Annotated in this window: 53 protein-coding genes, 1 tRNA gene and 3 pseudogenes (2 of these 57 cut by a window edge); 27 read left to right on the forward strand and 30 right to left on the reverse strand. The window is 72.3% G+C overall.

Going from position 1 to position 56,357, the window contains the following annotated elements:
* A protein-coding gene (gene greA / locus MF672_RS05030) for a transcription elongation factor GreA (RefSeq protein WP_242376467.1) crosses the window boundary here: on the reverse strand, positions 1-314 show its 5' portion. Its footprint begins 187 nt before the window's first position; the window shows 314 of its 501 coding nt (coding positions 1-314); it begins with the start codon at positions 312-314; its stop codon lies beyond the left edge, outside the window.
* Between the two features lie 108 nt (positions 315-422).
* On the reverse strand, positions 423-842 hold the full coding sequence (locus MF672_RS05035; protein WP_242376466.1) for a DUF4307 domain-containing protein: 420 nt from the start codon (positions 840-842) through the stop codon (positions 423-425).
* A gap of 135 nt (positions 843-977) precedes the next feature.
* Between MF672_RS05035 and mca the strand changes: the two genes are divergently transcribed.
* From mca to MF672_RS05050, 3 genes are all read left to right on the forward strand, one after another.
* Positions 978-1,862, forward strand: a complete 885-nt coding sequence (gene mca, locus MF672_RS05040; protein ID WP_242376465.1) for a mycothiol conjugate amidase Mca — start codon at positions 978-980, stop codon at positions 1,860-1,862.
* Between the two features lie 76 nt (positions 1,863-1,938).
* On the forward strand, positions 1,939-2,079 hold the full coding sequence (locus MF672_RS05045) for a hypothetical protein (protein WP_242376464.1): 141 nt from the start codon (positions 1,939-1,941) through the stop codon (positions 2,077-2,079).
* Entirely contained in the window at positions 2,080-2,367 is a 288-nt protein-coding gene (locus MF672_RS05050) for a GNAT family N-acetyltransferase (RefSeq protein WP_242376463.1), read from the forward strand. It abuts the gene before it with no gap.
* A gap of 9 nt (positions 2,368-2,376) precedes the next feature.
* Here the strand turns inward: MF672_RS05050 and MF672_RS05055 are convergent, their stop codons facing one another.
* A complete protein-coding gene (locus MF672_RS05055) occupies positions 2,377-3,531 on the reverse strand; it encodes a hypothetical protein (RefSeq protein WP_242376462.1) in 1,155 nt (384 codons plus the stop codon).
* Between the two features lie 86 nt (positions 3,532-3,617).
* Between MF672_RS05055 and MF672_RS05060 the strand changes: the two are divergent.
* The 4 genes and pseudogenes from MF672_RS05060 to MF672_RS05075 form a co-directional block, all read left to right on the forward strand.
* Positions 3,618-3,800 (forward strand): annotated as a pseudogene (locus MF672_RS05060) (DUF255 domain-containing protein); the annotation flags it as partial.
* A gap of 35 nt (positions 3,801-3,835) precedes the next feature.
* Positions 3,836-4,129 carry a hypothetical protein gene (locus MF672_RS05065; RefSeq protein WP_242376461.1) on the forward strand — a complete coding sequence of 98 codons (294 nt, stop codon included), beginning with the start codon at positions 3,836-3,838 and terminating at the stop codon, positions 4,127-4,129.
* A complete protein-coding gene (locus MF672_RS05070) occupies positions 4,126-4,392 on the forward strand; it encodes a hypothetical protein (RefSeq protein WP_242376460.1) in 267 nt (88 codons plus the stop codon). Before MF672_RS05065 ends, MF672_RS05070 begins: the two co-directional genes overlap by 4 nt.
* Positions 4,393-4,416: 24 nt before the next feature.
* A pseudogene (locus MF672_RS05075) lies at positions 4,417-6,442 on the forward strand (thioredoxin domain-containing protein).
* Between the two features lie 78 nt (positions 6,443-6,520).
* Here the strand turns inward: MF672_RS05075 and MF672_RS05080 are convergent.
* The gene (locus MF672_RS05080) at positions 6,521-8,575 is read right to left on the reverse strand and encodes a transglycosylase domain-containing protein (RefSeq protein ID WP_242381775.1); all 2,055 of its coding nucleotides are present in this window, start codon (positions 8,573-8,575) and stop codon (positions 6,521-6,523) included.
* A 200-nt stretch (positions 8,576-8,775) separates the two neighbouring features.
* On the reverse strand, positions 8,776-9,264 hold the full coding sequence (locus MF672_RS05085) for an Lrp/AsnC family transcriptional regulator (RefSeq protein WP_242381774.1): 489 nt from the start codon (positions 9,262-9,264) through the stop codon (positions 8,776-8,778).
* A gap of 103 nt (positions 9,265-9,367) precedes the next feature.
* On the opposite strand from MF672_RS05085, the gene hppD reads away from it, so the two are divergent.
* From hppD to MF672_RS05105, 4 genes are all read left to right on the forward strand, one after another.
* The gene (gene hppD / locus MF672_RS05090; protein ID WP_242381773.1) at positions 9,368-10,477 is read left to right on the forward strand and encodes a 4-hydroxyphenylpyruvate dioxygenase; all 1,110 of its coding nucleotides are present in this window, start codon (positions 9,368-9,370) and stop codon (positions 10,475-10,477) included.
* 224 nt (positions 10,478-10,701) lie between these two features.
* Positions 10,702-12,129 (forward strand): M1 family metallopeptidase, encoded by a 1,428-nt coding sequence (locus MF672_RS05095; protein ID WP_242381772.1) that lies wholly within the window; start codon positions 10,702-10,704, stop codon positions 12,127-12,129.
* 72 nt (positions 12,130-12,201) lie between these two features.
* Positions 12,202-12,750, forward strand: coding sequence for an RNA polymerase sigma factor (locus MF672_RS05100; RefSeq protein WP_242381771.1), 549 nt, complete (start codon positions 12,202-12,204; stop codon positions 12,748-12,750).
* Complete coding sequence (locus MF672_RS05105; protein WP_242381770.1) at positions 12,747-13,430, forward strand: hypothetical protein; 684 nt, start codon at positions 12,747-12,749, stop codon at positions 13,428-13,430. The genes MF672_RS05100 and MF672_RS05105 overlap by 4 nt, the downstream gene beginning before the upstream one ends.
* A 73-nt stretch (positions 13,431-13,503) precedes the next feature.
* Here MF672_RS05105 and MF672_RS05110 read toward each other — a convergent pair whose 3' ends face one another.
* Together MF672_RS05110 and MF672_RS05115 are read right to left on the reverse strand one after the other, a co-directional pair.
* Positions 13,504-15,000 carry an ROK family protein gene (locus tag MF672_RS05110; RefSeq protein ID WP_242381769.1) on the reverse strand — a complete coding sequence of 499 codons (1,497 nt, stop codon included), beginning with the start codon at positions 14,998-15,000 and terminating at the stop codon, positions 13,504-13,506.
* A 28-nt stretch (positions 15,001-15,028) separates the two neighbouring features.
* Positions 15,029-16,204 (reverse strand): FIST signal transduction protein, encoded by a 1,176-nt coding sequence (locus MF672_RS05115; RefSeq protein ID WP_242381776.1) that lies wholly within the window; start codon positions 16,202-16,204, stop codon positions 15,029-15,031.
* A gap of 172 nt (positions 16,205-16,376) precedes the next feature.
* On the opposite strand from MF672_RS05115, the gene MF672_RS05120 reads away from it, so the two are divergent.
* The 5 genes from MF672_RS05120 (at position 16,377) to MF672_RS05140 (ending at position 22,349) form a co-directional block, all read left to right on the forward strand.
* Positions 16,377-17,774 carry a sigma 54-interacting transcriptional regulator gene (locus MF672_RS05120; RefSeq protein WP_242381768.1) on the forward strand — a complete coding sequence of 466 codons (1,398 nt, stop codon included), beginning with the start codon at positions 16,377-16,379 and terminating at the stop codon, positions 17,772-17,774.
* A gap of 63 nt (positions 17,775-17,837) precedes the next feature.
* Positions 17,838-18,602, forward strand: a complete 765-nt coding sequence (locus MF672_RS05125; RefSeq protein ID WP_242381767.1) for a hypothetical protein — start codon at positions 17,838-17,840, stop codon at positions 18,600-18,602.
* Positions 18,603-18,660: 58 nt separating this feature from the next.
* Positions 18,661-20,616, forward strand: coding sequence for a vWA domain-containing protein (locus MF672_RS05130; RefSeq protein ID WP_242381766.1), 1,956 nt, complete (start codon positions 18,661-18,663; stop codon positions 20,614-20,616).
* 33 nt (positions 20,617-20,649) lie between these two features.
* The gene (locus tag MF672_RS05135) at positions 20,650-21,105 is read left to right on the forward strand and encodes a GNAT family N-acetyltransferase (protein WP_242381765.1); all 456 of its coding nucleotides are present in this window, start codon (positions 20,650-20,652) and stop codon (positions 21,103-21,105) included.
* Positions 21,106-21,179: 74 nt separating this feature from the next.
* Complete coding sequence (locus tag MF672_RS05140; protein WP_242381764.1) at positions 21,180-22,349, forward strand: epoxide hydrolase family protein; 1,170 nt, start codon at positions 21,180-21,182, stop codon at positions 22,347-22,349.
* On the opposite strand, the gene MF672_RS05145 is transcribed toward MF672_RS05140, so the two are convergent.
* Entirely contained in the window at positions 22,325-22,747 is a 423-nt protein-coding gene (locus MF672_RS05145; protein ID WP_242381763.1) for a DUF6292 family protein, read from the reverse strand. The genes MF672_RS05140 and MF672_RS05145 overlap by 25 nt on opposite strands.
* A 139-nt stretch (positions 22,748-22,886) precedes the next feature.
* Here MF672_RS05145 and MF672_RS51235 point away from each other — a divergent pair, with 139 nt between their 5' ends.
* Both MF672_RS51235 and MF672_RS05150 read left to right on the forward strand, forming a co-directional pair.
* Entirely contained in the window at positions 22,887-23,012 is a 126-nt protein-coding gene (locus tag MF672_RS51235; RefSeq protein ID WP_302893161.1) for a hypothetical protein, read from the forward strand.
* A gap of 10 nt (positions 23,013-23,022) precedes the next feature.
* The gene (locus MF672_RS05150) at positions 23,023-23,454 is read left to right on the forward strand and encodes a hypothetical protein (RefSeq protein WP_242381762.1); all 432 of its coding nucleotides are present in this window, start codon (positions 23,023-23,025) and stop codon (positions 23,452-23,454) included.
* A 15-nt stretch (positions 23,455-23,469) separates the two neighbouring features.
* Here the strand turns inward: MF672_RS05150 and MF672_RS05155 are convergent, their stop codons facing one another.
* Positions 23,470-24,609 (reverse strand): cystathionine gamma-synthase, encoded by a 1,140-nt coding sequence (locus MF672_RS05155; RefSeq protein WP_242381761.1) that lies wholly within the window; start codon positions 24,607-24,609, stop codon positions 23,470-23,472.
* Positions 24,610-24,821: 212 nt separating this feature from the next.
* Positions 24,822-25,028 carry a hypothetical protein gene (locus MF672_RS05160; protein WP_242381760.1) on the reverse strand — a complete coding sequence of 69 codons (207 nt, stop codon included), beginning with the start codon at positions 25,026-25,028 and terminating at the stop codon, positions 24,822-24,824.
* A gap of 512 nt (positions 25,029-25,540) precedes the next feature.
* On the opposite strand from MF672_RS05160, the pseudogene MF672_RS51925 reads away from it, so the two are divergent.
* Positions 25,541-26,242, forward strand: a pseudogene (locus tag MF672_RS51925) (sensor histidine kinase); the annotation flags it as partial.
* Here the strand turns inward: MF672_RS51925 and MF672_RS05170 are convergent.
* A complete protein-coding gene (locus MF672_RS05170; RefSeq protein ID WP_247815165.1) occupies positions 26,165-29,563 on the reverse strand; it encodes an AfsR/SARP family transcriptional regulator in 3,399 nt (1,132 codons plus the stop codon). The pseudogene MF672_RS51925 and the gene MF672_RS05170 overlap by 78 nt on opposite strands.
* 63 nt (positions 29,564-29,626) lie before the next feature.
* On the opposite strand from MF672_RS05170, the gene MF672_RS05175 reads away from it, so the two are divergent.
* On the forward strand, positions 29,627-30,484 hold the full coding sequence (locus MF672_RS05175) for an NAD(P)-dependent oxidoreductase (RefSeq protein ID WP_242381026.1): 858 nt from the start codon (positions 29,627-29,629) through the stop codon (positions 30,482-30,484).
* On the opposite strand, the gene MF672_RS05180 is transcribed toward MF672_RS05175, so the two are convergent.
* The gene (locus MF672_RS05180) at positions 30,481-31,851 is read right to left on the reverse strand and encodes a cystathionine beta-synthase (RefSeq protein WP_242381027.1); all 1,371 of its coding nucleotides are present in this window, start codon (positions 31,849-31,851) and stop codon (positions 30,481-30,483) included. The genes MF672_RS05175 and MF672_RS05180 overlap by 4 nt on opposite strands.
* Before the next feature lie 145 nt (positions 31,852-31,996).
* On the opposite strand from MF672_RS05180, the gene MF672_RS05185 reads away from it, so the two are divergent.
* From MF672_RS05185 to MF672_RS05195, 3 genes are all read left to right on the forward strand, one after another.
* Positions 31,997-32,962 (forward strand): SGNH/GDSL hydrolase family protein, encoded by a 966-nt coding sequence (locus tag MF672_RS05185; protein WP_242381028.1) that lies wholly within the window; start codon positions 31,997-31,999, stop codon positions 32,960-32,962.
* Between the two features lie 138 nt (positions 32,963-33,100).
* Positions 33,101-34,450, forward strand: coding sequence for an outer membrane protein assembly factor BamB family protein (locus MF672_RS05190; RefSeq protein WP_242381029.1), 1,350 nt, complete (start codon positions 33,101-33,103; stop codon positions 34,448-34,450).
* A 79-nt stretch (positions 34,451-34,529) separates the two neighbouring features.
* Positions 34,530-35,747 (forward strand): acetyl-CoA C-acetyltransferase, encoded by a 1,218-nt coding sequence (locus MF672_RS05195; RefSeq protein WP_242381030.1) that lies wholly within the window; start codon positions 34,530-34,532, stop codon positions 35,745-35,747.
* Between the two features lie 92 nt (positions 35,748-35,839).
* On the opposite strand, the gene MF672_RS05200 is transcribed toward MF672_RS05195, so the two are convergent.
* From MF672_RS05200 to MF672_RS05275, 17 genes are all read right to left on the reverse strand, one after another.
* Complete coding sequence (locus tag MF672_RS05200) at positions 35,840-36,247, reverse strand: PPOX class F420-dependent oxidoreductase (RefSeq protein WP_242381031.1); 408 nt, start codon at positions 36,245-36,247, stop codon at positions 35,840-35,842.
* Positions 36,248-36,319: 72 nt separating this feature from the next.
* Positions 36,320-36,553 (reverse strand): DUF4287 domain-containing protein, encoded by a 234-nt coding sequence (locus MF672_RS05205; protein WP_043628756.1) that lies wholly within the window; start codon positions 36,551-36,553, stop codon positions 36,320-36,322.
* Between the two features lie 168 nt (positions 36,554-36,721).
* Entirely contained in the window at positions 36,722-37,513 is a 792-nt protein-coding gene (locus MF672_RS05210) for a Bax inhibitor-1/YccA family protein (RefSeq protein WP_242381032.1), read from the reverse strand.
* A 170-nt stretch (positions 37,514-37,683) separates the two neighbouring features.
* A tRNA-Leu gene (locus MF672_RS05215) sits at positions 37,684-37,756 on the reverse strand.
* Positions 37,757-37,805: 49 nt separating this feature from the next.
* Positions 37,806-38,345 (reverse strand): peptide deformylase, encoded by a 540-nt coding sequence (locus MF672_RS52020; RefSeq protein ID WP_407654702.1) that lies wholly within the window; start codon positions 38,343-38,345, stop codon positions 37,806-37,808.
* Positions 38,342-38,854: a glycine cleavage system transcriptional repressor gene (locus MF672_RS05220; RefSeq protein WP_242381033.1), complete on the reverse strand. Its 513-nt coding sequence runs from the start codon at positions 38,852-38,854 to the stop codon at positions 38,342-38,344. The genes MF672_RS52020 and MF672_RS05220 overlap by 4 nt, the downstream gene beginning before the upstream one ends.
* A gap of 79 nt (positions 38,855-38,933) precedes the next feature.
* The gene (locus tag MF672_RS05225; protein WP_242381034.1) at positions 38,934-40,250 is read right to left on the reverse strand and encodes an NAD(P)/FAD-dependent oxidoreductase; all 1,317 of its coding nucleotides are present in this window, start codon (positions 40,248-40,250) and stop codon (positions 38,934-38,936) included.
* 93 nt (positions 40,251-40,343) lie between these two features.
* Positions 40,344-41,138, reverse strand: a complete 795-nt coding sequence (locus MF672_RS05230; RefSeq protein WP_242381035.1) for a uracil-DNA glycosylase — start codon at positions 41,136-41,138, stop codon at positions 40,344-40,346.
* 77 nt (positions 41,139-41,215) lie between these two features.
* Positions 41,216-42,379 carry a hypothetical protein gene (locus MF672_RS05235; RefSeq protein WP_242381036.1) on the reverse strand — a complete coding sequence of 388 codons (1,164 nt, stop codon included), beginning with the start codon at positions 42,377-42,379 and terminating at the stop codon, positions 41,216-41,218.
* A gap of 177 nt (positions 42,380-42,556) precedes the next feature.
* On the reverse strand, positions 42,557-43,504 hold the full coding sequence (locus MF672_RS05240) for a Ppx/GppA phosphatase family protein (protein WP_242381037.1): 948 nt from the start codon (positions 43,502-43,504) through the stop codon (positions 42,557-42,559).
* Positions 43,495-43,983 carry a DUF501 domain-containing protein gene (locus MF672_RS05245; protein WP_242381038.1) on the reverse strand — a complete coding sequence of 163 codons (489 nt, stop codon included), beginning with the start codon at positions 43,981-43,983 and terminating at the stop codon, positions 43,495-43,497. Before MF672_RS05245 ends, MF672_RS05240 begins: the two co-directional genes overlap by 10 nt.
* Positions 43,973-44,575: an FtsB family cell division protein gene (locus tag MF672_RS05250; RefSeq protein WP_242381039.1), complete on the reverse strand. Its 603-nt coding sequence runs from the start codon at positions 44,573-44,575 to the stop codon at positions 43,973-43,975. The genes MF672_RS05245 and MF672_RS05250 overlap by 11 nt, the downstream gene beginning before the upstream one ends.
* A gap of 72 nt (positions 44,576-44,647) precedes the next feature.
* Positions 44,648-45,925, reverse strand: coding sequence for a phosphopyruvate hydratase (gene eno / locus MF672_RS05255; RefSeq protein WP_242381040.1), 1,278 nt, complete (start codon positions 45,923-45,925; stop codon positions 44,648-44,650).
* Between the two features lie 78 nt (positions 45,926-46,003).
* Positions 46,004-46,933: a nucleoside triphosphate pyrophosphohydrolase gene (locus MF672_RS05260; protein WP_242381041.1), complete on the reverse strand. Its 930-nt coding sequence runs from the start codon at positions 46,931-46,933 to the stop codon at positions 46,004-46,006.
* Positions 46,934-46,936: 3 nt separating this feature from the next.
* Positions 46,937-47,539: a SurA N-terminal domain-containing protein gene (locus tag MF672_RS05265; protein ID WP_242381042.1), complete on the reverse strand. Its 603-nt coding sequence runs from the start codon at positions 47,537-47,539 to the stop codon at positions 46,937-46,939.
* A 30-nt stretch (positions 47,540-47,569) separates the two neighbouring features.
* On the reverse strand, positions 47,570-51,058 hold the full coding sequence (gene mfd, locus MF672_RS05270) for a transcription-repair coupling factor (protein WP_242381043.1): 3,489 nt from the start codon (positions 51,056-51,058) through the stop codon (positions 47,570-47,572).
* A 93-nt stretch (positions 51,059-51,151) separates the two neighbouring features.
* Positions 51,152-51,514, reverse strand: coding sequence for a cupin domain-containing protein (locus MF672_RS05275; protein WP_242381044.1), 363 nt, complete (start codon positions 51,512-51,514; stop codon positions 51,152-51,154).
* A gap of 62 nt (positions 51,515-51,576) precedes the next feature.
* Between MF672_RS05275 and MF672_RS05280 the strand changes: the two genes are divergently transcribed.
* From MF672_RS05280 to MF672_RS05290, 3 genes are all read left to right on the forward strand, one after another.
* The gene (locus MF672_RS05280) at positions 51,577-52,296 is read left to right on the forward strand and encodes a class I SAM-dependent methyltransferase (protein ID WP_242381045.1); all 720 of its coding nucleotides are present in this window, start codon (positions 51,577-51,579) and stop codon (positions 52,294-52,296) included.
* 70 nt (positions 52,297-52,366) lie between these two features.
* A complete protein-coding gene (cysC, locus tag MF672_RS05285; RefSeq protein ID WP_242381046.1) occupies positions 52,367-53,581 on the forward strand; it encodes an adenylyl-sulfate kinase in 1,215 nt (404 codons plus the stop codon).
* Positions 53,578-54,468 carry a sulfite exporter TauE/SafE family protein gene (locus MF672_RS05290; RefSeq protein WP_242381047.1) on the forward strand — a complete coding sequence of 297 codons (891 nt, stop codon included), beginning with the start codon at positions 53,578-53,580 and terminating at the stop codon, positions 54,466-54,468. The genes cysC and MF672_RS05290 overlap by 4 nt, the downstream gene beginning before the upstream one ends.
* Here the strand turns inward: MF672_RS05290 and MF672_RS05295 are convergent.
* Complete coding sequence (locus tag MF672_RS05295; RefSeq protein WP_247815166.1) at positions 54,413-55,621, reverse strand: glycoside hydrolase family 26 protein; 1,209 nt, start codon at positions 55,619-55,621, stop codon at positions 54,413-54,415. The two genes, MF672_RS05290 and MF672_RS05295, sit on opposite strands and share 56 nt — an antisense overlap.
* 305 nt (positions 55,622-55,926) lie before the next feature.
* Between MF672_RS05295 and MF672_RS05300 the strand changes: the two genes are divergently transcribed.
* Positions 55,927-56,357, forward strand: partial view of a Wzz/FepE/Etk N-terminal domain-containing protein gene (locus MF672_RS05300; RefSeq protein ID WP_242381049.1) — the beginning only. It continues 958 nt past the right edge of the window; 431 of the gene's 1,389 nt are visible here — the first part of the coding sequence; its start codon is at positions 55,927-55,929; its stop codon lies off the right edge, out of view.

Raw genomic sequence — 56,357 nt, forward strand, 5'->3', positions numbered from 1 at the left:
TCGTCGTCGCCGACGAACCGGATGGTCACCGTCATGCCCGGCCCGACCACGCCTTCGGCCTTGGGGGCCTCGCCGACCTGGGCGTTGTCGAGGATCTGCCGGAGGTGGAAGATCCGGGCCTCCATCTTGCCCTGCTCGTCCTTGGCGGCGTGGTAGCCGCCGTTCTCGCGCAGGTCGCCCTCCTCACGGGCGGCCTCGATCTTCTTGGCGATGTCGACGCGCCCGGGGCCAGAGAGATATTCGTACTCCGCCTTCAGGCGGTCGTACGCCTCCTGCGTCAGCCATGTGACGTTCTCATCGCGAGAGTCGGCCACGGGTTCTCCTTGCTTGCCTAGGGGGCCCTGTGATCACTTGAGGTTTCCAACGGTTGAATTGCGAAAGGCTAACAACTTAACCGTCGGAACGCTTCCCCAAATGTCTCACTATACGAGATTGCAGTACTGGACGTGGACGGAAGTCGCCTGGCCGGTGGTGTCCAGGCTTTCCTTGAGCTGCTTACTACCCTCACCAGCCGGGATTCTTACTTCCTTGCTGCCCACTTCCGCGTGATTGACGTCCAGAGCCCTGATCCGGCAGACGGCCACCCTATCGTCTGGCTTGTACACCTCAAAGGTGATCTCGGCCCGTGTCGGCCCCTCCACCTCGAACATGACGACCTGCGCCGGCGCCTCCGAGCCGCCGGCCGTCATCGACCACATGACGTAGCCCCACCCACCGGCGACGATGGCCACCAGGACGCCGATGACGACGTGGACGACCAGCCGGCCGCGGCGCCGCGGACCGTCGGGCAGGTCGTCGGGGGTGCCGAGAACGGGCCCGTTCCCGGCATCTGTGGTGACCATGGCGGAATCTCCCTGCACTCCCTCGGCGTTATCCGAGACAATTGTCGCCCGCGGGGGTCCCGGTACACGACCTGACCCTCACGACCGCCTGCAGACAAACTAAGTGACCGGTCCGACTGAGGAGACATCGAGCCCGTGAGTGCACCGCTGAGGCTGATGGCCGTCCATGCCCACCCCGACGACGAGTCGAGCAAGGGCGCCGCGACGATGGCGCGCTATGTGCGCGAAGGCGTGGAAGTCCTGGTCTGCACCCTTACGGGCGGTGAACGGGGCTCCGTGCTCAACCCGAAGATGGACCGCCCCGAGATCGTGGCCAACATCGGCGAGGTGCGCCGGGCCGAGATGGACCGCGCCCGCGAGATCCTCGGGGTGCAGCAGCGTTTCCTCGGCTTCGTCGACTCCGGGCTGCCGGAGAGCGAGGAGGAGGAGCTGCCCGAGGGCTGCTTCGCGCTGCAGAAGCTCGAGGACGCCTCGCGCCCGCTGGTGGCCGCCGTGCGCGAGTTCCGCCCGCACGTGATCATCACGTACGACGACGACGGCGGCTACCCGCACCCCGACCACATCATGACCAACCGCGTGTCGGTCGAGGCGTTCGAGGCGGCCGGCGACCCCGACCGCTACCCCGGCACCGGCGACCCCTGGCAGCCGCTCAAGCTCTACTACCAGATGGGCTTCACCAAGGAGCGCTTCGAAGCGCTGCACGAGGCCATGACCGAGCGGGGGCTCGGCTCCCCGTACGCCGACTGGATCTCCCGCTGGGAGGACCGCCCGGCCAAGTGGCCGGTCACCACCCGGGTGCCGTGCGGCGAGTACTTCCAGATCCGCGACGAGGCCCTGCTGGCGCACGCCACGCAGGTCGACCCCGACGGGTTCTGGTTCGTCTGCCCGCGCGAGCTGCAGCAGGAGATCTGGCCGACCGAGGACTACCACCTCGCGCGCTCGCTGGTCGACACCGAGCTGCCCGAGGACGACCTGTTCGCCGGCATCCACGCCGCCGACGTCTCCCCCGCCTGCCACTGAACCGCGGCCGGGCGGCGGCGGCACCACGGGGGCCCGGCGGCATACTGGAAGGGTGACCGTACTAGCAGCAGGTGATGTGAGTCCGGGTCTGCTCGGCTTCGTCGTCGTGGCCCTCATCGGGTTCGCCCTGTATTTTCTGATCAAGTCCATGAACAAGCAGATGGCCAAGATCCAGGTGCCCCGCGAGGGCGACGCGGACGACAGGAAAGCCGAGTAGATGCCGATCGAAGTAGTCGACAACTCGACGCAGAACCGTTTCGAGGTCCTCGTGGACGGCAAGGTCGCCGGGTTCGCCGACTACCGCCTGCTGCCCACCAAGGTCGTCTTCACCCACACCGAGGTCGCGCCCGAGTACGAGGGCCAGGGCCTGGCGGGCCGGCTCGTCGGCCACGCGCTGCAGGCCAGCGCCGACACCGGCCTGCGGGTCGTGCCGCTGTGCCCGTACGTGGCCAAGTACATCGAGCGCCACCCCGAGTTCAAGGGCCTGGTGGACGAGCGCGAGTGAGGCGCCCCGCTACTCGGGCGACGGCGACCAGGCCCGCTCCAGCGCCTGCGGCAGGCCCCACCAGCCGAGCGGCGTGAGCACCCCGGTGGCGTCCACGATGCCGAGCAGGCTCCACAGGTGCACCACCGTGGAGAAGAAGCTCTCGGTCGCGCCGAGGTCGCCGGCGCTCTGGTCGTCGTTGTCGATGTCCTCGGACTCGGCGATGAGCCGGGCCATCCGCTCCGGCGAGGCCAGCACGCCGGGCCCCAGCCGGGCCAGCGCGGTCACCGCCGCCAGCCAGTCGGCGTGCTCGATGGCGCACAGGTTGGCCAGCGCGGCGTCCTCCTCGCTCAGCCGCCCGTCGAGGTCGGCGAACGCCTCCGGCTCGTCCCCCGCCTCCGGCAGGTCGGAGATCGGGCCCGCGACGCCCGCCGCCACCGCCAGCCACAGCTCGCGGTCGTCGGCCGGCACCGGCCGGTCGTCGAGCCCGGCGCAGGCTCGCAACACGTTCGCCGGGTAGCCGGAGCCGGCGAGCAGCACGCGCAGGCGGGCCCCGGCCGCGTCCAGCTCGGCCGCCGGCAGCTCCGGCCGCCGCGGCAGCCCGCCGAGGATGCGGCGCAGCTCCGACAGGGCGAACGCCTCCTCCTCGTCCCAGGCGGCGAACAGCTCCTCGTTCTGCTCGTCGTTGACCGCCTCGCCGGGCACCCGGCCGTCGGGCAGCGGCGTGGTGAGCCAGCGCTCCTGCAGCTCCTCGTACGCCGCGCGCGCCTCCGGGTCGCCCTCGGCCAGCGCGTCGGGATCGACCTCGCCCGCCTCCACCCGCTCCTCCAGGTAGGCGACCAGCCGCGCGAACATCTCCGCCGTCACCGGCCCCCGCTCGTCCTCCTCGGGCCAGACGAAGTAGCCGGGGGTCATCAGGATCGGCTCGGTGCCCGTGGACTCCACCCAGCGCTGCACGTCGCCGACCGTCGCCACGCCGGACTCGATCGAGCCGAGGGTCGCCTTGGCGGAGTCCCAGAACGCCCGCGACAGCGGGTTGCCCGCCGCCACCAGCGCCCGCCGCAGGTCGGGCAGCGCCACCAGCGCCACGCCCGAGGGCACGGCGAGCAACGCCCTGGCCACGTCCCTGCGCGTCAGGCGGCCCGCCGGGCGCGCGGCGCAGGCGCAGACGAAGTCCACATCCACGTTCCGTAACCTACGCCGTCGGCGGCGGCCCCGCTGGCGCCTTCCCCACCCCGGGCGCGGCGGCCGCGGTGTGAGAGCCTGATCTTATGAACAGGCTCGGCGGTGAGACCTCTCCCTACCTGCTCCAGCACGCGGACAACCCGGTCGACTGGTGGCCGTGGGGCGAGGAGGCGTTCGCGGAGGCCCGGCGGCGGGACGTGCCGCTGCTCATCAGCGTCGGCTACTCCGCCTGCCACTGGTGCCAAGAGATTCCTGCGGGTAGTTGGGATCAGGACGTACGCTGAACAGCGTGAAAGGTGGTGTCATGAGCGCTCAGCCTGTCCACGGTGTCACAGCGGACCACCCCAGGGTGCCGCGGACGATCGGCGGGATCTCCAATGCGCTGCGAGGCAGCCGCCGCGCGCAGTTCTTCGCCGAACTCCTGGAAGCCCAACAGGGCCCGGAGCTGGACGGAGTTCTCAACGCCTGGTGGGGGCGCGCGATGCTCGATACCGACCCCGATCGTGACCGCATTCGAGCGGCGGCCGAAGCCGGGACCCTTCCTACTACCACCATGGATGAAGTTCTGCGCCGACGGCAGGAGCGCGGCCTCCAGTGAACGAGGACGACCTATGGCCTGTGATCCCGTCGGAGGTCGTGGCTGACACGCTCGCCGACCCATCGGTTGCAGCTGAAGTGTTCTCGACTGTCGCGGCACTGACCGTTGCCATCTGCGAGGACCCGTGGCTCGCGGGCAGTGACCAGGTCGAAGCCGACCCCGACTGGCGCGAGATCCTCATCCCCAAGGGATACGGCATCGCCGAGTATCGGATCGACAGGAAGAATCAGCAGGTGCTGCTCACCCGCATCGTGCTGTTCTGACCGGTGGTGTGAGAGCCTGATCGCATGAACAGGCTTGGTAGAGAGACTTCTCCCTACCTCCTCCAGCACGCCAACAACCCAGTTGATTGGTGGCCTTGGGGAGAGGAGGCGATGCAAGAAGCGAGTAGGCGGGACGTACCCCTGTTGATCAGTGTGGGGTACTCATCCTGCCATTGGTTACTCGCTTCTTGACATCCACTGGTGCCACGTCATGGCGCACGAGAGCTTCGAGGACCCCGCGACGGCCCGGCTGATGAACGAGCACTTCGTCAACATCAAGGTCGACCGCGAGGAGCGGCCCGACGTGGACGCCGTCTACATGGGCGCCACCCAGGCCATGACCCGGCAGGGCGGCTGGCCGATGACGGTGTTCGCCACGCCCGAGGGCCACCCGTTCTTCTGCGGCACCTACTTCCCGCGCCCTCACTTCCAGCGCCTGCTGCAGGAGGTCCACAGGGTGTGGACGGGCGACCGCGAGTCGGTGCTGAGCCAGGGCGCGAAGGTGGTGGAGGCGCTCGGCTCCGGCACCACGCTGCCCAGCGGCCCGCTGCCCTCCGAGGAGACGCTGGCGCGGGCCGTGGCCAACCTGCGCGAGTCGTTCGACCCGGTGCGCGGCGGGTTCGGCGGCGCGCCGAAGTTCCCGCCGTCCATGGTGCTGGAGTTCCTGCTGCGCGCGGGCGAGCGCGAGATGAGCGGCAAGACCCTGGAGGCGATGGCCCGCGGCGGCATGTACGACCAGCTCGGCGGCGGCTTCGCCCGCTACAGCGTGGACGCCGGCTGGGTCGTGCCGCACTTCGAGAAGATGCTCTACGACAACGCGCTGCTGCTGCGCGTCTACACCCACTGGTGGAAGGCGGGCGGCGGCGAGCAGGCCCGGCGCGTGGCGCTGGAGACGGCCGGCTGGCTGCTGCGCGAGATGACGACCCCGGAGGGCGGCTTCGCCTCGGCCCTCGACGCCGACAGCGAGGGCGTCGAGGGCAGGTTCTACGTCTGGACGCCCGAGCAGCTCCGCGAGGCGCTGGGCGAGGACGACGGGCGGTGGGCGGCGGGCCTGTTCGAGGTCACCGGCACGTTCGAGCACGGCACGTCGGTGCTGCAGCTCCTCCGCGACCCCGACGACCCCGAGCGCTACGAGCGGGTCCGCGAGCGGCTGCTGGCGGCCAGGGAGCGGCGGGTGCGCCCCGGCCGCGACGACAAGGTGGTGGCCGCCTGGACCGGCCTGGCCATCGCCGCGCTGGCCGAGACGGGCACGGTGTTCGAGCGGCCCGACCTGGTCGCGGCGGCCCGGCGGGCGGCGGAGCTGCTGGAGCGCGTCCACATGGTGGACGGCCGGCTGCTGCGCACGTCCAAGGACGGCCGGGCGGGCACGAACGCCGGGGTGCTGGAGGACCACGCCGACGTGGCCGAGGGCCTGATCGCGCTCTACGGGGTCACCGGCGAGGCCCGCTGGCTGCGGCTGGCCGGCACGCTGCTCGACGTCGTGCTCGACCGCTTCGCCGACGGCGCGGGCGGCTTCTACGACACCGCGGACGACGCCGAGCGGCTGTTCCAGCGCCCCCAGGACCCGACCGACAACGCCACCCCGTCCGGGCAGTTCGCGGCGGCCGGCGCGCTGCTGGCGTACGGGGCCCTGACCGGCTCGGCCCGGCACCGCGAGGCCGCCGAGGCGGCGCTCGGCGCGGTGTCGGTGCTGGCCGAGGGGCACGCCCGGTTCGCGGGCTGGGGCCTCGCCGTGGCGCGGGCGGCGCTCGACGGGCCGGTGGAGGTGGCGATCGTCGGCGCGCCCGGCGACCCGCGGCGGGCGGCGCTGCACCGGGAGGCGCTGCTGGCCGACGTCCCCGGGCTGGTGGTCGCGCTGGGCGACGGCGACGCGGCCACGCGCGGCGGCACGGGCGAGGCGGTGGTGCCGGGCGAGGGCGTGTTCCCGGCGCTGCTGGAGGGGCGCGGGCCGATCGGCGAGGCCCCGGCGGCCTACGTGTGCCGGGGCTTCACCTGCCGGATGCCGGTGACGAGCGTGGAGGCGCTGCGGGCCGAGCTGACGGGCATGTGACGGCGGGCGCGTGACGGCGGGCGCGTGACGGCGGGCGCGTGACGGCGGGCGCGTGACCGCCCGCGCCGGCGGCGCGGGTCAGCCGTTGGGGCCGTTGGTGCGGTCGAAGCCTGAGGGGCCCTGGTCGGTGCCCGTGGAGGGCTGGTCGGGCTGGTCCTGGAACGGCTGGTCGGTCTGCTCGGGCTGGTCACCGCGCTCGTTGTTGCGGCCGTTCGGCTCGTTCTGCCGGTTGTCGCCGGGGTCCTGGGTGGGCGGCGCGTCGGTGAAGGCCGGCTCGCTCGGGCCGGGCTCCGGCGTGTTCCAGTCGCGGGACGGCGGCGTCGCGTCCTGCTGCGGCTCGTCGCCACGGCCCCGGTAGGACGGGGACCAGCCGTCGCCGCCGTAGCCGTACTCGGACGGCTCGGGGAACTCCTCGACCGGCTCGCCCGCCATGGCCTCGGTCATGAACGCCCGCCAGATCTGCGCGGGGAGCTGGCCGCCGAACTGCGTGCCGTACCCGGGGATCTTCACCGTGGCGTTGTCGTCGCGGAACATGTCGACCGCGACCGCGAGCTGCGGCGTGAACCCGTTGAACCACACCGAGCGCGAGTCGTCCGTGGTGCCGGTCTTGCCGGCCACCGGCCGGTCGTAGAGGCGGGCGGCGGTGCCGGTGCCGTACTTGACGACCTGCTGCATCGCGTACGTGGCGTCGGCCGCCGCCTGCTCGCCGACCACCTTGATCTCGGCGGGCTTGACGACCTCCTTGTGGCCCTCGCTGTCGGTGACCGACCTGAGCACGTGCGCCTCCACGTGCACGCCCTTGTTGGCGAAGGTGGAGAAGCCGGAGGCGTTCTGGACGGCGCTGACCGACGACACGCCGAGCGGGAACGACGCGGCCGTGCGCTGGGTGAGCTGGCTCGCCGGGATGCCGGCCGCCTCCGCGGTCTCGGCCACCTTGTCGAGACCGACCTTCTGCCCGAGGTCGACGAAGGCGGTGTTGACCGAGTTCTGGGTGGCCTGCACCAGGTTGATCTGGCCGTAGGAGCGGCCGCTGTCGTTGGGGATGGGCTTGTCGGCGGAGGCCACCCGGAGCGGCGAGTTGCCGTTGACGCGGGTGGACAGGTCGAAGCCGTTGTCGAGCGCGGCGGCCAGCGTGTACGGCTTGAACGTCGAGCCCGCCATGACCTTGGCCGAGAAGGCGTTGTCGTAGTCGTAGCGGTCGGGGTCGCCGCCGTAGAAGGCGACCACCTCGCCGGTGGCCGGGTCGACCGCCGCGAGCCCGGTGCGGACCTTCTTCGGCGTGTTGTCCGGCAGCACCTCCTTGACCGCCCGCTCGGCCGCCGCCATGAGCTTCTTGTCGAACGTCGAGACGATCTTGAGCCCGCCGCTGTTGATCTCCTCGTCGGTGTAGCCGCGCCGGTTGAGCTCGTCGGTGACCTGCTGGAGCATGTAGCGGGTCTGGCCCTTCAGCTCGAACGGCTTCTTCGGCGCGATCAGCTCGGGGAACCTCTGGGCGGCCACCTGCTCGGGCGTCAGCGCGCCGATCTGGCCCATGGCCTGCACCACCGACCTCCAGCGGGCCTGCGCCGCCTGGAGGTCGGCGCCCTCGGGGTCGGCGAAGCGGCTCGGCTGCTGGATCACCGAGGCGAGGTAGGCGCCCTCGGCCACGCTGAGGTCCTCGACGTCCTTGCCGAAGTAGGCGCGGGCGGCCGACTGGACGCCGTTGGCGCCGCGGCCGAAGTAGATGGTGTTGAGGTACTGCTCCAGCACCCAGTCCTTCGACTTGGACTGGTCGACCTTCATCGCGATGAGGATCTCTTTGAACTTGCGGGTGACCGAGCGCTCCTGGCTCAGGCCGCTGTAGTAGTTGCGGACGAGCTGCTGGGTGATCGTGGAGCCGCCCTGGAGCTGCTGGCCGCTGACGGTGGACCAGACGGCCCGCGCGGTGCCCTTGACCGAGACGCCGGCGTCCTCGTAGAACGAGCGGTTCTCGGCCGCGATGACCGCCTCGCGCACGTGCTCGGGCACCTTGGACAGCTCGACCACCTTGCGGTCGACGCCCTGCCGGGCGAGGACGGTCTTGCCGTCGCGGTAATAGATCACCGAGCCCTGCGCGGTGGCCTGCTTCTGGGTGGTGTCGGGAATAGGAGTCATGGCCCACGCGACCGCGAAAAGCCCGACGAGAACGAGGAATCCAGCCCCTATACAAATCAGCAGAAGCCGGAGAATCCGCCGTTTCGGCATTCCGTCTCCTCTACCCCTTCGCACCTTCGACCCCCCTCAGTCGTAAGCCTGCAAGCTGGGCAAACGCCAAGGGTAAACGATCGACACCGGTGCCCCGTCCCATACCGATACTACGTCGGGCGGCCCTCACGGCGTGGAACATCGGCGACCAAGGGCAGCACTCGGTAGGGAACCGGGGTGTCCAGGGCAATGATCGAATTAGTCCGCAACACTCCCTGGACATCCACTATTTGATCGATAACTCGCTGCAGATCCGCATTCGTCCGCGCGACCACCCGGCAGAGCAGGTCGCTGGCCCCGGTGATCGTGTGCACCTCCAGCACCTCGGGGATGCGCGCCAACCGGTCGGCGACCGGGTCGTGCCCGGCGACCTGGCGGATCTCCATGGTGACGAAGGCGGTGACGTCGTAGCCGAGCGCGGCGGGCGAGACGTCGGGGCCGAAACCGGTCACGACGCCGCGCGCCGTCAGCCGGTCGAGCCGGGCCTGGACGGTGCCGCGCGCCACGCCGAGGCGGCGGGAGCACTCCAGCACGCCGAGGCGGGGCTCGGCGGTCAGCAGCGCGATGAGCCGGGCGTCGAGATCGTCGATCGTCGTCATGCTGTACAGAAATAGCGGACCGGCCGGCCATAGGCTAGGCAGATTGTCCACTCTTTCAGGTAACTCTTGCGCAACTCGTCCAGCCATATCAACAGTTGGGCGTATGAGTGATGTCTTTCCGGTCAACGGCATGGACGCCGTCGTGTTCGCCGTCGGCAACGCGCGGCAGGCCGCCCACTACTACTCGACCGCTTTCGGCATGAAGCTGGTGGCCTACCGCGGCCCCGAGAACGGCAGCCCGGACACCGCCGCCTACGTCCTGACCTCGGGCAGCGCCACCTTCGAGTTCCGGGCCTCGATCCGGCCGGGCACGGACCTGGCACGGCACGTGGCCGAGCACGGCGACGGGGTGATCGACCTGGCCATCCAGGTGCCCGACGTGGAGGGCGCCTACCGGCACGCCGTCGAGCAGGGGGCGCGGGGGCTGGAGGAGCCGTACACGCTGGAGGACGAGCACGGCAAGGTGGTGCTCGCGGCCGTCGCCACGTACGGCGAGACCCGGCACACGCTCGTCGACCGCGCCAACTACGGCGGCCCCTACCTGCCCGGCTACGCCCCCGCCGAGCCGCTGGTGGCCCCGCCCGCGACGCGGACCGGCCGGCTGTTCCAGGCCGTGGACCACTGCGTCGGCAACGTCGAACTGGGCAAGATGGACGAGTGGGTGGAGTTCTACCGCAAGGTGATGGGCTTCACGAACATGGCCGAGTTCATCGGCGACGACATCGCGACCGAGTACTCAGCGCTCATGTCGAAGGTGGTGGCAGACGGCACGCGCAAGGTCAAGTTCCCGCTCAACGAGCCGGCCGTCAGCCGCAAGAAGTCGCAGATCGACGAGTACCTGGAGTTCTACGGCGGCCCCGGCGTGCAGCACATCGCTTTGGCCACCAACGACATCATCACCACGGTCGACCACATGCGGGCGGCCGGCGTGCAGTTCCTCGACACGCCCGACTCGTACTACGACGACCCCGAGCTGCGCGAGCGCATCGGGCAGGTGCGGGCGCCGATCGAGGAGCTGAAGAAGCGCCGTATCCTCGTGGACCGCGACGAGGACGGCTACCTGCTGCAGATCTTCACCCAGCCGGTGCAGGACCGCCCCACGGTGTTCTTCGAGCTGATCGAGCGGCACGGGTCGCTCGGCTTCGGCAAGGGCAACTTCAAGGCCCTCTTCGAGGCCATCGAGCGGGAGCAGGAACGCAGGGGCAACCTTTAGTTTGTCCCGACTTGTCCTGGGCGATCAGCACCATATGGGATCGCCACCACCACCAGACCCGTCACGACGCCGCCCGCGGGCCGGCCGGCCCCTGGACCCCGGCCGGGTCCTCTTCGATCCCCGCGGGCAGGCGCCGCACGACCAGGCCACCAGGGCCGCCGCCGGCGCCGGCGCCTGACACTGCGTAATATTCTGGTCACGAATCGAAGGGGGCTGGTTCGGGGATGCGTTACAGAAGGCGCGGCGTCGCGCTGCTGGCGGCGCTGGTCAGCGCGCTCGCCTGCGCGCCCGCGGACCAGCCGCCCCCGTCCGCCGGCCCCTCCACCGCCGAGGCGCGGACGGTCTCCGACGCCCGCGCCGGCGCGCCCGGCATCGGCGACGCCGACTTCCCCAGGGACGGCAACGGCGGCTACGACGTCGCCCATTACGCCATCGCGGTCGACTACACGCCCGCCACCAAGCGGCTGGAGGGCGTCACCACCATCGAGGCCGCCGCCACGCAGGCCCTGTCGAGCTTCAACCTCGACCTGTCCGGCTTCGAGGTCAGCAAGGTCACGGTCGACGGCGCGCCGGCCGGCTTCTCCCGGCAGGGCCAGGAGCTCACCGTCCGGCCGGCCCGCGCGATCGGCGACGACGCCCGCTTCACCGTCGAGGTCGCCTACGCCGGCGTGCCCGCACCCGTCCAGGACGCCGACAACCTCGGCGTCTACGGCTTCATCCCCACCGCCGACGGCGCGTTCGTCGCCGCCGAGCCCGACGGCGCCAAGACCTGGTTCCCCGCCAACGACCACCCCGCCGACAAGGCCACCTTCGACTTCGCCATCACCGTGCCGGCCGGCGTCACCGCCCTCGCCAACGGCGAGCTGACCGGCCGCCCCGCCACCGCCAACGGCCGCACCACGTGGCGCTGGCGCGAGCGGCGGCAGATGGTCACCTACCTCGCCACGGCCACGCTGGGGCGCTTCGAGCTGCGCGAGGGCCGCTCCGGCGCGGGCACCCCGGTGATCGCCGCCGTCGATCCGGCCTTCAAGAAGTCGCTGGACCACGTCTACGAGACCTCCGGCGAGGTCACCGACTACTGGGCCACCGTGTTCGGCCCCTACCCGTTCGACTCCACCGGCGGCGTCGTCGACGACTACGCCGCCGGCTACGCCCTGGAGAACCAGACCAAGCCGATGTACGGCGGCTTCGACCCCGACGAGACCATCATCGCCCACGAGCTGGCCCACCAGTGGTTCGGCAACAGCCTGAGCATCCGGCGGTGGCAGGACCTCTGGCTCAACGAGGGCTTCGCCACGTACGCGGAGTGGCTGTGGGCCGAGCACAAGGGCAAGGGCACCGCCGAGGCCAGCTTCGCCCAGAACCTCGCCCGCCCGGCCGACGACCCCATGTGGGCCTACCCGCCGGGCCGCGCCAAGCCCAACGACCTGTTCAACCAGTCCGTCTACACGCGCGGCGCGATGACCCTGCACGCCCTGCGCAAGGCCGTCGGCGACAAGACGTTCTTCGCGCTGCTGCGCACCTGGACCGCCGAGCACCGCTACGGCCACGTCACGACCGACCAGTTCGTCGCGCTCGCCGAGCGGATGTCCGGCAAGGACCTCGGCCCGCTCTTCGACGCCTGGCTCTTCCAGCCCCGACGCCCGTCCTGACCAGGGCGGCAACGTTTCTCGTCGGCCGAGCCAAGTAAAGGTGTAAGGCGAACGACGAACAGGGAGTGGGGCATGCGCCTCAATGAGGACCCCGCGGCCTTCGAGGCCTTCTACCGCCGTCACGTCGAGGCCGTGCTGAGGTTCGTGACGCGGCGGGTGAGCGACCCGCACCTCGCCGCGGACCTGACGGCCGACATCTTCGTGGCGGTGCTGGACTCGGCGCACACCTACGTCCCCGGCCGTGGCAGCGAGGTGGCCTGGCTGTACGGCATCGCCCGCAACGTCGTGTCGGCCCAGCACCGGCGCGCGGCCAGGGAGGCCCGCGCCGGCGGCAGGCTGGCCGGCCGGCGGCTGATGGACGACGACGACCTCACCCGCATGGAGGAGCGGATCGACGCCGAGCGCCGCATGCGCAGCGCCTGGGAGGCCCTGGCCGGGCTTCCCGAGGGCGAGCGCGCCGTGCTGGAGCTCGTGGCGATCGACCAGCTCAGCCTGAAGGAGGCCGCCGCGGCACTGGGGATCGGGCAGGTGACCGCCCGGGTCAGGCTGCACAGGGCCCGCCGGGCCCTGGCGGACGTCGCTTCGCCGGCATCCGTGTACCTGGAAGGACGACAGGCATGAGCAGCTTCGAGGAGCGCCTTCTCAGTGCACTCAAGTCGGAGATCACCACGAGAACGGCGGACGACATCATGACGACCACGGCGACACCCCCGATGGAGCAGGCGCGGACGGGCCGCGGACGGCGGCTGGGCTTCGCGGTCGCGGGCGTGGCGGCGGCCGCGGCGGCGGTCGTGGCGCTCGGCGGGACCGTCTTCCAGCAGCCCGCGTACGCCGTCACCAAGGCGGCCGACGGGACGGTGGACGTGCGGATCAGCGCCTTCACCGACCCCGGCGGGCTGGCGGCCGAGCTGGGACGCAACGGCGTCAAGGCGGTCGTGGACTACCTGCCGGAAGGGCAGACCTGCCAGGCCGTGCGCGGCCGGCCCGCGGACCTGGCCGGCAGGTTCTCCGGCCGGATCGGGCGGAGCGGCGACGGGATCTCCTTCGCGATCATGAAGGGGCAGGTGCCGGCGGGAGCGACGCTCGTGCTGGCGGTGACCAAGAGCAAGGACGGCGACGACCGGCCGCCCACGGCCACCTCGCTCTCGGTGGTGCAAGGCGAGGTGGCGCCCTGCGCGCCCACCTCGTTGCCGCTGCCGTCATCCGGAGGGGGCGGCACGGACGAAGGGAAGAAGGACGACGGGCCGAGCCTGCGCACCCACGAAGGCGACGGTCCGGGTCTGAACGAGGAGACCGGCTGACACCCTCACCCCCGGACGGCCCGGCGGCTCTCCCTTCCCGAGCAGCGAGCCGCCGGGCCTCCGGGCCCTCGTCTCAGGGGTTGGCGGGCGGGGTCCAGTAGCTGCCGGCGGCCAGGAGCAGGGCGGCGGCGCCGATGAGGCCCGCCTCCTGGCCCAGGGCGGCGGGCAGGACCTTCACGCGGCGGGCGAACCCCATGCGGGCGTGCTCGCGCAGCGCCTCCTCCAGCGGGCCGAACAGCGGCTCCCCCGCCTGCGACAGGCCGCCGCCGATGGTGACGACGTCCAGGTCGCACAGGTGGGTGGCGGAGGCGATCGCGATGCCCAGCGCCCGCCCGGCGCGGCGCATCGCCCGCACCGCGGCCGGGTCGCCGGCGCGGGCGTCGGCGGCGAGCTGCCGCGCGGTGACGGCCCGGTCCTCCCGGTACGGGTCCCCGGCCGCTGCCCGATCCCCCACCCGATCACCGGCCCGATCACCGGCCCGATCACCGGTCCGATCACTCGCTCGACCATCCGCCCGATCACCGGCCCAACCACCTGCTCGACCACCCGCCCGATCACCGGCCCGCTCATCGGGCCACTCATCGGGCCGGTCACCGGCTCGGTGGCCCGTCAGCACGTCTCCGACGGTCCGCTCGCCGGGGCCGCCGGTCCTTCGACCGGTGCGCCCGGCACCGCTCGGCTCCGGCTCCGGCTCCGCATCGGCGAGCACGACGGCACCGGACGCCCCCTGCGCGCCCCCGGGGGCGGGCGCGCCGGCCCCTGCGGGAGCGGCCGGCCCGGTCCGGCCGGCCGGCGCGACCGCTGAGGTCGAAGGGGCGGCCGCAGTCGAAGGGGCGGCCCCAGTCGAAGAAGTGGCCGCAGCCGAAGAAGCGGCCCCAGTCGAAGAAGTGGCCGCAGCCGAAGAAGTGGCCGCAGCCGAAGAAGCGGCCCCAGTCGAAGAAGTGGCCGCAGCCGAAGGGGTGGGCGCGGTCCCGGTGGTGGGGTGCCAGCCGTGGGCGAGGGCCCACGCGACGAGGGCCGGGCCGCGGGCGACCGCTTCCAGGCAGCCGTACCCGCCGCACCCGCAGCGCGGCCCGCCGTCCGGCTCGACGATAACGTGCCCGATGTGCCCGGCGTTGCCGGTGCCGCCGTTGACGAGCCGCCCGTCCAGGACGAGCCCGCCGCCGACGCCGGTCGAGACGACCATGCCGAGCATGTCGGCGCTCCCCTGCCCGGCCCCGCGCCAGTGCTCGGCCACGGCCAGGCAGACGGCGTCGTTGTGCAGGCGCACCGGCAGCCCGGGGAAGCGCGCGGCGAGCCGGGCGCGCAGCGGGAAGCCGCGCCAGCCGGGGATGTTGAGCGGCGAGACCTCGCCGTCCGGCCAGGACATCGGCCCGCCGCAGCCGACCCCCACCCCGTCCGGCCGCTGCCCCTCCACCAGGGGGTCGACGAGGTCGATGAGCGTCCGCCACAGCACCTCGGCCGAGGCCCTCTGCGGGGTGGCGGTCCGTACGGTGCCGGTCACCGTGCCGTCGGAGGTCACGAGCCCGGCGGCCATCTTGGTGCCGCCGACGTCGATCGCGAGGATCACCGCCGGCCCGCCGGGCCGGAGTGGAGGCTCATGGCGTGCCCGACAGGCTGGAGAAGACCAGGACGGAGGCGGTGAAACCGTGCACGTGGTTGTTCCCGGCGACGGGCCCGACCTCGCCGGCGGCGAAGAAGCCGGCCACCCCGATCGGCCCGAGCGTGTCGCGCAGCGCGACGGGGTCGTGGTCGGCGGTGCCGAACATCGCCGACCCGCGTCCGTTGCAGGAGAACAGCAGCGCCCCGTCCACCCGGCCGAGTTGTTCGCGGTGGGCGTCCAGGACGTCGTACAGGTCCTCGTCGGCGGTGGCGGCGTCGCGCACCTGGAAGCGCACGGTGCGGCCGATCTCGACGATGTCGCCGATGGCGACGGCCTCGCGTTCGGGGTCGATGCCGATCACGCCGCGGATGAGGAAGTCGCCGCGCTCGTGGCGTTCGGCGTACTCGTCCATGGCGATGCCGATCTGCAGGCCGGCGGCGACCAGCTCGCGGTCGTCCTCGTCCAGGTCGCTGACGATGTCCTCCAGCCGGGCCAGGGCGGGCTGCCCGGCCAGCTCCAGCAGCAGGTTCTCCTCCGACGCGGTGACCACCATGCTGGGCCCGATCGGCCGGCAGCCCTGGCTGACCACGGTGCTCACCTTCAGCGGCCCGCTGAGCAGCACGCCGATCGCGCCCTCACGGTAGACCTTGCCGTCCGCGAACAGCCGCACCGAGCCGCGCCCCTGGAGCCCGTTGGCCAGGCCGCCGATGAGCGGCAGGTCGCCGAGCACGTCCACCGAGCGTTCGACGAAGGCGTCGGTCGGGAAGCTGTACGGGTCGGACAGCAGGATCGCCACGTGGTCGTCCGGGCTGCGCTCGGGCAGCCCGACGACCACGAACTTGTCCTCGGCCGCCAGCGTGTCCAGCGCGAACGTGGTGAGCCTGGCCCCTTCCAGGGTCGCCGCCCAGGCGCTCACGGCGGGCGTCAGCTCCACCCCCTGCCCGTCGCCGATCACCCCCGTGGCGCTGCAACCGATCACGTGCGCGCCGGGCGCGAGCTCCATCGCGGCCTGACCGGCCCGGGCGACGTCGTCCGGGTCGTCGCCGCAGATGAAGAAGCAGACCAGGTCCGCCTGACCGCTGAGCCTCGACAGGGCCCGGCCGACGGCGTTCTGCGCGGCCACCACCAGGTCGGAACCCACGGCGAGGCCGTCGGCGAACCGGCTCGTCATCAAGGCCACGCGTCTCGCCTCCCTCGACATGTCCAAGTTCCCTAGGTCCGGATTCTCCCCACTAAAGGGACAAGCACGCACACGAACCGTCACGCAATAGTCAAGATCCGAAATCTCCGCTGGTTGCGGAAGGCCCTGCCACATTCCCCTCAGGGGACGTAGTCTCGAACCCGTGCATCAGCCACAGCCACGTATTCTCCGCGAGCTGCGGGAGAGCGGCCACGTCCACCGCACCGTGAAAGCCGAGGTCAGGGAGAACCTGCTGGCCAGGCTGCGGGCGGGTGAGCCGCGCTTCCCCGGCATCGTCGGCTTCGACGAAACGGTCCTGCCGCATCTGGAGCGGGCCCTCCTCGCCGGGCACGACCTGGTCCTCCTGGGCGAGCGCGGCCAGGGCAAGACCCGGCTCATCCGCACCGTCACCGGGCTGCTCGACGAATGGACGCCGGTCGTCGAGGGGTGCGAGATCAACGACCATCCGTACGCGCCGGTCTGCACCCGCTGCCGCGCGCTGGCGCGCGAGCTGGGCGACGAGCTGCCGGTCGCCTGGAAGCACCGCGACGAGCGCTACGGCGAGAAGCTGGCCACCCCCGACACCAGCGTCGGCGACCTGATCGGCGACGTCGACCCCATCAAGATCGCCGAAGGGCGCACGCTGGGCGACCCCGAGACCGTCCACTACGGCCTCGTGCCGCGCACCAACCGGGGCGTCTTCTCCGTCAACGAGCTGCCCGACCTCGCCGAGCGCATCCAGGTGTCGCTGCTCAACGTGCTGGAGGAGCGCGACATCCAGGTGCGCGGCTACAACCTGCGCCTGCCGCTCGACCTCCTGCTCATCGCCAGCGCCAACCCCGAGGACTACACCAACCGCGGCCGGATCATCACCCCGCTGAAGGACCGCTTCGGCGCCGAGATCCGCACCCACTACCCGCTGACCGTCGAGGACGAGCTGACGCTCATCCGCCAGGAGTCCGTGCCGGACATCGGGGCCGACCTCCCCGAGCACCTGATCGAGGTGATCGCCCGCTTCACCCGGCTGGTCCGCGAGTCCACGGCCGTGGACGCCCGCTCCGGCGTGTCCGCGCGCTTCTCGATCGCCGCCGCCGAGACGGCCATGGCCTCCGCCGTGCGCCGCGCCGCGATCGCGGGCGAGGAGCAGGCCGTCACGCGCGTGGTCGACCTGGCCTGCGTGGTGCACAGCCTGCGGGGCAAGGTCGAGTTCGAGGTCAGCGAGGAGGGCAGGGAGACCGAGATCCTGGCCCATCTGCTGCGGCGGGCGACGGCCGAGACGTTCCGCGGCCGGCTGGGCGGCATGGACCTGTCGGCGGTGACCGACAAGTTCGCCGAGGGCACCCAGGTCGAGTCCGGCGAGCTGATCCCGGCCGGTGAGCTGCTGCACCGCATGGGCCCGGTGCCGGGGCTGGCCAGGATCATGTCCAGGCTGGGCATGGGCGCGGGCGAGGAGTCGCCCGGGCACGCGGCGGCGGCGCTGGAGTTCGCGCTGGAGGGGCTTTACCTCATGCGGCGGCTGTCGAAGGAAGACCTTGACGGGACGGCCGTCTACCGCACGTGAACGCTTGCGGGGTCTTTCGCGTCAAAGTGGTTGGCTGATCGCTTTTGACGGGGGAGACCACCCATGCGCCGTTCGCTTGTCCGTGCCGCTGTCTGTGCCGCCGCCGCTCTCGCCGTGGGCGCCTTCGCCGTGCCCGCGCAGGCGACCGCGACGGCGAACCGGGTCGTGTACGGGTACGCGTGGCCGGACGGCGCCGGCCACCTCCGGATCGTGCCGAAGTCGGCCACGTTCGTGAAGCGGAAGGGCTTCCTCGGCTACCGGCTCAAGCCCGTCGCCGGGGCCAGGGAGGTCCGGCTCGGCTACGCGAAGGCCGCCTTCGGCCGGGTCACCGTGGCCTGCGACCTGAAGGAGACCGAGGGGCGGGTCGCGGTCGACGCCAAGGGCCTCGGCCGCACCGCGTGCGCGCCCGCCGACCTGACCGCCGCGCTCCAGCGCGGGCCGGCGCCGCTGCGCGTGGAGTACCGGGGCGGGCAGGCCGTGAAGGTCAACGAGATCCTGGTGGACAAGTGGCCGGACCCGCGCACCGGACGCGGGACGATCAAGCGCGTCGACGACCGCACGGTGCTGTTCGCGAGCGGCGGAAAGACGTACAAGCTGGGCTACTCCTACCTCACGTCCTTCTACCGGACCACCGCCCGCTGCGGCGACGGCTGGCTGGCCGGCCGGCCCGTCAACGCCGGCCGCGACGGCCTCGGCAAGAAGTCCTGCACCCCCGCCGACCTGACCAGGGCACTGAAGCCGGTCAAGCACCCGGTGCTCGCCCAGCTCCGCTGGTCGCCGGAGACCGGCGGCATCGACGAGGTCTGGGAGGTGTTCGGGGACGCGTAGGGCCAGGCGGCCCGCGGGGGGCGCGGAGACGGACATTCCGGGTTAGCGTGGTGTGGTGATGGCCTACCGCTATGGCGAGTACCACGACGGCCCCGACCCCCTCGCTCCCCCGTACGACGTGCGGGCGGCGCTCGACGAGATGGGCGACGCGATCCTGTCGGGCTCGACGCCGGTCCACGCCCTGCGCGACCTGCTCAAGCGGGGCCTGCCCGGCGCCCAGGACCGCCGCGGGCTGGACGACATGCTGCGGGAGGTCCGGCGGCGCCGCCGCGACCTGCGCGAGCGCGGCCGGCTCGACGGCACGCTGGAGAAGGCCCGGGCGCTGCTCGACAAGGCCATCGGGCAGGAGCGGGCCGAGCTGTTCCCCGACCCGTCCGACGACGCCCGCCTGCGCGAGGCCGGGCTCGACGCGCTGCCCGACGACACGGCCAGCGCCATCCAGGAGCTGAGCACGTACGAGTGGCGCTCCAACGCCGCCCGCCAGACCTTCGAGGAGCTGCGCGACCTGCTGCGCCGCGAGGTCCTGGACGCCCAGTTCAGGGGGCTGCGCGACGCGCTGGCCAACCCCGACCCGCAGGCCATGGAACGCGTCCGGCAGATGATGTCGGACCTGAACGACATGCTGGACAAGGACAGCCGGGGCGAGCACACCCAGGACGACTTCGCCGCGTTCATGGACAAGTACGGCGACCTGTTCCCGGAGAAGCCCCGCAACCTGGACGAGCTGGTCGACATCCTGGCCCGCCGCGCCGCCGCCACCCAGCGCATGCTGGCCTCGATGACCCCGCGTCAGCGCGAGGAGCTGAGCAACCTCATCAACCAGACGCTGGAGCAGGCCGGCCTGTCGGACCAGATGCGCCGCCTCGGCGAGTCCCTGTACGCCCGCCGTCCCGACCTCGCCTGGAACGCCCCCGAACGCCTCACCGGCGACGAGCCCCTGGGCATGGGCGACGCGGTCACCGCGCTGGAGGAACTGGCCGACCTGACCCAGCTCGAGACCGCGCTGCGCCAGGACTACCCGGGCGCCCGGCTGGACGACGTCGACGAGGCCGCCGTGCGCCGCGCGCTCGGCCGCAGCGCGGTGGACGACCTGGAGGCGCTCAAGCGCATCGAGCGCGAGCTGGAGGAGCAGGGCTACCTGCTGCGCCGCCGCGGCAAGCTGGAGCTGACCCCGAAGGCGGTGCGGCGGCTCGGCGAGACCGCGCTGCGCCGGGTGTTCTCCTCGCTCGACGCGGGCCGGCGCGGCGACCACGACCAGCACGACGCGGGCTCGGCCGGCGAGCTGACCGGCTCTTCGCGGCCGTGGCGCTTCGGCGACGAGCAGCCGATCGACGTGGTCCGCACCCTGGTCAACGGCGTGCGCAGGGGCGGCGTCGCCACCGGCGACGCGCGCGTGCGGCTGTCCGTGGACGACTTCGAGGTGGCCGAGACCGAGCGCCGCACGGCCGCGGCGGTGTGCCTGCTGGTGGACCTGTCGTACTCGATGGCCCTGCGCGGCACCTGGGCCGCCGCCAAGCAGACCGCGCTCGCCCTCCAGGCGCTGGTGGCCTCGAAGTTCCCGCAGGACGCCGTGCAGATCATCGGCTTCTCCAACTACGCGCGGGTGCTGCAGCCGGACGAGCTGGCCGGGCTCGACTGGGACATGGTCCAGGGCACGAACCTGCACCACGCCCTGCTCATCGCCGGCCGCCACCTCGACCGGCACCCCGACTTCGAGCCGGTGGTCCTGGTCGTCACGGACGGCGAGCCCACCGCGCACCTCATGCGCAACGGCCGCTCGGCGTTCGAGTGGCCGCCCTCGCACGAGACGCTGGAGCTCACGCTCGCCGAGATCGACAAGATGACCCGGCGGCGGGCCACCATCAACGTCTTCATGCTGGCCGCCGACGACCGGCTGAAGGAGTTCGTGGACGAGGTGGCGCGGCGCAACGGCGGCCGGGTGTTCTCGCCGAGCGCCGACCGGCTGGGCGAGTACGTGGTCAGCGACTTCCTGCGCCTCCGCCGGGCCCGCTGATTCTGTCGGTGCCGCCTGCCAGACTCTCTCGTCATGGACGACGTGCGGCTCAGAGACGTGCAGGAATCGGACCTGGAGGTGTTCCTGGCCCAGGAGCAGGACCCGGAGGCCGGCCGGAGGTCGCACTTCCCGGCCCGGCCGCGTGAGCGCTTCCTCACCCACTGGCGCACCCGGGTCCTCGGCGACCCGGCCAACCGGGTGCGCGCCATCGAGGTCGGCGGCCAGGTCGCCGGAAACCTGGTGGCGTGGTGGGAGGAGGAGCGGCGCTTCATCGGCTACTGGATGGGCCGCGAGTTCTGGGGCCGCGGCATCGGCACCCGCGCGCTCGGGCTGTTCCTGGACGAGGAGCAGGTCCGCCCGCTGTACGCCGACCCGTACGAGGGCAACACCGCGTCGGTGCGGCTGCTCGAACGGCACGGCTTCCAGCGGGAGGGCGTCGTGCGGCACGGCGACGCCGAGCACATCCTGCTCGTGCTGCGCTCGGCCTGACCTGGGCGGCCCGCCGACGCCGAACGACCGAACGAGGAAGCTGTCCTTCCTCGTTCGGCCGTAGGACTGGAGGCATGCAGACGCCGCAACCGTTCCACATCGACATCCCGCAGGCCGACCTCGACGAGCTCAACGCCCGGCTGGCGCGCACCCGCTGGCCCGGCGAGCTGCCCGGCGCCGGCTGGTCGTACGGCGTCGCCGAGGGCTACCTGCGCGAGCTGGTGCACTACTGGCACACCGGCTACGACTGGCGCCGCCACGAGGCCAGGCTCAACTCCTTCCCGCAGTTCACCACGACCATCGACGGCCAGAACGTGCACTTCCTGCACGTCCGCTCCCCCGAGCCGGACGCCGTCCCGCTGATCGTCACGCACGGCTGGCCGAGCACCGTGTACGAGTTCCTCGACGTCATCGGCCCGCTGACCGACCCCCGCGGGCACGGCGCGGAGGGCGCGCCGGCCTTCCACCTCGTGATCCCGTCCGTGCCCGGCTTCGCCTTCTCCGGCCCCACCCGGGAGCCCGGCTGGGGCGTGAACCGGGTCGCGCGGGCCTGGGCCGAGCTGATGCGGCTGCTGGGCTACGAACGTTACGGCGCCCAGGGCGGCGACTTCGGCAGCCTGGTCGCGCCCGAGCTCGGCCGCCTGGCGCCGCGCCAGGTCCTCGGCGTGCACGTGAACGCCCTGGTGAACGCCTCGACCCCGGTCGGCCCCGACGAGCTGGAGAAGCTGTCGCCGGCCGAGCGGGAGCGGGCCGGGCAGCAGCAGGAGTGGTGGCGCGCGCACTCCGGCTACGCCACCCAGATGTCCACCAGGCCGCAGACCCTGGCGTACGCGCTGAACGACTCCCCGGCGGGGCAGCTCGCCTGGAACCTGGAGTGGTACGTGGACTGGGACCCGGGCAGGAGCGAGCAGGCCCCGGTGGACCGGGACGTGCTCCTCACCGACCTGACGATCTTCTGGCTGACCTCGACCACGGGCTCGGCGGCCCGCCTGTACTACGAGAGCGGCGACGAGGGCTGGGGCGCCCGTCCGGCGCCCTCAGGCGTGCCGACGGGCGTGGCGGTCTTTCCCGGCGACAAGGCGCTGCGCGGGCTGGCCGAGCTGTCGCACCGCGTGGTGCGCTGGTCGCAGCCGCCCCGGGGCGGGCACTTCGCCTCCGTCCAGGCCCCCGACCTGCTGGTCGAGGACATCCGCGGCTTCTTCGGCGGCCTCGCGCGGGCTCAGGCGCCGACGAGCGGGGCGTAGAAGGCCAGCGCCAGGTCGAACCCGTCACGGCAGTTGCGGTGGGAGCGGTAGCAGGGGCGCCAGGCCGTGCTGGCCCCCACCCCGGCGCGGGCGTCGGCCAGCGCCTCGGGCACCCTCTCGGGGCGCGGCAGCAGGCCGTGCCCCAGGTAGCGGACGCCGGACAGCTCGGTGTGACGGCCGGGGCCGCCGGCGACGTAGCCGCCGAGGCGCCAGCCGCTCTCCTCGTCCCACACCAGCGCGCCGCCGTCGGCGAGCAGGAGCGTGGCGTCGCGCGGGTCGCAAGGGCCCTCCCACCAGTCCGTCACCTCGGCTCCGAGCTGATCGACGACCTGGCGCACATAGCTGATCGGCTGCTGCAGCCACTCGTCGCTGTACGGCTCGACATGCCTGATGGCCACGGACGGCACCCCCTTGTGCCCTGACGGTAAGCAAAACGGAACGGTGTCCAACCATACCCGCGCTGAACTTATTCCGTTGCACGACCGTCTAGTCATTCCGGACGATATTTACGTCCGACACGGGGAAGGAGGTGAGCCCATGATTGCCATGATTCTTCTCATCGTCATGATGGCCGTGACGATCGCGGCCATGGAGCTCATCATGCGCTGTTCCACGGTGAGCAAAGAGAGTGTCGAGTCACGGGCCGAGATCGTCGGGGACTAGTCTCAGCGGCATGTCGTCCCTGCTTCTCTGGCTGCACATCGGCTTCGCCATCTTCACCATCGGCCCGGTGACCGCCGCGACGATGGCCGCGCCCCGCGTCATCAGGAACAAGAACGTGCCCGCGCTGCAGAACATCCAGCGCATGACGCGGGTCTACAGCATCGGCGCGATCGGCGTGTTCGTGTTCGGGCTCGCGCTCGGCGCGGTGCTCGGCGACGGGCTGCTCGGCAAGTGGTACATGACGGCCTCGATGACGCTGTTCATCGTGGCGGCCGTGCTGCTCGTGATCATCGACCGCGACCTCCGCACCGCCGTGAAGGCCCTCTCCAGCGAGGAGGCCACCGACGACGCGAAGGTGCAGAACGGGCGGATCGCCGCGATCAGCGGGCTGCTGTCCGTGATCTGGCTGGTGATCCTCTTCCTGATGGTCGTCCCCACCTGACGGCGGGCCCGGCCGTCAGCCGAGCGCCTGCGTGAGGTCGGCGAGCAGGTCGTCGATCGTCTCGATGCCCACCGACAGCCGCACCAGGTCGGCCGGCACCTCAAGCGGCGACCCGGCCGCCGAGGCGTGCGTCATCCGGCCCGGGTGCTCGATCAGCGACTCGACGCCGCCGAGCGACTCCCCCAGCGTGAACAGCCTGGCCCGGTCGCACACGGCCACCGCCTCCGCCTCGCCCCCGGCGACGCGGAACGACACCATGCCGCCGAAGCGCCGCATCTGCTTGGCCGCCACCTCGTGCCCGGGGTGCTCGGCGAGGCCCGGGTAGAGGACGCCGGTCACGCGCGGGTGCGCGAGCAGGAGGTCGACGACGCGCTCGGCGTTGTCGCAGTGGCGGTCCATGCGCACGGCGAGCGTCTTCAGCCCGCGCAGCGTCAGCCAGGCGTCGAACGGCCCGGCCACCGCCCCCATGGCGTTCTGGTGGTAGGCGAGCTCCTCGCCCAGCCCGGCGTCGGCGGCGATCAGCGCCCCGCCGACCACGTCGGAGTGGCCGCCCACGTACTTGGTGGTGGAGTGCACGACGACGTCCGCGCCGAGCGCGAGCGGCTGCTGCAGGTACGGCGAGGCGAAGGTGTTGTCCACCACCAGCAGCGACCCGTTGTCGTGGGCGAGCTGCGCGAGCGCGGCGATGTCGGCGACGCCGAGCAGCGGGTTGGTGGGCGTCTCGACCCAGACGACCTTCGTCTTCTGCGTCATCGCGGCGGCCACGGCGTCGAGGTCGTGCAGCGGGACCGGGTCGTAGTGGAGGTCCCACCGCTCGTGCACCTTCGCGAAGAGCCGGTAGGTGCCGCCGTAGGCGTCGTTCGGGATGACGACGTGGTCCTGCGGCTTGCAGACCGCGCGCAGGAGGGTGTCCTCGGCGGCCAGCCCCGACGCGAACGCCAGCCCGCGCGCGCCGCCCTCCACGGCCGCCAGCGCCTCCTCCAGCGCGGTGCGGGTGGGGTTGGCCGAGCGGCTGTACTCGTATCCCGAACGCAGGCCGCCCACACCGTCCTGCTTGTAGGTGGAGGTGGCGTAGATGGGCGGCACGACCGCGCCCGTCTGCGGGTCGGGCTCCTGACCTGCGTGGATGGCCAGGGTCTCAAAACCGTTGCTCATAGGGCCACGTTAACGGACGCCCGCCCGGCCCCGGCGCCCAGGAAGGGCGGCGGCCCGCGGCCCTCTCAGATGCGGCCCGCGGCCCTGGGTCTCATGTGCGGACGGCGGCCCGCGGTCCCGTCCCCACCGGACCGCGGGCCGCCGTGCGGCGCCGTCCCCCGACGGCCGCCCGTGCGGCTCGCGCGCCATGCCCGCCGCGCGAGCCGGTTCTCTCAGGCCGCCTCGGACGCGCGGCGGTCGCCGCCGCCTGCCTGGCGCGGTGCGAGCCGCACCACGCCGGACTCCTCTGACGTTCCCGGCTTCCCGGTCCTCCCGGCCGGCTCCCCGTCGAGACGGGAGACCAGCACGGGGTCGGCCAGCGCGAGCAGCACCGCGACGACCAGCCCGACCCCCAGTAACGCGAACCCGATGGCAACCATGTCCGTCCCCTTTCCGACCTCTCCAGCATCCGTCACGCCTCCCCGCCGCCGCCTCCCCTGAAGGGCTGGTTGCCGGGCGCCCGGCTCGGCCGAACGGTTGATACGAGATGTCCGACCTGAGTCCTAGGCTCAGGGGCGTGGGGGACAACACACGCCTCATCTACTGGGTCCGCCGGCTGAGCGAATGGGCGATGTTCGGCTGGCTCGGCCTCATGCTCATGGTGGATCTGGCGTTCGCGATCACCGTCGGCGGCCTGCAGTGGCTGGTGCTGCTCTGCGGCGTGGCCGGGATCGCGGCCGTGGCGCTGCGGCGCAGGCACCGCGCCGACGGCTACGCCGTCATGCTGACCCTGTCCTTCGCGACGTCCGCCGTCGTCGGCGGCGCCGACCTCGACGGCGTCCCCGGCATGACGGAGACCGGCGCGCTGCTCATCCTCCTCATCGGCGTGCTGCGGCACGTCGAACCGGTGCAGCGGGCCGTGGCGCTGGCCGGCGGCGGGCTCGTCGTGCTGATGGCGGAGGCGGTGGGGCGCGACTACCGGGGGGCGGGGCTGGCGTTCTCGTTCCTGCTGTTCGCCGGGTGGTCGCTGGCCGCGGGGGCGGGCGGCTACCTGCGCTTCCAGCAGGAACGCCGGACGGAGGCCGTGCACTCGGTACGCCGGGCCGAACGGCTGGAGCTGGCCCGCGAACTGCACGACCTGGTCGCCCACCACATCACCGGCATCGTCGTCCAGGCGCAGGCCGCCCGGACCGTGGCCGAGCAGCGGCCGGAGGCGGTGCTGCCCGCGCTGGACGCCATCGCCCTGGCCGGCTCGGACGCGCTCACCTCCATGCGGCGCATGGTCACGGTGCTGCGCGCCGAGGAGGACGCCGCCCGCAGGCCCGGCGTCACCCTCGCCGACCTGCGGATGCTCACCGACCGGTTCTCGGCCGACGGGCCGAAGGTGGCCTTCGAGATCGGCCCCGGGCTGGACGACCACACCCTCCAGCCCGAGGTCATGACCACCCTGCACCGGGTGTTGCAGGAGGCGCTGACCAACGTCCGCAAGCACGCGGCGCGGACCGCCTGGGTGGAGGCCGACCTGCGGCGCCACGAGCGGGCCGTGGTGCTGCGGGTGCGCAACTTCGGCTCGGCGTCAGACCCGCGGGTGTCGCGTCTGGGCGGCGGGTTCGGGCTGGTCGGGATGGCCGAGCGGGTGGAGGCCCTGGGCGGGCGGCTCCGCGCGGGACCGTCCCCGCAGGGCGCCTGGGAGGTCACCGCCGAGTTCCCCCTCCCCTGAGCCAGGCGCCCTCTCCCTGAGCAGCCCCTCCTCCGGCGCGAATCCGGCCTGCTCCCGGGCCGGGTCCCGCTCCCCCTCCCGGTACGCCGCCGCGAACGCGGCCTCGCCCAGGGCGGCGCGCAGGCGGGCGGCGACGCGGGTCACGTCGTACCGCTCCCCGGGCGGCAGCGGCGCCCCCACGGCCCGCCGGATCCCCGCCGCCGCCCCCAGCATCCGAGCCGCCCGCACCCCCTGCCAGCCGCCCGGCTCCGACCCATCCGTCCCCCGCCGGCCCGGCTGCGGCGCGCCCGGCTCCAGCTCGTCGCCGGACAGCGAGAGCGCGCCCGCCAGCCCCTCCAGCGACAGGGCGACCGCGCGGGGGTCGCCGGTCGCCAGGGCGGCCTCGTGGCCGGCCCGCTGCCGCCGCAGCGCCGTCTCCGCCTCGCCCCGCTGCTCGGCGGCGAACCCCAGCTCCGCCAGCACGAACGCGATCCCCGGCGTCCCCCGGACCCGCCGCAGGAAGTCCAGCACCGGCCCCAGGTACGCCTCCGCCTCCGCGTAGCGCCCCTGCCGCCGCGCGCTCAGGGCCAGCCCCAGCAGGGCGTTCTCCTCGGCGGACCGGTGGGCCTGCTCGACCGCGAGCCGCCGGGCCCGCTCGTGCAGGTCGTCGGCCCGCGCGTGGTCGCCGGTCAGCAACGCGATCCGGCCGAGCGCCGCCAGCTTGAACGACACCTCGAACCCCAGCTCCTCGGCCAGCCGCAGCCCCTCCTCCCGCAGCCGGGCCGCCCGCGCGTAGTCGCCGCGGATCTCGGCCGCCCGGTCGAGCACGTCCATGGCCTCGATCTGGCCCCACTCGTCGCCCAGTTCCCTGAACAGCGCGAGGCCCCGCTCGCCGTCCCGCTCCATGGCGTCGAGGTCGGCCCGGCCGACGGCGAGCTTGGCGCGCAGGCACAGCGCCGCCGCCACGCCCCACCGGTCGCCCAGCTCCTCGTACGCGGCGAGCGCCCGGTCGGCCGCCGCCTCGTGCGCCACGCGGTCTCCGTACGCCCAGCGGACGTGGCTCAGCAGCCAGTCGGCCAGCGCCCGGCCCGGCGCGTCCAGCCCGCCCCACCGGACCGGCGGGCCGGGCTCGCCGAGCAACATCTCGACGCCGGCCAGCCACACCGACGCCCGCGCCGCCGCCCGGCGACCTTCCCCATCGGGGTCCCCGCCCTGACGCCCGCCGTGATCCCCGCCGTGATCCCCGCCGTGATCCCCGCCGTCGTACGCCGCCAGCGCCCCCGCCAGCGCCCGGCGCGCCTCGCCCAGCCGGCCGCGCAGGATCCAGTACCAGGCGAGCGCGTTCACCAGCCGCAGCGCCTCAGGCCCCGCGAGCGCCTGCCGCAGGTTCGCGCTCTCGGCGTCCAGCCTGGCCAGCCATTCGCGCTGCCCCGGGCCCCGCAGGTCCGCCCGTTCCGCGAGGTCCGCGTAGTAGCGGGCGTGCCGGAGCGTGATCGTCTCCTCCTCGCCCGCCTCGCGCAGCCGCTCCCTGCCGTAGGCCGCCACCGACTCCAGCAACCGGTACCGCGACCCCGCCCGCACCACCAACGACCGCTCCACCAGCCGGGCCAGCGCCTCCAGCACCTCCACCCCCGGCTCCGCGCACACCCGCTCGGCCGCCTCCAGCGAACACCCGCCCACCTGCACCGCCAACCGCCGCAACACCACCCGCTCGGCCCCGCCCAGCAGCTCCCAGCTCCAATCGATCATCGCCCGCAACGTCCGCTGCCGCGCCGGCGCATCCCGCAACCCCGCCGTCAACACCCCGAACCGGTCATCCAGCCGCGCCGCCAGCTCCGCCACCCCCAACGCCCGCACCCGCGTCGCCGCCAGCTCCACCGCCAACGGCAACCCGTCCAACCGCGCGCACACCGCCGCCACCCCCGCATCCACGGCCACCCCCGCCCGCGCCGCGAACAACTCCACCGCCGCCGAAGCCTCCAGCGGCGGCACCTGCCACACCCGCTCCCCCCCGATCCGCAACGGCTCCTGACCCGTCACCAGCACCCGCAGCCCCGCCACCGCCCGCAGCAACCACGCCACCAGCTCCGCCACCGGCTCCACCACGTGCTCGCAGTTGTCCAGCACCAGCAACGTCTCCCGGCTCCGCAGGACCGACACCAGGCGTTCGGTCACGCAGGCGGCGGCGTCGTCGCGGACGCCGAGCACGGCGGCGACGCTCTCGGCCACCTCGGCCGGCCCGGCGCCGCGCGGCAACGCGGCCAGCTCCACCAGCCACGCGCCGCCCTCGGGCACCGCGTCGCGGGCGACGGCCAGCGCCAGCCGGGTCTTGCCCACCCCGCCCGGCCCGGTGAGCGTCACCAGGCGATGAGCACGCAACAACCCCCGCACCTCGCCGACCGCCTCCGCACGGCCCACCAGGGAGGTCAACGGCGCGGGCAGGTTCCCCCGCCCACCCGGCACCCCGCCCGGCTCCGGGAACGGCCCTCGCGGAAAGGAGCCCTGGCGGGACGGACCCGAGGGAAGCGGGCCCGAGGAGAGTGGGTGGAGGGAGGGGGAGTGACGGAGGATGGCCCGGTGGAGGGCGGTCAGCTCCGGACCCGGGTCCACCCCCAGCTCCTCCGCCAGCCGCCCCCGCACCCCCTCGTACGCGGCCAGCGCCTCCCCCTGCCGCCCCGACAGGTACAGGGCCCGCAGGTGGGCCGCCCGCAGCCGCTCACGCAGCGGATGCCGGGCCACCAGCTCCGCCAGGTCCGCCGCCAGGGCGGCGTGTTCGCCGAGGTCGAGACGGACCTCGGCCAGGTCCTCGAGCGCCGCCAGCCGCCGCTCCTCCAGCCGGGCGGCCGCCGCCCGCGCGAACGGCTCGTCGGCGAAGTCGGCGTAGGCGGCCCCCCGCCACCACCCCAGCGCCTCGCGCAGCAGCCCCGCTCGCCGGGCGGGGTCCGGTTCGCGGGCGGCCCGGCCGAGCAGGCCCTCGAAGCGGGCGGCGTCGCTGTCGTACGGCCCCAGCCGGTACCCGCCGGGCCCGTGCAGGACGAGCCCCGGCTCCCCCAGCGCCCTGCGGAGCTGGGACACGCGGGCCTGCAGCGTCCCGACCGGGTTGCGGCCGGCCCGCTCGCCCCACAGGTCCTCCACGAGCCGGTCCACCGGCACCGGCCCGCCGCCGTGCGCGAGCAGGTCGGCCAGGAGCGTCCGCACCTTGGCCTCGGCCACGTGGACGGCCCGCCCGTCCTCGTCCCAGACCGCCAGCGGCCCGAGCACCCCGAAACGCACCATGCCCTTGCCAACCCGTAGCCGTTCGGAAGTGTTTCCGTAGCGCCTTGTTCAAGGGTTGCGGGCATGAGTGAAGTAACGGTGGTCGGGCTGGGCCCGATGGGATCGAAGATGGCCGCGACGTTCCTGGACGCGGGCCACGAGGTGGCGGTGTGGAACCGTACGGCGAGCAAGGCAGAGCCGCTGCTGTCCCGGGGAGCGCGCCGGGCGGCGTCCGCGGCGGACGGCGAGCTGCTGGTGGTGAGCCAGATCAGCTACCAGGCGATGTACGACAGCCTCGGCGACGAGCGCCTGGACGGCAAGGTCGTGGTGAACCTCAGCTCGGACACCCCGGAGCGGCTGCGCGAGGCGGCCCGCCGGGTGGCGGGGCGCGGCGGCACGCTGATCACGGGCGGCGTCATGGTGCCGCCGCCGGGGATCGGCCGGCCGGGGGCGTACACGTTCTACAGCGGTCCGAAGGACGTCCTCGACCGGCACGCCGCCACCCTGGCGGCGCTGGGCGAGATCACCTACGTGGGCGCGGACCAGGGCCTGGCGATGATGTACTACCAGGCCCAGCTGCTGATGTTCTGGTCGAGCCTGACCAGTCTCATGCACGCCCAGGCGCTGCTGGGCACGTCCGGGGTGGGGCCGCTGGAGTTCCTGCCGTACGCGCGGACGTTGTTCGCCCAGCTGGGCGGCGACGGCCCGATGGGGTACGCGAAGATCCTCAGCGAGGAGATCGCCGCCGGCCGGCACCCGGGCGGCGAGAACTCCCTGCACATGCAGGCCGTCGGCATGGGCCACGTGGTGGAGGCCCTGACGGACGCCGGGCTGGAGACCACGGTGCCGGCCGCGCTGAAGGCGCTGTTCGACCGGGCCGACGCCGAGGGGCGCGGCCAGGAGGGCATCGGCACCGTGATCGAGTCGATCAGGAAGCCCTAGTGGTTGGCCAGGAAGGCGAGCAGGTCCTGCCGGGTGATCAGCCCGGCGGGCTTGCCGTCCTCCAGGACGACCGCCGCGTCGGCCTTTTCCAGCGCTTCCACCGCACGGGCCACAGGTTCACCACTGCCGATCGTGGGTAGCGGCGCGGACATATGATCAGCGATCGGGTCATCGGAGGAGAGCCTGCCGTGGTACAGGGCTTCGAGCAGATCGCGCTCGACGATGGAGCCGACCACCTCGGCCGCCATGACCGGGGGCTCCTCCTTCATGACCGGGAGCTGCGACACGCTGTACTCGCGCATGATCGAGATGGCCGTGCTGACGGTCTCGTGCGGGTGGGCGTGCACGAACTCCGGCAGCCCCGGCCCCTTGCGGGCCAGCACGTCGGCGACCAGGCCCTCGTCGGAGGTGGTGGTGAGGAAGCCGTAGTCGGCCATCCAGTCGTCGTTGAAGATCTTCGACAGGTAGCCGCGGCCGCCGTCGGGCAGCAGCACGACGATCTTGTCGTCCTTGCCGGCCCGCGCCGCCACCTGGAGCGCCGCCACGACCGCCATGCCGCACGACCCGCCGACCAGCAGCCCCTCCTCCCGGGCCAGGCGGCGGGTCATGGTGAAGGAGTCCTTGTCGGAGACGGCGATGATCTCGTCGCAGATGGTGGTGTCGTACGTGGCCGGCCAGATGTCCTCGCCGACGCCCTCCACCAGGTACGGGCGCCCGCTGCCGCCGGAGTAGACCGAGCCCTCGGGGTCGGCGCCGATGATCTTCACCCGGCCGCCGGAGACCTCCTTGAGGTAGCGGCCGGTGCCGCTGATCGTGCCGCCGGTGCCGATGCCGGCGACGAAGTGGGTGACGCCGCCCTCGGTGTCGGCCCAGATCTCCGGGCCGGTGGAGTGGTAGTGGGACTCGGGGTTGTCGACGTTGGAGTACTGGTCGGGCTTCCAGGCGTTGGGCACCTCGCGGGCCAGCCGGTCGGAGACCGAGTAGTAGGAGTCGGGGTGGTCGGGCGAGACGGCGGTGGGGCAGACCACGACCTCGGCCCCGTACGCGCGCAGCACCGCGATCTTGTCCTGGGCGACTTTGTCGGGCACCACGAACAGGCACCGGTAGCCCTTCTGCTGGGCCACGATGGCCAGCCCGACGCCGGTGTTGCCGGAGGTGGGCTCGACGATGACCCCACCGGGGCGCAGCGCGCCCGACTTCTCGGCGGCCTCGATCATGCGGACGGCGATGCGGTCCTTGACCGACCCGCCCGGGTTGAAGTACTCGACCTTGGCCAGCACCTGGGCGGGCAGCCCCGCGCTCACCTTGTGCAGCCGGACGAGCGGGGTGTTCCCCATGAGGTCGACCAGGGAATCGTAAACGCGCACCGAGGTGTTCACCTTCTTTGCCAAAGCTTGATCAGCGTCCGGAAGGCCGAGATCCAGTGGGGGTGGCAGGCCCTCGGCTAGTTTCCAAGCAAACGCTACCGCCGAGTTCGACCAGGGAGGGACGTACGTGGTCTGGGCAGCTGGGATGGCACGCGCCGCACGCAGGATCGCCACGGCCGCGGCGCTCGGAGGGGGCGGGCTGACGGCTCTCGGGGCCACGGCGTACGGACTGCTGATCGCCGAGGGACTGCTGGCGCGCAAGGCCATCGGCCGCCCGCACGGCATGGACGGGCCCCCGTCCGACGGCACCTACGGCATGTTCCCGGGCCAGGCGCTCCGGCTGGCCATGCTGGGCGACTCCACGTCCGTCGGCCTCGGCATGACCGATCCCGCCCACACGCCCGGCGTGCTGCTGGCCAACGGCCTGGCGGCGGTGGCCGAGCGCCCGGTGCGGCTGCTGGTGGCGGGCAAGTCGGGCGCGTCGTCGGCGGAGCTGGGCGAGCAGGTGGACCAGGCGCTCGCGATGGAGCCGCACGTCGCGGTGATCTTCGTGGGGGCCAACGACATCATCACCCAGACGCCGCCCGCGACCGCGGTGCGCCACCTGACGAAGTCGGTGCGCCGGCTGCGCGACGCGGGCATCGAGGTGATCGTCGGCACCTGCCCCGACCTCGGCACGGTGCGGCCCATCGCGCAGCCGCTGCGCTGGGTGACCCGGCGCTGGAGCCGGCAGCTCGCGGCGGCCCAGACGGTCGCGGTGGTGGACGCCGGCGGCCGGACGGTGGCCTTCGCCGACGTCCTCGGCCCCGAATTCGATACGAATCCGACAGAGATGTTCGGACCGGATCGTTTCCATCCATCTGCCCGAGGTTACGCGCAGGCCGCTTACGCGGTGCTACCGTCAGTGTGCGCTGCGTTGGGGTTGTGGCCTGAGCCGCGCCCCGCGCGCCGCGAAGCACTGCAACCGATCTACCTCGCGGCGGCTACGGCCGCGGAGGAGCCCGGCACCGAGGTCACCGCGACCCGGGTCGACGGGCGGGCTACGGGGCTGCACGGCAAGTGGGCCGCGTTGTTCCGCCGGCGGCTCGGCGAGCAGCTCAACGACGCCTGACTCCGCTCAGGCGCCGCGAGCGGCCCGTCGCGCGCCGGCCCCGCCCCGTCCCGGCGTGGCGGGTCCTCCGCCGCGCCCGAACCCGGTCACCGTCCGCGCGCGAGCCGTCACTCCTCGTCCCTTTGGAGGGTATTGCCCGTGCTCCGGCCCCTCTGGAAACCGTCCGTCGCCCTAGCCGGGAGCCTCGCGGTCGCCGGCTGCTCGGGCAGCGACGCGGCCACCACCACCCCCGCCTTCCCCACCTGGCACAACATTCAGGTCAACGCCGTCAGCCGGATGGCCGAGGCGGCCGGGGTCGTCACCACGACCTCGATGAAGCCCGACGGCTCCCTGGAGACCGTGGCCGTCCGCCTGCGCGACGGGCGGCGGTTGTGGGCGTACCCGGCCACGATGGCCGGCCGCCTGCCCGGCATGGGCGTCTCGGCCCCCGCGATCGTCGAGACCGCCGGGGGCGAGGCGGTGGTGGTGGCGCTCGACCCGGCGCGGAAGGGCCGCTGGAACGCCACGCTGGTGGCCCGCGACGCCCACTCCGGGGTGCAGAAGTGGACCCGGCCGGTGCACTCGACGTTCGGGCCGCAGCGCTGCGGGCGCTACGTGTGCCTGTCGGAGCACACGGCGCTGGCCAAGGCCCGCATGGTGGTGCTCGACCCGCTCACCGGCAAGCAGGTGTGGAAGCTGCCCGGCATCTCCGAGGTCGAGTGGTCCGACGCCGGGCGGGTGCTGCTGCTGCGGCTGTCGGACGATCCGACGGTGGAGTCGTACGAGCTGAAGAGCGGCAAGCTGCAGTGGCAGCAGCCGATCGAGCAGGCGCTCGGGCCGGGCATCGACCTGTCGGGCGGCTGGGCGTTCGGGGCGGCGGGCGACAACCTGGTCGGCTACGTCGCCCCCTACACCAACCCGCAGAGCAGGCGGGTGTCCACGTTCGGGCTGTTCTCGGTGAAGATCGCCGACGGCACCATCAACTGGATCCGCCCCTCGGTCGTGCGCGTCTACCCCAGCGGCAACCCCGGCTACGCGCCGGTGGTGCGCCCGGTGGACCGGCAGGGCGCCTACGGCGGCTTCGCCCGGCTCGACTCCGAGTCCGGGCGGGTGGTCGGCCAGATCACCGCGGCCGACGTGCCCGGCTCGGGCTGGTGGCTGGCCTTCCCCGAGCGCATGGACAAACTGGGCTTCCTCAAGCACGAGGCCAAGGGCTCGGCCTTCGACCTGGCCTCGGGCAAGCCGGTGGCGGTGGACCAGGAGCGGAGCTGGTCCTTCTGCGTCACCGACCCCAAGCCGCTGCCGCTGAAGGGCCAGCCGCCCGGCTTCTACTCGACGGCGGCCATCTGCGAGTACGACCTCGCCACCGGCAAGCGGATCTCCCCGGCGGGCGCGCCCCCGCCGTGGTTCACCGGCAGCCAGGACGGCTGGAGGTTGTGGCGCGACGAGAAGGGAGCCCTGCACGCGGTGAACGACCAGACCGCGAACGCGCCGGGTATGTACGGGTAAGCCCGTTCCGGGGGGCGGCGGGGCTTGCGCAAAGAACTGGAATATAGTTCTACTATTAGCCGCCGACAAAGGAGGGGCCATGCCCGAGGCAGTCATCGTCGCGACCGCGCGTTCGCCCATCGGACGAGCCTTCAAGGGGTCGCTCAAGGACATCAGGCCAGACGACCTGACCGTGCAGATGATCCGGGCGGCCCTGGCCAAGGTGCCCCAGCTCGATCCGCACGCGATCGACGACATCATGCTGGGGTGCGGCCTGCCCGGCGGGGAGCAGGGCTTCAACATGGCCCGCGTGGTGGCGGTGCTGCTCGGGCTCGACGACGTGCCCGGCACCACCGTGACCCGCTACTGCTCCTCCTCGCTCCAGACCACCCGGATGGCCTTCCACGCCATCAAGGCGGGCGAGGGCGACGTGTTCGTCTCGGCGGGCGTGGAGACCGTCTCGCGCTTCGTCAAGGGCAACTCCGACTCGCTGCCCGACACCCACAACCCGCTCTTCCTGGACGCGCTGGCGCGCACCAAGTCCTACACCGAGGGCGGCAAGACCTGGCACGACCCGCGCGAGGACGACCAGATCCCCGACGTCTACATCGCGATGGGCCAGACCGCCGAGAACGTCGCCCAGCTCCGCGGCGTCAGCCGTCAGGAGCAGGACGAGTTCGGCGTGCGCTCCCAGAACCTGGCCGAGAAGGCGCTGGCCAACGGCTTCTGGGCCAAGGACATCACGCCCGTCACGCTGCCCGACGGCACCGTGGTGAGCGCCGACGACGGGCCGCGGCCGGGCACCACGTACGAGAAGGTGAGCGCGCTCCAGCCGGTCTTCCGCCCGGACGGCACGGTCACGGCCGGCAACTGCTGCCCGCTCAACGACGGCGCCGCCGCCGTGGTGATCATGAGCGACGTCAAGGCCGCCGAGCTCGGCATCACGCCGCTGGCCAGGATCATCTCCACCGGCGTCTCCGGCCTGTCGCCGGAGATCATGGGCCTCGGCCCGGTGGAGGCCACCCGGCAGGCGCTCGCGCGGGCCGGGATGGCCATCGAGGACGTGGACCTGGTCGAGATCAACGAGGCGTTCGCGGCCCAGGTCATCCCGTCCTACCAGGAGCTGGGCATCGACCTCGACCGGCTCAACGTCAACGGCGGCGCCATCGCGGTGGGCCACCCGTTCGGCATGACCGGCGCCCGCATCACCTCCACCCTCCTCAACGGCCTCCAGCACCACGACAAGACCATCGGCCTGGAGACGATGTGCGTGGGCGGCGGCCAGGGCATGGCCATGCTCCTGGAGCGCCTGAGCTGACGAGCGCGCGGTCGCGGCGCCCGCCGGGCGAGCGGGCGCCGCGACGGCGTGGGATCAGGAGGACGGGGCGGGATCAGGAGGACGGGGCGGGATCAGCCGTGCCGGTCCGGGCCGACGTGGACGGGCGTGATGCGCAGCACCACACGGCGGTCGCGGACCATCGCGGCCCGGTAGTCCTCCCAGTCGGGGTGCTCGCCGGAGATGTCGCGGTAGTACGTCACCAGCGGCTCCATGGCCTCGGGCAGCGAGATCACCTCGGCGGTGCCGTCCACCTGGATCCACTCGCCGTAGAAGGCGCCGGTGAAGGCGCACAGCGAGACGTTCGGGTCGCGCCGGACGTTGTGCGTCTTGACCGCCGTCTCCCGCGTGCTGACGACGAGGTGCGGCCCCTGCACGCCCACCGTCACCGGCGACATCTGCGGGCGCCCATCGCGATGCCGGGTGAGCAGGACGGCGTTGTGGTTGCTGCGGAGGAAGGACAGTGCCTTGTCGAGGTCCATGTCCTCATGATGACGCGGTCCTCATGATGACGCGCCCGCGCTTGAGGCACGGGCGCGGGATCGGCGACGGGCTTAGATGAAGCCCATCCGGTTACGGCGGTGCCGCTCGTGCTCGTGCACGATCGCGGCGGCGTAGCCGTGGGTCAGCCCGTGCTCGTCGGCAAGCCAGTTGGCCCGCTCGTCACACCTGAGGAAAGCCGGGCCGTTGTCGATGGCTTGGAACCACTCGGGGAGTTCGCGTCCCGTTATCGTCGGGACCCTTGCGATCAGCTTCGTCTGCGTCTCCGGTGAGTGGTTCAAGGACATGGGCACCTCCGCGGATTAAGGTCCTTTGCTCGACACTGCAACACCATCCGCCGAATGGCAAGACCCCCGGCTGCCTTGAATGCGTGACGGCACGTAGATTTTCGGTAGCACAAAGAGAGGGCCCCGCGTGAACCGCGGAGCCCTCAGGGGTGACGCAGAGGTGGACGATCAGTCACTGTCGCTGAAATAGCTGATGAAGCGCAGCACCTCGAGGTAGATCCAGACGAGGCTCAGCGTCAGGCCGAACGCGCACTGCCAGGCGAACTTCTCCGGCGCGCCCTGGCGCACGCCCTGCTCGATCGAGTCGAAGTCGAGCAGCAGGAAGAAGCAGCCGATCAGGATCATGACGATGCTGAACGCCCAGCCGATCGGGCTGTCGGTGCGGAGGCCGAGCCCGACGCCGTTGAAGATGCCGACCACCAAATTGACCAGCACGAGCCCGAGGGCCGCGAGGGCCGCGGCGAGGCCGTACTTGACCAGCTTGGGCGTCACCCGCACGACCCGCAGCGAGTAGACGGTCAGCACCGCGCCGAAGGCGAAGGCCGTGCCGAGCACCGCCTGCAGCACGATGCCGCTGATCGTGCCCTCGAACAACTGGCTGATCTTGCCCAGGAACACGCCCTCGAAGAAGGCATAGCCCAGGATGAGCGCCGGGTTGGTGCTCTGCGTGAACGAGGCGATCAGGCCGAGGATCATCGCGATGACCGCGGCCCCGATCGCGAACACCGGCGGGACGTTCAACACCCAGGCCGCCGCGGCGGCCAGGACCAGCGTGCCGAGGGTCAGGAACCCGCGCACCACTACGTCGTCGAGGGTCATGGTCCGGTAGGCGGGCCGGCTCGGGGCGGCGTACGACGGCGCGTCGTACATGTTCTGCAGCTGGTCAGGGGACGGGGCGGGCCCTGACCATGCTCCCGCCTGGTGGCGGGTCCTGCTGAAAACGGGGTTCTTGCTCTCCATCGCTGCCTCCTGTGTCGCCGAGCCTACGGAGCCGGGCGGCACCTTGGTCAACTCGCGCTCAGATCGATGTTCTAGTGGGACTTCGGCAGCGTTGACAACGAACGGGGGTGCTGCCGAGTTCCCGGGGTCGACCGGTGGCCGGAAAACGTATTTCCAATGGTAGAAGCAGGTGCCCCCGGCGGGATTCGAACCCGCACGTCAACCCTTTTAAGGGGTTTGCCTCTGCCATTGGGCTACGGGGGCGCCGCAATCATACGAAACGGACCATGCTTCCGAGGAGCACAACTTCGCATCAAGCGTCACAACTGTGAAGTCTGATGTGAAGTGATAGGGCTCCTGGCACTCTGTCCAAGAAGAGTAGACCGTCCAGATGGTCCAGTTGGTGCTGAATGCAGCGAGCTTCGAAGGCATCGGCTTCGATGGTGACGGCCTCCCCGGTGCCTGGCACATGCCCATGTACGGTGATACGCGTGGCACGCAGGACGTCCGCGGTCAGCCCGGGGATCGAGGCGCACCCCTCGCGTCCATGGTCCCAATGGGAGGCGCCGACGAGGCGCGGATTGGCCAGAACGCGCTCTCCGGCCCACGAACGGCTCCGGGGGTGGAGTCCCGTGTCGAAAGCGATCAGACGGCGGCTGAGGCCGATCTGAGGGGCCGCGAGGCCCATCGTGGCCGGGGCGCGGCGCAGGGCGGCAAGGAGAGCGGCGGCGGCGGCCACGGTGTCGGGGGCGGCCGGGTCCACCGGCTCGGCCACGGCCGACAGGACGGGGTGCGGCGCGCGCAGCACGCCGGGCGGGCCCGCGGGGGCCGGTCTTCCGCCGGGCCCGGTCACAGCAGGTCCGGTTCGACGGGGCGGAAGGTGATCTCGGAGTCGAGGCTGGCGCCGACGGCCGCGAGCCTGCGCATGAGCGCCGCCACGTCCACCTCCTTCGGCAGCTCGACGTCCGCGATGAGCACGTACAGCCGCCCGGTGAGCCGGGTGCTCATGCCGGTGATGTTGCCGCCGTCGGCGGCGAGCACGGCGCTGACCGCGGAGATGATCCCGGGCCGGTCCGGCCCGTGGACGGTGAGCACGTAGCCGAGCCCGCCGCCGTCCTCGCAGAAGTGCCGGCGGGCCTCGATGGCGGAGGCGGTCACCACCAGGTCGGCGGCCCGCAGCCGCTTGAGCAGCTCCTCGCCGTCGAGGTCGCCGGAGACCAGGAGCATCATCGCCACGTGCCCGCCGAGCAGCGTCATGGTGGAGTCCTGGATGTTCGCGCCGCAGTCGGTGAGCGAACCGGTGACCGCGGCGATCACGCCGGGCCTGTCCACGCCGAGCACGGTGACCGCTGAGAGCCCCACCGGTGCCACCCCTTCCGCTTGCGACCAGGGGCGCCGCACCGCCCCGGCCATGCGGGCCGGGGCGTCCGCCGGACCCGGGCTAGCGGCGCATCGTCGCGACGGCGGCCCTGAAGCCCTCGCGCGGGTGCTCCATCTCGCCCAGGGAGATCGTCTCGCGCTTGAAGAACAGGGCCAGGGTCCAATCGACGACGACGCGGACCTTGCGGTTCAGCGTCGGCACCCGCGACAGATGGTAGGTCCGGTGCATGAACCACGCAGGGAATCCGCGAAGCTTGACGCCATAGACATTGGCGACGCCCTGGTGCAGGCCGAGGCCGGCGACCGATCCGACGTACTTGTGGCGGTATTCGACCAGTTCCTGACCGCGCAGGTAGCGGACGATGTTGTCGGCCAGCACCTTGGCCTGACGCACGGCGTGCTGGGCGTTGGGCGCGCAGTACTGGCCGGGGTTGGTCACGTCGGGCACGCCCGCCGCGTCGCCGGCGGCGAAGGCGCCCGGGCTCGCCTGGACGGTCAGCAGGGCCGTGGTCTTGATCCGGCCGCGCTCGTCGAGCGGCAGGTCGCTGTCGTTGACGACGGGGCTGGGCTTGACGCCCGCCGTCCACACCAGGGTCTCGGCGTCGAACTCGGTGCCGTCGGAGAGCACCACGTGCCCGCCCTCGCACGACTCCAGCCGGGTCTCCAGCCGGACGTCGATGCCGCGCTCGCGGAGCTGCTCCAGCGTCCACTTGCCCATCTCGGGGCCGACCTCGGGCAGCACCCGGCTGGTGGCCTCCACCAGCACCCAGCGGATGTCCGACGCCTTGATGTTGCGGTAGTAGCGCACGGAGTCCTTGGCCATGTCCTCCAGCTCGGCCAGCGCCTCGACGCCGGCGAAGCCCGCGCCGACCACGACGAACGTCAGCGCCCTGCGCCGCACCTCGGGATCCTCGGTGGACTCGGCCACGTCGAGCAGGTGCAGCACCCGGTTGCGCAGCGCGATCGCCTCGCCCACGGTCTTGAAGCCGATGCCGATGTCGGTGAGCCCGGGGATGGGCAGCGTGCGGGAGATGGACCCGGCCGCCATCACCAGCACGTCGTAGCCGATCTGGCGCGGCTCGCCCTCGGGCGGCTGGAAGGTCACCACGCGGTCGCCGTGCTTGACCGTGGTGACCGTGCCGTTCAGGATGCGCACCTTCGGCAGGACCCGCCGCAGCGGCGCCACCAGGTGCCGCGGCGAGAGGTTGCCGGCCGCCGCCTCCGGCAGGAACGGCTGGTACGTCATGTAGGACTGGGGGTCGATGATCGTGACGCTCACCTCGCCGCCGCGCAGCTCGCGAGAGAGCTTGCGCTGCAGCCGGAGCGCCGTGTAGAGGCCGACGTATCCGCCGCCGACGATGAGCACGTGCTTGTTCATCCTGAGGCCCCATCCCTCGTGGTGCTTGTGAAAGCATTCACAAGCCTACGTCAGGGGCTCCCGCCGAATCCAACCCGGGCATGGTGGGACGCGTCACACAGCCAGTGACCTGGCCCTGAGGAAGATGTCGTCCAGCATCCGGGCGGTGACGCGGCCGGTGAAGGTGTTCTGCTGGCTCGGGTGGTAGCAGCCGAGCAACGTGACGGGCGCGCCCCCGTGCCGGACCTCGACCTCGGCGCCGTGCCCGAACGGCGGGCGGCTGCGCGGCAGCTCGTAGCCCGCCTCCCGCAGCGCCGGCCACATGGCCTGCCAGGCGTAGCCGCCGAGCGCCACCACCACCCGGGCGTGCGGCGCGACCATCGCCAGCTCCCTGGCCATCCACGGGAAGCAGGCCGCCTTCTCCTCCGGCGTCGGCTTGTTCGCCGGGGGCGCGCAGCGGACCGAGGCCACCACGCGGGTGCCGATGAGCCGCTGGCCGTCGCCCGCGTACGTGCTGGTCTCCTGGGCCGCCAGCCCGGCGCGGTGCAGCGAGGCGAACAGCCAGTCGCCGCTGCGGTCGCCGGTGAAGATGCGGCCGGTCCTGTTGCCGCCGTGCGCGGCCGGCGCGAGCCCCACCAGCACGATCCGCGGCTCCTCCGCGCCCCAGCCGGGGACGGGGCGGCCCCAGTACGTCTCGCCGGCGAACGCCCGCCGCTTGACCGTGGCGACCTGCTCCCGCCACTCCACCAGCCGCGGGCACGCCCGGCAGACCGACTGCCTGGCCGTCAGCTCCGCCAGGGTGGCGCTGCCGTCGGCCAGGCGGCGCACGTCGGCGGGGTCGTGCGCGACGGGGGTCTCGGCGGTGGCGGGGTCACCGGGCCAGCCGGTGCCGGGCGGTACGGAACTCATGACACGAATGCTCACACATGAGGAACCGGGTGGCGCACGAGGCGGCCACCCGGTTGCTCAGCGGATCGGACCAGGCGTCACGCCTTGGTGTCGGCCGTGGCCGTCGGCGTCCCGGACGGGGCCGGGGTCGCCGGAGCCTGCGTGGTCACGACCTTGCAGGCGGCGTACGTCTGCGAGATCGAGTCCGTGTTGTGCGGGCCGCTCACCGTCAGCCTGACGGTGCCGCCCTTGGTCGCCTCACCCGTCAGCGCGCTGTCGGGCAGGTCCACGGTCCGGGCGCCGGAGCCGCGGAAGTACGACTCGCCCTTCAGGACCGAGACGCCGTTCACCTCCCACGTCCAGGCGACCCTGCCGGGGCCGGTCGTGGCGACGGTGGCGTGCGCGCCGACCTTGCAGCCGTCGTGGTTGGTGCCGGTCACCAGACCGGACACCGAGACCTTGGTGACGGGAGCGGGGGCCGGCTCCTTGCACCAGACCTTGTAGTAGGCCCGGTTGGAGGAGGCGCCGTCACGGCCGAGGATCTGGAGCTGCGCCCAGCCGCGCTGGCTCTCGCGCGGCGAGAGGCCGAAGCCGACCCGGGCCGCGTGCCGGACCTTGATCTTGCCGTAGTCGACCGTGTCGCCGTTGAGGACCCAGCGGTACCTGACCCAGGTGGGCCGGTCGGCCTTGATCAGGCCGCCGAAGCTGATCTTGTCACCCGGGGTGCAGACGCCGACGTAGGAGTCGGGGCTGGCCCAGGCGCGGGCCGACACCGACGGGGACTGCGGCAGGTGGATGTCGACGTTCGGCTCTTCCGCCGGCTTGTCACAGGAGACGGAGAAGTAGCCCTTCTTGGAGGTGTACTTCTTCGGACCGAGGACCTGAACGGCCTCCCAGCCCTTGACGTCCTCCTTGAAGGTGATCGACTGCCTGACGGTGACCGTCTTGGTGCCGTGGCCCTTGAGCTTGACCACGGCGACCTTGCTCCTGGAGCCGTCGCCGTGCAGCCAGCGGTAGGCCAGCTCGGTCTTGCCCTTGACGGACACCTTGATCTTCGCCGAGAAGCTGACCTTGACGGGGCAGTCGCCCTCGTACGAGCCCGGCTTGGCCTTGGGCGCGGTGGCCGAGACCTTGACGCCGGACTTGGTGGTCGTGGAGGCCTGCGCGGGCCCGGCCGCCAGGCCCGCGGTCAGGGCGGCCAGCACCGCGGCGGACGCCCCGAAGGCCGCCGCCCTGCGAGCGGCTAACCCAGAGAACTTCATGGTGAGAGTGCTCCATTCCGTGTGAGGGAAAAGGACGCGCTCGGGAACGGTCGCCACGCCGGCACCTTCCGTGCACAGCAATATGGCAAAGCCCCCGTAATGCCCCTTTACCTAAGCACAATTATGATTGCACACTCAACACAGGCAAAGATCGTAAATGTCCGTATACCGCCGTATCTATCGGGCGAGCGACCAGGCGATACCGTCCAGGATGTCGTGCTCACTCACCACGACCTGCGAGAACGCGAAACGGCGCACGATCCGGTCCAGAATCAGCGAACCCGCCCCGATGACGTCCACCCGTCCCGGATGCATCACCGGCAGCGCCGCGCGCTCACCATGCGTCATCGCCAGCAGCCGCCGCGTCACCTCGTGCACCTGCTCGGCGGAAATACGGGAATGGTGAATGCGCTCCGGCTCGTACGCCGGCAGGTCGAGCGCGATGCCCGCGACCGTCGTCACCGAACCGGCCAGGCCCACCAGCGTGTGGGCGCGGCGCACCGGCACCTCCGACTCCACCCGGTCCAGCGCGGCCTCGATGTCGGCCACCACGGCCTCCAGCGCCTCCGCCGGCGGGGGGTCGCCCGCGTCCTTGAGGTGGCGCTCGGTCAGCCGCACGCAGCCGATGTCGACCGACAGCGCCGACTCGGCGTGCTCGGAGCCCACGACGAACTCGGTGGACCCGCCGCCGATGTCCACCACCAGGTACGGCGGCAGCGGCCCCTGCGGCACCTCGGTCTCCGGCGACAGCCGGACCAGGCCCTTGGTCGCCCCGGAGAACGACAGCTCGGCCTCCTCCGACCCCGACACGACCTCCGGCTCGACGCCGAAGATCTCGCGCACCCCGGCCACGAAGTCGGCCCGGTTCTCGGCGTCCCTGGTCGCGCTGGTCGCCACGACGCGGGTCGCGCTCGCGCCGTGCCGGTCGATCAGCTCCCGGTAGGCCCGCATGGCCTTGAACGTGCGCTCCAGCGCGTCGGGGGCGAGCCGGCCGGTCCGGTCGACGCCCTGCCCCAGGCGGACGATCTCCATCCGCCGCTCGACGTCGTCGATGAGCTCGTCGCCGACGTCCGCGATGAGCAGACGCACGGAATTGGTGCCGCAGTCGACGGCGGCTACACGCATGGTCCGTCACTCCACCACTCGGGGAGGGCATCCAGCGCCTCCCGGCCGATCGGGTTGGCACCGGGCACCGCCAGCTCGTGCGCGACGAGCGCGTGCAGGCACTTGACCCGCTTCGGCATGCCTCCGGTGCTCTGCATGTCACGCGGGAGCGGCTCCAGGCCCTCCTCCTCGGCCGCCGCGTCGCGCCTGCGCACGTAGTCGTCGTGCGCGGCCTGGTAGGCGGCGGCCAGCTCGGGGTCGGCGCCGAGCCTGGCCTGCAGGTCGCGCATCAGGCCGGAGCCCTCCAGCGTGCCGATGGCCGAGGCCGCCTTCGGGCAGGTCAGGTAGTACAGGGTCGGGAAGGGCGAGCCGTCGGGCAGCCGCGGCGCGGTCTCCACCACGTCGGGATTGCCGCACGGGCAGCGGTGCGCCACGGCGCGGAGGCCCCGGGGCGGGCGGCCGAGCTGCTGCCGCACCACCTCGACGTCTTTACTGTCCAACACTTTCCTTAGTCGTCGTGGGCGTCGCCGCCGGCGTCGCGGGAGGCGTCGCCTTCGGTGTCGCCTTCGGTGTCGCCGCCGGCCGGGCCGTGGGCTTGGGCTTGCCGGTGGGGCCGGCGGTGGGGCCCGTGGTCGAGCCCGTGGTCGAGCCCGTGGTCGAGCCCGGGGTGGGGCCCGTGGCGGGCCGCTCGGCGGGGCCCGTGACGGCCCTGCGCCCGGTGCCCTTGTCGGCGGCCTCCACCGACTCCCAGAGCGTCTGGTACCACGGCGGCACCTGCGCGGGCTCCTTCACGCTCGCCCGCCGCACGCTCTGCTCCGGCTCCATCACGACGAAGCACCTCTCGCCGGGACCGCAGTAATGCAGCCGCTCCTTCGCCGTCCTCTTGATCCAGTTGGGATCGTTGGCCTGCCGGTCCCGGGCCAGCAGCGCCTGTTTCTCCGCCTCGACCCTGGCCTTCTCCGCGCGCAGCTCGGAGATGCTGCGGCGCAGGCTGATGTACTCGCGCACAGGGTAGGCCAGGCTCATCGCGATCGCGCACACCACGACGGCCAGGATGGCGGCCCGCCCGGTGAGCTGCGGCCTCTTCGCCACTTGCTGCACACACCCCCTCGGGAAAACGGCCCGCGCTGTCTGAACGGGGTCACCGCGGGCCGTTACCCGAAACTAGCGCCGGAAACGCGGAAACGCCGCGCGACCCGCGTAGCGGGCGGCGTCGTCGAGGAGCTCCTCGATGCGCAGCAGCTGGTTGTACTTGGCGACGCGGTCGGAGCGGGCGGGCGCGCCCGTCTTGATCTGGCCGCAGTTGACCGCCACCGCGAGGTCGGCGATCGTGGTGTCCTCGGTCTCGCCGGAGCGGTGGCTCATCATGCAGCGGTAGCCGCTGCGGTGGGCGAGGTCGACGGCGTCGAGCGTCTCCGACAGCGTGCCGATCTGGTTGACCTTGACCAGCAGGGCGTTGGCCGCGCCCTCGGCGATGCCGCGCTCCAGCCGCTCGGGGTTGGTGACGAACAGGTCGTCGCCGACGATCTGCACCTTGTCGCCGAGGGCCGCGGTGATGGCCTTCCAGCCCTCCCAGTCCTCCTCGTCGAGCGGGTCCTCGATGGAGACCAGCGGGTAGTTGGCGACCAGGTCCTCGTAGAAGGCGATGAGCTCCTGCGCCGACAGGCCCTTGCCGTCGATCGTGTAGACGCCGTCCTTGTGGAACTCGGTGGCGGCCACGTCGAGCGCGAGCGCGACGTCCTCGCCCGGGGTGTAGCCGGCCCGCTCGATCGCGACGAGGATCAGGTCGAGCGCGTCGCGGTTGGAGGGCAGGTTGGGGGCGAAGCCGCCCTCGTCGCCGAGGCCGGTGGCGTAGCCCTTCTCCTTCAGCACGCTCTTCAGCGCGTGGTAGACCTCGGCGCCCATGCGCACGGCCTCGCGGAACGTCTCCGCCCCGATCGGCGCGATCATGAACTCCTGGATGTCCACGTTGGTGTCGGCGTGGGCGCCGCCGTTGAGGATGTTCATCATCGGGACCGGCAGCACGTGCGCGTTGGGGCCGCCCAGGTAGCGGAAGAGCGGCAGCTCGGCGCTGTCGGCGGCGGCCTTGGCGACGGCCAGCGACACGCCGAGGATGGCGTTGGCGCCCAGCTTCGACTTGTTGGGCGTGCGGTCGATGTCCATCATGATCTGGTCGATGATGCGCTGGTCCTCGGCCTCGACCCCGCTGATCTCCTCGAAGATCTGGTCGGTGACGGCGAGGACGGCCTTCTCCACGCCCTTGCCGCCGTACCGCTTGCCGCCGTCACGCAGCTCGACCGCCTCGAACTGGCCGGTGGACGCCCCGCTCGGCACGGCCGCGCGGCCGGTGCTGCCGTCGTCGAGCACCACCTCGACCTCGACCGTGGGGTTGCCCCGGGAGTCGAGGATCTCGCGAGCGTAAACGACCTCGATGGTAGCCACGGGATGCGCTCCTAAATCGTGGAAGACGATTATGCCTTCAGAGCCTATCGGTCGCGGTCGGGCCGGACGCCGTGGGCGTCAGCGGCTCTCCCACGCCCGCACCCGGTCGCGGTAGGCCCGGGCCGCCGCCCGCAGCTCCGCCTCGGCGTCGAGCCCCGCCTCCGCGGCCCTGCGCACCAGGTCGAACAGCTCCCGCGCCACGCCCTGCCCGACCCCGGCCGCCAGCGCCTCGGGCGCGCCGGCCCGCTCGGCGCGGCGGACGAGCTGGGCGGCCAGCGACAACGCCGGCTGCCCCATGGGGACGCCGTCGAGCGCCGACTCGCGCCCCTTGGCGGCCCGCTCGGCCGCCTTGATGGCCTCCCAGTTGTCGTTGACCTCGTCGGCGCTCTCGGCCCGCACCGAGCCGAACACGTGCGGGTGCCTGCGCACCAGCTTGTCCACGATGCCGGCCGCCACGTCGTCCATGTCGAAGCCCTCGGCCACCCGGGCGTGGAAGACCACCTGGAGCAGCAGGTCGCCCAGCTCCTCGCGGAGCGCCGCGTAGTCGCCCTGCTCGATGGTCTCCAGCACCTCGTACGCCTCTTCGAGCAGGTACGGCACCAGCGACTCGTGCGTCTGCTTGCGGTCCCAAGGGCACTCGGCGCGCAGCCGGTCCATGACCGCGACCAGGTCGAGCACCCGCGCGCCGGGCAGGTCGTACGAGCCCGGCACGACCTCGATCAGCGGCGGGTCGGCCATCGCCACGGCGGCGTGCCCGACCGCCCGCATGAACTCCTCCTCGTCGTCGCCGGCCAGCCACACCACGGTCTCGGTGACCGCCCGCGCGGCGAGCCCCGCCGGGTCGGGTTCGACGACCTCGGCCGCGATCCCGGCCTCGGCCAGGTAGGGAAGCTGCGGGTGCGCCGCCGCCCCGGTCAGCACGGGACCGGAGCGCAGCGCCTGCCAGGCCTGGTGGCTCAGCAGCCCGGGGGCGACCCTGGGCGAGGTGGTGACGACGACGAGCGGCACCGGCTAGCCCTGCGCCGTCTGCTGCGGGGTGGCCGCCGGCTTGCCGAAGCGGCCCGGGTCGATGAACGGCCCCGGGTTCTCCTGCGTGCGCTGCGGGTTGAGCGCGCCGTAACGCGGGTTGATCACCGGCTTGACGGAGTTGAACTCCTGGGCCAGCCGCTGGTTGCCGCTCTCCCCGCCGAACTGCTGCTGCAGCTTGCTCAGCCCGACCATCGCCCGCCCGTAGTCGCGGGCGTCGGACGGCACCACGCCCTGCGACAGCAGGTTGATCTCGGCCGACTGGAACTGGCCGGGGTCCTTGATCGCGGCGTCGATCTCCGTCTCGCTGACCTGCACCTTGTAGCGGTCGAGCAACTGCTCGGTGATGGCCACGTTGAGCAGGCGCTGCAGCACGACGTGGCTGACCGGCACCCCGCCGAGGTCCGCCTCGCTGAGGTTGTTCCTCTTGAGCGCCGCCTTGTACGCCTCCGCGTCCGCATTGACCTCGCTGACCGTGATGCGCTGGTCGCCGACCACGGCAGCGGCCCCGATGTGGGAGGGGGAAGAGCAGGCGGTCAGGGCCAGGCCCGCCGCGGCGGCGGCCACCGCCACTCGTATCGACTTCACATGCGTCCCTTTCCGACCGAAAAACCGCCGCTAGCTTACCCGTGCGGGCTCAAGGAACAGCGCCTCGACCAGGTCTCCGCACCATTTGAGCAGGTCGAGGTCGCGCAACGGCTGCCCGCCGAGCGGCTTGGTCTTCGGGATCGGCACGAGCAGGGTCTCCGCGGCGTGCTTGTAGACGGCCTTCTTGTAGAGCCGGTCGAGGCGCACCTGCTGCGACTCGCGCAGCCTGGCCGGGCCGAACTTGATGTTCTGGCCCTGCAGCGTGACGTCCGTCAGGCCGGCCTTGCGGGCCTTGATGCGGAACCTGGCGACCTCCAGCAGGTTGTCCACCTCGACGGGCGGCTTGCCGTAGCGGTCGGTCAGCTCCTCGCGCACCTCGGTGATGTCGCTCTCCTCGGCGATCGCGGCCATCCGCTTGTACGCCTCCAGCCGCAGCCGCTCGGAGGTGACGTAGTCGTGCGGGATGTGGGCGTTGATCGGCAGCTCGACCTTGACGTCGGGCGTCTCCTCGCGCTCCTCGCCGCCGTCGAGCTTGGCCTTCTGCTCCTGCACGGCCTCGGACATGAGGCGCACGTACAGGTCGAAGCCGACGCCCGCGATGAAGCCGGACTGCTCGGCGCCGAGCACGTTGCCGGCGCCGCGGATCTCCAGGTCCTTCATCGCGACGTACATGCCGGCGCCCATCTCGGTGTGCTGGGAGATGGTGGCCAGGCGCTCGTGGGCGGTCTCGGTGAGCGGCTTCTCCGGCGGGTAGAGGAAGTAGGCGTAGCCGCGCTCGCGGCCCCGGCCCACCCGGCCGCGGAGCTGGTGGAGCTGGCTCAGGCCGTAGTTGTCGGCCCGGTCCACGATGAGGGTGTTGGCGTTGGGCACGTCGAGGCCGGACTCGACGATCGTGGTGGAGACGAGCACGTCGTACTCGCGCTCCCAGAAGCCCACCATGATCTTCTCGAGCTGGTGCTCGTTCATCTGGCCGTGGGCGACCGCGATGCGCGCCTCCGGCACCAGCTCGCGCAGCCGCGCCGCGACCCGGTTGATGGAGGCCACCCGGTTGTGGACGAAGAAGACCTGGCCGTCGCGCATCAGCTCGCGCCGGATCGCCGCCGCGATCTGCTTCTCCTCGTACGGCCCCACGAAGGTGAGGATCGGGTGCCGCTCCTCCGGCGGGGTGAGGATGGTCGACATCTCGCGGATGCCGGTCAGACCCATCTCCAGCGTGCGCGGGATCGGCGTGGCCGACATGGCCAGCACGTCCACCTGCGTGCGCAGGTGCTTCATGGCCTCCTTGTGCTCGACGCCGAAGCGCTGCTCCTCGTCGATGATGATCAGGCCGAGGTCCTTGAAGCGCACCTCGGGGCTGAGCAGCCGGTGGGTGCCGATGACGACGTCCACCGCGCCGGTGCGCAGGCCGTCGAGGGTGGCCTTGACCTCGCCGTCGGTCTGGAAGCGGGAGATCGGCTTGACCGTGACGGGGAAGCTGGAGAACCGCTCGGCGAAGGTGGACATGTGCTGCTGCACCAGCAGCGTGGTCGGCACGAGCACCGCCACCTGCTTGCCGTCCTGCACCGCCTTGAACGCCGCCCGCACCGCGATCTCGGTCTTGCCGTAGCCGACGTCGCCGCAGATCAGCCGGTCCATCGGGACGCCGCGCTCCATGTCGCGCTTGACCTCGTCGATGGCCGCGAGCTGGTCGCCGGTCTCGGCGTAGGGGAAGGCGTCCTCCATCTCCCGCTGCCACGGCGTGTCGGCGCCGAAGGCGTGGCCGGGCGAGGCCATGCGGGCGGAGTAGAGCCTGATCAGCTCGCCGGCGATCTCCTTGACCGCCTTCTTGGCGCGGGACTTGGCCTTGGCCCAGTCGGCGCCGCCCATGCGGTTGAGCGTGGGCGCCTCGCCGCCGACGTAGCGGGTGACCTCGTCGAGCTGGTCGGTGGGCACGTAGAGGCGGTCGCCCTTGGCGTACTCGATGACGAGGTACTCGCGGGTGGCGCCCTGCACCGTGCGCTGCACCATCTCGACGTAGCGGCCGACGCCGTGCTGCTCGTGCACGACGTGGTCGCCGGTCTTGAGCTGGAGCGGGTCGACCATGTTGCGGCGGCGCGAGGGCAGCCGGCGCATGTCCTTGGTGGAGGCCTTCTGGCCGACCAGGTCGAGGTGGGTGAGCACGGCCAGCGTGGGGGTGACGAAGCCGTGCTCGATCAGGCCGGTGCTGACGTGCACGACCTTGCGCTCGGGCGCCTTGTCCAGGAACGGCTGCAGCCGGGCCGGCACGTCGACGCTCTTCAGCACCTCGACCATGCGCTCGGCCGGGCCGTGGCCCTCGCTGAGCAGCACGACGGCCTTCTCCTCGGCCAGCCAGCCCTTGATGTCGGCCAGCGCCTTGGCGGTGTCGCCGCGGTAGGCCTCGCTGTCCTGGGCGTCCAGCTCGGCGCCGTTGCCGAAGGGCGCCATCGTCCACCACGGCTGGCCGAGGGCGTCGGCGTGGCCGCGGACGTCCTCCAGCGTGCGGAAGGCCGCCGCCCCGAGGTCGATGGGCGCCTCGCCGCCGGCCGCGGCGTTGATCCAGGACGCCTCCAGGAACTCCTGCGAGGTGCGCACCAGCTCCTCGGCGCGGCCCCTGATGCGCTCGGGGTCGCACACGAACACCGCCGAGCGGACCGGCAGGTGGTCCAGCAGCAGGTCCATCTCGCCGGCCAGGGCGGGCGCGAACGCCTCCATGCCCTCCACCGGGGTGCCCTCGGCGAGCTGGTCGAGCACCTCGGCGAGCGCCGGGTACTCCTCGGCCAGCTCGGCCGCCCGCCGCCGCACCTCGTCGGTCAGCAGCAGCTCGCGGCAGGGCGGCGCGAACAGCCCGCCCTCGGCCGCCTCCAGCGAGCGCTGGTCGGCGACCTTGAACCAGCGGATCTCCTCGACCGTGTCGCCCCAGAACTCCAGCCGCAGCGGGTGCTCTTCGGTGGGCGGGAAGACGTCGAGCAGGCCGCCGCGCACGGCCACCTCGCCGCGCCGCTCCACCATGTCGACCCGGTGGTAGCCGTTGCCGACCAGCTTGGCGACGACCTCGTCGAGGTCGGCGTCGTCGCCGGCGCGCAGCCGGATCGGCTCCAGGTCGCCGAGCCCCTTGACGACGGGCTGCAGCAACGCGCGGACCGGGGTCACGATCACGCTGAGCGGCCCGGCCGCGGAGTCGCCCTTCACCGGGTGCGCCAGCCGGCGCAGCACGGCCAGCCGCTGCCCCACGGTGTCGCTGCGCGGCGACAGGCGCTCGTGCGGCAACGTCTCCCAGGCCGGGAAGACCGCGACGGAGGCGGGCTCCAGGAGACTGGTCAGCGCCGCGGCGAGGTCTTCGGCCTCGCGGCCCGTCGCGGTGACCGCGAGCACGGTGCGCTGGTCGTGCGTGGCCAGCGCGGCCACGCCGAACGGCCGCAGCGCGGACGGCGCGATCAGCGACACGTCGCCGCCCTCTTCGAGTGCGGCGGTCAGTTTCGGGTCGGCGCGAACAAGGTCAAGCAGTCCGGAAAGACTCATCAGATACGCCCACAGCCCCACGACGGCATCACGATTACCCCCGGCCTTGCCAGGTCTCGGGGGTGTGCTTCCCAGACTACTCGCCGCCAGGCCTCAGCCGACGCGGTAACCAGGTACGGAGGGCCAGCGCACGGTCAGCACGGTGGACGGCTCCTCGGCCCGCCAGGAGTGGTCGACGCCCTTGCCCCACACCACGTAGTCGCCCGGCTCGGCCAGCAGCACGCTGCGACCGGGCAGCTCGACCCGGAACCGCCCGCTGATCAGCACGAGCAGGGCGGTGCGGGCCTCGCCGCGCACCCAGTGCGCCCGTTCCTCGCCGGGCGGGTGGACGCCCCACTTGATCTCGACCTCTTCGCTGTGCCGGGGGTCGCCGGGCGGTTTGAAGTGGCCGAGCAGCCACCCGCGGTCGCCCGCGGCGTCGACGCCGGCGTTCCCCACGTAGATTTGGTCGCTCACGGGCCAGGACGCTAGCAGGGATATGCGTTACCAATACCGATCAGATGACTACGCTAGGTCACATGTCTGAGGTGCGCTCGGTCGCCCAGCGAGGCGATCTCTTCGATCAGCGGGTCCGCGAGCTCTGGAGCGGCCAGTTCGGCAGACGGCTCGACGTGCTGGTCGCCGGCTGCGCCCACGACGAGCCACTGGCGCTGGAGCGGATCGAGACCAGGTCCGTCGGCGTCGACGAGGACCACCCGGCCGTCCGCGCGGTGCTGGAGGAGCGGGCCGACCTCGTGTCCTGGTCGCTCGGCGACCTGCGCGGCGTGCCGCTGGCACCCAGGGCCTACGACCTGATCCAGCTGTCGTTCCTGCTGGAGCGCGTCAGGCACGCCGAGCTCGTCCTCGACCGGCTGCTGCAGTCGCTGCGGCCGGGCGGGCTGGTGCTGCTGCGCATGCGCGACCGCAGGTCGGCGTACGGGCTGCTGGACCGCGTCACGCCGTCGTGGGTGCGCCGGGCGCTGTGGCGCGCGGTCGTCAGGAAGGGCACGCCGGGGCCGCTGCCCGCCGTGTACGAGCCGCTGGCCTCCGCCGACGGCATGCACGCGTTCTGCCTGAGCCGCGGCCTGATGATCATCGACGAGGAGCGGCGGGCGAGCGGCCCGGCCCGCGCGGGCTGGCTGGGGCGCGCGGCGATCGCCGTGATGTCCCGGCTGACCAGCGGGCGCTACCCCGCCTCGCACGACGAGGTCACCATGGTCATCAGGAAGCCGCAGCATCACTTCGCCAGAGTGCTCTAGCGGCATAACCGGATGAGTCGGTACACTCGTTTCCTACCAAGTGAGTCGGATTAGTTGGGATGTAGACGACGTGGAGTGGACCCCCGAGCCGCACGAGCTGGCCGATCTCGAGCTGCTGCTCTCCGGCGCGTTCGACCCGCTGACGGGGTTCCTCGGCCACGACGACCTGCACGCGGTGCACGAGCGCGGCACGCTCGCCGACGGCACGCCGTGGCCCGCGCCGGTCACCCTCCACCTGCCCGCCGAGGTCTCCCCCGGCGACGAGGTGACCCTGCTCGACCCCGAGGGCCTGCCGCTCGCGGCGCTCACGGTGACCGCCCAGGAGGCCGACGGGCTGGTCTCGGGGCCGGTCAAGGGGCTCGGCGCGCCGGAGCACGGGCCCTTCGCCCGCCTGCGGCGCACCCCGGCCCAGGTCAAGGAGGAGCTCGGCGGGCGCGCGGCGCTCGCCGTCACCCTGCGGGGGCCGCTCGACGACCTGTCCGAGATCACCGCGCTGGCCAAGGAGCTGGACGCGGTGATCCTGCTGCTGCCCCTGGCGTACGGCGAGGGCGGCCCCGCCGTGGTCCGCGCCGCGCTGCGAGCCCAGGAGCGGCTGCCCGCCGGCACGTTCGTGGTCCCGGTGCCGCTCGCCCCGCGCGAGGAGCCCGAGATCGACCTGGAGCTGCGCGAGCACGTCGCGGCCGCCTACGGCGCGACCGAGCACTTCCCCGGCCCCGAGCCGGTGACGATCCCCGGGCCGCCGCACCGGCGCGGCCTCGTGGTGTTCTTCACCGGCCTGTCCGGCTCGGGCAAGTCGACCATCGCCCGCGGCCTGCGCGACGCGCTGCTGGAGCTGGGCAGCCGCTCGCTCACCTACCTCGACGGCGACGTGGTGCGCCACCTGCTGTCGAAGGGCCTGACCTTCTCCAAGGCCGACCGCGACCTCAACATCCGGCGCATCGGCTTCGTGGCCGCCGAGGTCGCCAGGCACGGCGGCCTGGCCGTCTGCGCCCCCATCGCCCCCTACGCCGCCACCCGCGCCGAGGTGCGGGCGATGGTCGAGGCGGTCGGCGCCGACTTCCTGCTGGTGCACGTGGCCACGCCGCTGGAGGAGTGCGAGCGGCGCGACCGCAAGGGCCTGTACGCCAAGGCCCGCGCCGGGCTCATCCCCGAGTTCACCGGCGTCTCCGACCCCTACGAGGAGCCGGACGACGCCGACCTGGTCATCGACACGACGCACATCTCGATCGAGGCGGCCGTCTCCAGGGTGCTGGAGACGCTGCGGTCTGGAGGCTGGATCCGTTGATCGACTTCGCCCTCATCGGCGGGTCCTTCGTCGTCGCCGTCGTGGTCGGGCTCACCGGCATGGGCGGCGGCGCGCTGATGACGCCCATGATGATGTTGTTCTTCAACGTCCCGCCGCTCGCCGCGGTCTCCAGCGACCTGGTGGCCTCCGCGGTGATGAAGCCGGTGGGCAGCGTGGTGCACCTGCGCCGGGGCACGGTCAACCTGCGACTGGTGGGCTGGCTGTGCGCGGGGTCGGTGCCGGCCGCGTTCTGCGGGGTGTTCCTCGCACGGGCCTTCGCCGTCACCGACGCGGTCAAGTACGCCCTGGGCGTGGCGCTGCTGCTGGCCGTGGCCGGCATGGCGGCCAAGACGCTGCTCGGCGGGCGGGGCGGATCGGCGAGCGCGCACGACATCGTCGTGCGCCCAATTCCGACCCTACTGGTCGGTACGGTAGGCGGTCTGGTCGTCGGGGTCTCCTCGGTCGGCTCGGGATCGCTCATCATCGTGGCCCTGCTCGCCCTCTACCCGGCGCTCAAGGCCAACCAGCTCGTCGGCACCGACCTGGTGCAGGCCGTGCCGCTGGTCGCCGCCGCGGCGCTCGGCCACCTCCTGTTCGGCGACTTCCAGATGGACCTGACGGTCTCGCTGCTCATCGGCTCGATCCCGGGCGTCTACCTCGGCGCCCGGATCTCCTCCCGCGCCCCGGGCGGCCTGATCCGCGCCCTGCTGGCCATCGTCCTGCTGGCCTCGGCGCTGAAGCTCCTGGACGCGAGCAACACCGTCACCGTGGCCGCCCTCGCCGCCGCCACCGCGGTCGTGGTGGCCGGGTGGCGCTGGCGCGCGCGGACCGCTAGGGGCGCGGCACGGGCGTCGAGCGAAAGTACGGATCCCGTGCGAGCCGGGTGAAAGCCCGCCCCGCCCCCGGGTCGGAGTCGAAGCTGGTGTCGCCGCGCGGCGCCTGCGGCGAGTCGAAGTAGAACAGCGCCTTGATCTGCGGGTAGCGCTTGATCTGCCGCGCCACCGACTCGAAGAAGCGGCGCTTGAACCCCGGGTCCTTCGGCCGCTCGAACACCCCCCACTCCGCCACCATCACCGGCTTGCCGGGGAAGCGGAGCTGCATCCACCGGTAGAAGCCCGGCCACTGGGCGAACTCCTTCTCCTCGCGGGTCTTGTTCACCAGCCCGTCGAAGTCCTTGACGCGGTCGTCGGCGTAGGGGTCCATGGCGACCCAGTCGACCACGTCGTCGCCCGGGTAGAGCTGCTCGAACCACGACTTCGCGGCCCAGTTGGGCGCCCCCATCCAGGTCATCACCATGACCGCGTTCCTGACGCCCTTCTCCCGCAGCCGCAGCACCACGTGCCGGTACATCGCCGCGTAGTCGGCGGCCCGCATGCCCGAGCCGGGCGCGTTGTCCACGTCGTTCTCCGGCTCGTGGTGCAGCGTGAGGAAGAACCGCTCGGGGAAGGTGCGCCGGAGATAGCCGGCCAGCCGGTCGATCCTGGCGTCGAGCCTCCCGCGGGCGATCTCGGCCCAGGTGCGGTCGAGCGACGGCTTCCAGTTGACCATGAGCAGCCGGGGCCGCGCCGGGTCGCGGGCCAGCCGGACCTCGGCCTTGGTCGGGAACAGCTCGCTGCCCCGGTGGTAGACGTGCAGCACGTCGGCCGCCGCGCCCATGCGGGCCTCCGCCCCGCGCAGGGCGCGCTCGACCTGCGCCCCGGTGAAGACCTCCGGCGCCAGTCCCCACCAGGCGCCGCAGGACGGGATGAGCCGGGCGGTGGCCGTGCAGGACGGTGCCCCCGCCACCTGCCTGGCCGGCCCGCCGGCCGACGGGCCCATGGCCGTGGCCGGGCCGGTCGTGGCGTTCGCCCCCGGGTCCGCCGCCGGCCCCGTCACCGATCCCGTCGCCGATCCCGTCGCCGCGCCGGTCGCCGCGCCGCTCGTCCCGCTCGTTCCGCTCGTCCCGCTCGTCGCCGAGCCCGCCGTGCCGGAACAGGCGCTCAGCGTGACGAGCGCGGCGAGCGCCGCGGCCGTTTTGCGAGTAATTCCCCGTAGCTGCAAAACCGTCCAACCTCCTTGTCGAACTTGTCGAAGGACCCCCGCGTTGTCACACCTGAACCTTGCCATGTCATTCCAGGAACTTCAGCCGGTGTGGAGAGTATTAGCTGGTGGGCCAGGGTAAAACCGTGCCGGAATTTTCCCGGAATTTCGATTTATGGAGCCCCTTCTTTCCTGCCGTACCGGAGAAAATTCTGCGGATTCAGCTCGGGTGCTGACCGTCCGGCCTATAGTGGGCGCACGCCTCGGCCCGTGACGCTGCGTCGCCGGGCGGCGACGACGCGCACATCCCCCAGGAGGCCGCCCCCATGACCCAGCCGCCGGACGTCCAGGCCCGCCGCCCCGGCGCCGAGCTGGAGGATCACCTGTCCCTGCTGCGCAGGCGATGGCTGATCCTCGTGGGCTGCGTCGTGGTCGGCGGCACGGCCGGGCTCGCGCTCCTGCGGCTCACCCCGCCCGCCTACACCGCCGCCACACAGGTGCAGGTCATGCCCGTCGGCCCGCAGGACCCCGGCAACCAGGTCACCGCCCGCCAGCGCGAGCCGCTCAACCTCGACACCGAGGCCCAGGTCGCCGCGTCCGCCGTGGTCGCCGCCCGGGCCGCCCGGGCGCTCGGCGGCGTCGCGCCCGCGCCCGCGGAGGTCACCGTCCCGCCCAACTCGGCGGTCCTGTCCATCGCGGTCACCGCTGCCGACCCCCGGCTCGCCGCCGCCCAGTCCGGCGCGTACGCCGACGCCTA

Origin of the sequence: Actinomadura luzonensis, assembly GCF_022664455.2 — a bacterium.
GTDB lineage: Bacteria > Actinomycetota > Actinomycetes > Streptosporangiales > Streptosporangiaceae > Nonomuraea > Nonomuraea luzonensis.

Coding starts and splice junctions, on each gene's coding strand:
- MF672_RS05035 (WP_242376466.1), bottom strand. CDS start 842: ATGGTCACCACAGATGCCGGGAACGGGCCCGTTCTCGGCACCCCCGAC.
- MF672_RS05050 (WP_242376463.1), top strand. CDS start 2,080: ATGCCGATCGAAGTAGTCGACAACTCGACGCAGAACCGTTTCGAGGTC.
- MF672_RS05065 (WP_242376461.1), top strand. CDS start 3,836: ATGAGCGCTCAGCCTGTCCACGGTGTCACAGCGGACCACCCCAGGGTG.
- MF672_RS05080 (WP_242381775.1), bottom strand. CDS start 8,575: ATGACTCCTATTCCCGACACCACCCAGAAGCAGGCCACCGCGCAGGGC.
- MF672_RS05085 (WP_242381774.1), bottom strand. CDS start 9,264: ATGACGACGATCGACGATCTCGACGCCCGGCTCATCGCGCTGCTGACC.
- hppD (WP_242381773.1), top strand. CDS start 9,368: ATGAGTGATGTCTTTCCGGTCAACGGCATGGACGCCGTCGTGTTCGCC.
- MF672_RS05095 (WP_242381772.1), top strand. CDS start 10,702: ATGCGTTACAGAAGGCGCGGCGTCGCGCTGCTGGCGGCGCTGGTCAGC.
- MF672_RS05100 (WP_242381771.1), top strand. CDS start 12,202: ATGCGCCTCAATGAGGACCCCGCGGCCTTCGAGGCCTTCTACCGCCGT.
- MF672_RS05105 (WP_242381770.1), top strand. CDS start 12,747: ATGAGCAGCTTCGAGGAGCGCCTTCTCAGTGCACTCAAGTCGGAGATC.
- MF672_RS05115 (WP_242381776.1), bottom strand. CDS start 16,204: ATGACGAGCCGGTTCGCCGACGGCCTCGCCGTGGGTTCCGACCTGGTG.
- MF672_RS05125 (WP_242381767.1), top strand. CDS start 17,838: ATGCGCCGTTCGCTTGTCCGTGCCGCTGTCTGTGCCGCCGCCGCTCTC.
- MF672_RS05130 (WP_242381766.1), top strand. CDS start 18,661: ATGGCCTACCGCTATGGCGAGTACCACGACGGCCCCGACCCCCTCGCT.
- MF672_RS05135 (WP_242381765.1), top strand. CDS start 20,650: ATGGACGACGTGCGGCTCAGAGACGTGCAGGAATCGGACCTGGAGGTG.
- MF672_RS05140 (WP_242381764.1), top strand. CDS start 21,180: ATGCAGACGCCGCAACCGTTCCACATCGACATCCCGCAGGCCGACCTC.
- MF672_RS51235 (WP_302893161.1), top strand. CDS start 22,887: ATGATTGCCATGATTCTTCTCATCGTCATGATGGCCGTGACGATCGCG.
- MF672_RS05150 (WP_242381762.1), top strand. CDS start 23,023: ATGTCGTCCCTGCTTCTCTGGCTGCACATCGGCTTCGCCATCTTCACC.
- MF672_RS05155 (WP_242381761.1), bottom strand. CDS start 24,609: ATGAGCAACGGTTTTGAGACCCTGGCCATCCACGCAGGTCAGGAGCCC.
- MF672_RS05160 (WP_242381760.1), bottom strand. CDS start 25,028: ATGGTTGCCATCGGGTTCGCGTTACTGGGGGTCGGGCTGGTCGTCGCG.
- MF672_RS05170 (WP_247815165.1), bottom strand. CDS start 29,563: ATGGTGCGTTTCGGGGTGCTCGGGCCGCTGGCGGTCTGGGACGAGGAC.
- MF672_RS05175 (WP_242381026.1), top strand. CDS start 29,627: ATGAGTGAAGTAACGGTGGTCGGGCTGGGCCCGATGGGATCGAAGATG.
- MF672_RS05185 (WP_242381028.1), top strand. CDS start 31,997: ATGGCACGCGCCGCACGCAGGATCGCCACGGCCGCGGCGCTCGGAGGG.
- MF672_RS05195 (WP_242381030.1), top strand. CDS start 34,530: ATGCCCGAGGCAGTCATCGTCGCGACCGCGCGTTCGCCCATCGGACGA.
- MF672_RS05200 (WP_242381031.1), bottom strand. CDS start 36,247: ATGGACCTCGACAAGGCACTGTCCTTCCTCCGCAGCAACCACAACGCC.
- MF672_RS05205 (WP_043628756.1), bottom strand. CDS start 36,553: ATGTCCTTGAACCACTCACCGGAGACGCAGACGAAGCTGATCGCAAGG.
- MF672_RS05210 (WP_242381032.1), bottom strand. CDS start 37,513: ATGGAGAGCAAGAACCCCGTTTTCAGCAGGACCCGCCACCAGGCGGGA.
- MF672_RS05225 (WP_242381034.1), bottom strand. CDS start 40,250: ATGAACAAGCACGTGCTCATCGTCGGCGGCGGATACGTCGGCCTCTAC.
- MF672_RS05230 (WP_242381035.1), bottom strand. CDS start 41,138: ATGAGTTCCGTACCGCCCGGCACCGGCTGGCCCGGTGACCCCGCCACC.
- MF672_RS05235 (WP_242381036.1), bottom strand. CDS start 42,379: ATGAAGTTCTCTGGGTTAGCCGCTCGCAGGGCGGCGGCCTTCGGGGCG.
- MF672_RS05240 (WP_242381037.1), bottom strand. CDS start 43,504: ATGCGTGTAGCCGCCGTCGACTGCGGCACCAATTCCGTGCGTCTGCTC.
- mfd (WP_242381043.1), bottom strand. CDS start 51,058: ATGAGTCTTTCCGGACTGCTTGACCTTGTTCGCGCCGACCCGAAACTG.
- MF672_RS05280 (WP_242381045.1), top strand. CDS start 51,577: ATGTCTGAGGTGCGCTCGGTCGCCCAGCGAGGCGATCTCTTCGATCAG.